Genomic DNA, 57671 nt, shown 5'->3' with positions numbered 1-57671 from the left:
GACGCAGCTCGGAGCGCTGACCGGCCTCGAGGCGGCGACGGTCCTGGCCGGACGGGAGGATGTGACCAGCCTGCGGTCGGAGTCGTCGGGCCCACGGGCGCAGAGCCTGGTGCCGGTGTATCGCTCCGGGCGGGTCGGGAAATCGCAGATGAAGGCTCTCAGCCGCGTTGCGGGCGAGCTCACGACCGTCGACCTCGCCGAACTGGGGCGCAAGGTCCAGGACGGTGCCGACCCGACGGCGGTCGCGAACGAGTGGCTCAGCTCGAGCGGCGTGTGATGCAGAATTCTCGGCTCCCGAAACCGCCGTTCAGGGCGGTTCGGGAGCCGAGAAAAAGTGCTGTCGACGCCGACGAGCGAGCAGTCCAGACGAGGACCACTCGCTCGCGGTCAGCTACTTGGCCTTGCTGAGGGCCCAGCCGGTGAGGCGGGCGCTGATGCCCTGGTAGCCGGATGCGACGAGGCGGATGCCCAGGTCCAAGACCTTCGCATCGGCGCCGACCAGGACGCGGGCGCGGTCCCGCTCGACAGCCTTGATGATGATGTCGGCAGCCTTCTCCGAGCTGGTGTTCGCGAGGTACTTGTCGAACAGCTCGGCGGTCTTGGCCTGGTCATGATCACCCGAGGTGGTCGCATTGCGTGCGATGGCGGTCTTGATACCGCCGGGGTGCACACAGGTCACCTTGACCGGGTGCTTCGCGATGATCATCTCCTGGTTGAGTGCCTCGGTGAAACCGCGCACGGCGAACTTCGCCGAGTTGTACGCGGCCTGGCCGGGCTCGGCCAGCAGCCCGAACAGCGACGACGTGTTGACGACGTGGCCGTCGCCCGAGGCGATGAGGTACGGGAGGAACGCCTTGGTGCCGTTGACGACACCCCAGTAGTCGATGTCCATGACCCGCTCGATGTCCTTGAACTCCATCGACTCGACCTCGCCGTGGTGAGCGATGCCTGCGTTGTTGAAGATGGCGTTCACGGTGCCGAAATGCTCGGCGACGGCGTCCGCGTAGGCGAGGACGGCTTCGCGTTCGGCGACGTTCAGCAGCTGGCTGTGCACCTGCGCGCCGGTCGCGGCGACGAGACGCTCGGTCTCGGCCAGCCCGTCGGGATTCACGTCGGAGATGGCGATCTTGGCGCCGCGCTTGCCGAGTTTGATCGCGAGGTCGCGGCCCATGCCCGAGCCCGCACCGGTGATGACGATGACCTTGTTGGTGAAGTCCTTCATGTTCTCTCCTTAGATCAGGGCGGCGAATCAGGCGTTGACGGTGACGGGGGAGGCGGTCTCGCCGGCGGCTGCCGTCTCGTCCGCGGTCGTGACGTCGTAGGCGGCGATGTCGAACGAGCGCGTCTGCTGGCGGAAACTGAAGGTGAAGCCCGGCCAGAGGACGGTGATGTTGCCGTGCTCGTCCTTGTACCAGGAGGCGCACCCGCCGTTGACCCACACACTACTGGTGAGGGCGTCCTGGATGCCCTTGTTGAAGGCGTCCTGGGCCTCTTGAGTGACGTCGACGCGCACGATGCCGCGAGCGCGGGTCTTGCGGACGTAGTCGACGAGGTAGTTCAGCTGCGACTCGATCATGTACACCATGGAGGTGTGACCGAGGCCGGTGGACGGTCCGATGAGCAACATCAGGTTCGGGAAGCCGTGGACGAACGACCCCTTGTACGCCTGCATGCCCCCGACGCTCCACACTTCGGCGAGACTCTTGCCCTCGGCGCCGAAGATCGTGTCGAACACAGGGGAGTCGGTGACGTGGAAGCCGGTCGCGACGACGATGACGTCGACGTCGCGGGCCGTTCCGTCGTTGGTGACGATGCCGGTCTTGGTGACGCGGGCGATGCCGTCGGTCACCAGCTCGACGTTGTCCTGGTCCAGGGTCGGATACCACTCGTTGGACTTCAGGATGCGCTTGCAGCCGACGGCGAACTTCGGGGTGACCGCCTCGCGCAGTTGCGGGTCGCGGATGCCGCGGAGAATGTTGGCGCGGGAGATCAGTTCGACGGGCTTGAGCGCCTTCGGCGCCCAGGTCATGCCCGCCGCGACGAGCTCGTTGAACGAGTAGATGCCGCCGCGGATCGCGGACTGGAGTCCGGGGACGTTCTTGAACGCCCAGTTCTCGACGCTGAAGTACGGGCGCTCGTTGCGGGGGATGATCCACGGGGCGGTGCGCTGGTAGACGTCCATGTGCCCGACGACCTTGCCCAGCTGGGGGACGATCTGGATGGCGGAGGCGCCGGTGCCGATGACCGCGACGCGCTTGCCTGCGAAGTCGTAGTCCTCGTCCCACCGGGCGGAATGAACCACCGTGCCGCCGAACGATTCGATGCCCTCGATGTCGGGAAGATTGGGCTCACAGAGTGGCCCGACGCCGCCGATCAGCGTGCGTGCGGTGAGGCTTTCGGACTTGCCGTCGCGCGTGTAGTCGATCCGCCAGTGCCGCAGGTCCTCGTTCCACTCGGCGTGGGTGACCTCGGAGCCGAACAACGCCTTCTCGCCGATGCTGTGCTCGTTCGCGACGGAGTTGATGTACTGGTGGATCTCCGGCTGGTGCGAGTACGAGCGCGACCACTCGGGGTTCAGGGCGAACGAGTAGGAGTACAGGTGCGAGGGGACGTCGCACGCCGCGCCCGGGTACACGTTGTCGCGCCACGTGCCGCCGAAGTCGTGTCCGCGGTCGAGCAGCACGTAGTCCTCGACGCCCTCCTGGGTGAGCTTGATGGCTGCGCCGAGTCCGGAGAAGCCGGCTCCGATGATCGCGATCTCTACATCATGCGTTGTCATGGTGACTACGATAAAACTCTGTTGACCCAGAGTCAATAGCCAATTGAATCTGAGTCAATAAGCGCTTACGGTAGTCCTATGACCACCGCGAGAACCCGCATGAGTCCGGCTGCACGACGTCGACAGTTCATCGATCTCGGGGTCGACATGGCGCGGACCATGTCCCTGGACTCGGTGACGATGGAAGCCGTCGCCGAGGCGGCCGGGGTGTCGAAAGGCCTGATCTTTCACTATTTCGAGTCCAAGGCCGACTTCCATCTCTGCGTCGTCTCCGAGCAGGCGCAGGCCATGCTCGAGCGCACCGAGCCGCGCGAGGACCTCGGTGATCCGATCGCGATGCTGCAGGCCTCGATGTCGGCCTATGTCGACTACGTCGCCGACAACGGGAAGGGGTTCGTCGGCGTGATCCGCGGAGCGGCCAGTGCCGACGACGCGTTGCGCGCCGTCGCGGATCGCACGCGTGCGGCGATGACCGACCGCATCTTCGCGCATGCACCCGCGATCGGGATCGAGCGCACGCCCGCGATCGAGTTGGCGGTGGCCGGGTGGATCGCCTTCGTCGAGGAGTCGCTCGTCCGCTGGATCGACGAGCCGGTCATCACCCGCGAAGAGCTGGTCGCCGTCCTGGTCGGCGCCTTGCCGATCCTCGCAGGTCTGACCACGAGCATCGTCGCCGAGGAGTGAGCGGCCGGGACCGACGGAACCGCCCCCGACCGAATTGCTCGGTCGGGGGCGGTATCGAGTGCCGGACAGCGGGTCAGTTGAACGCCTCGTCGACGATCTCCTGCTGCTCCACGGCGTGAACCTTGCTGGAGCCGGACGACGGCGCCGACATCGGGCGGCGTGAGATCCGGCGCAGGTCGGTCAGCAGCTCGGGCAGCATCTCCGGCAGCCAGAGGCCGAGGAACGGCCACGGTCCCTGGTTCGCAGGCTCCTCCTGGACCCAGGCGAAGTCCTTCGCGTTCGGGTACGCCTCGAGGGTGCGAGCCAGTCGACGGTAGGGGACCGGGTACAGCTGCTCCACGCGCACGATGGCGACGTCGTCGCGACCGTCCTTCTCCTTGCGGGCTGCGAGCTCGTAGTAGAGCTTTCCGCTGACGAGCAGGACGCGCTCGACCTTGGAGCGGTCCGCGGCGCCCGCGGAGGTGAAGGCCGGGTCGTCGATGACCGAGAGGAACTTGCCCTCGGTGAACTCCTCGACGGGCGAGACGGCGGCCTTGTTGCGGAGCATCGACTTCGGGGTGAAGACGACGAGCGGGCGGCTGATGCCGTCGTGCACGTGACGACGCAGCAGGTGGAAGTAGCTGGCAGGCGTCGACGGCAGCGCGACTGTCATCGAGCCCTCCGCACACAGCTGCAGGAACCGCTCGATGCGTCCCGAAGTGTGGTCCGGACCCTGGCCCTCATGACCGTGCGGCAGCAGCAGGACGACGTCGCTGCGCTGTCCCCACTTCGCCTCACCGGAACTGATGAACTCGTCGATGACCGACTGGGCGCCGTTGACGAAGTCGCCGAACTGCGCTTCCCACATCACCAGCGCGTCGGGATCCGCGACGGCGTAGCCGTACTCGAATCCGAGGACGCCGTACTCCGAGAGCGGGGAGTCGTACACGAGGAATCGGCCCGTGGCGTCGGGCAGGTGGTTCAGCGGCGTGTACTCGGCGCCGTTCTCCCGGTCGATGAGGACCGAGTGACGCTGCGTGAAGGTGCCGCGGCGAGCGTCCTGGCCGGACAGCCGAACGGTGCGTCCTTCTTGGACCAGCGTTCCGAACGCCATCATCTCCGCGAACGCCCAGTCGACGTTGCCGTTGGTCGGCATGTCGTGGCGGCGTTTGATGACCGGCTTGACGCGCGGGTGAGCGGTGAAGCCCTCGGGCAGATTGCCGAACGCGTCGCCGATCTGCTGCAGGCGAGCCTGGTCGACGGCCGTCACCAGCTTGGTGCGCAGCGTCTGGTCGCCCTCGACCGACGGCGAGGCCTCGGGGGTGTGCCGCTCGAGTTCCTTGACCTCGACGAAGACCCGCTCCAGCTGCCCCTGGTAGTCGCGCAGAGCGTCTTCGGCCTCCTTGGTCGAGATGTCGCCACGACCGATGAGCGCTTCGGTGTAGCTCTTGCGGACGCTGCGGATGTTGTTGATGACGTCGTACATCGCGGGCTGCGTCATCGACGGGTCGTCGCCTTCGTTGTGTCCGAGGCGGCGGTAGCAGACGAGATCGATGACGACGTCGCGGTTGAACGCCTCGCGGTAGTCGACGGCCAGCTTGGCGGCCCACACGCAGGCCTCTGGGTCGTCGCCGTTGACGTGCAGGACCGGTGCGCTGATCATCTTGGCGATGTCGGTGCAGTACTGCGTCGACCGCGAGTGCTCGGGTGCCGTGGTGAAGCCGATCTGGTTGTTCACCACGATGTGAATGGTGCCGCCGGTGCGGTAGCCGGGCAGCATCGACATGTTGAGCACCTCGGCGACCACGCCCTGGCCCATGAACGCGGCGTCGCCGTGCAGCATCAGCGGGAGGACGGCGAACTTCCGGTCCTCGGCCATCCCGTCCTGCTTGGCGCGAACGATGCCCTCCAGCACCGGGTCGACGGCCTCGAGGTGGCTCGGGTTGGCGGTCAACGAGACGGTGATCTCGTTGTCACCGAACATCTGGTAGTACTTGCCCTCGGCGCCGAGGTGGTACTTCACATCGCCGGAACCGTGCGATTCGGCGGGGCCGAGGTTGCCCTCGAACTCGCTGAACACCTTCGAATAGGGCTTGCCCACGATGTTGGTAAGGACGTTGAGGCGTCCGCGGTGCGGCATGCCGATGACGACCTCGTCGAGCTCGTGCTCGGCGCTCTGGTCCAGAACGGCGTCCATCATCGGGATGACGGCTTCAGCGCCTTCCAGCGAGAAGCGCTTCTGGCCGACGTACTTGGTGGCGAGGAAGGTCTCGAAGGCCTCGGCGGCATTGAGTTTGCTCAGAATGTACTTCTGTTCGCCCACCGGCGGCTTGACGTGCTTGATCTCCACGCGCTCCTGAAGCCAGCGCTGCTGCTCCGGATCCAGGATGTGGGTGTACTCGACGCCGACGTGACGGCAGTAGGCGTCGCGCAGGATCGACAGGACGTCGCGCAGTTTCATATCGCGCTGGCCGTGGAAGCCGCCGACGTTGAACGAACGGTCCAGGTCCCAGAGGGTCAGCCCGTAGGTCAGCACGTCGAGGTCGGGGTGCGCCACCTTCGCGGCGGCGTCCATCATCAGCGGGTCGGTGTCGGCCATCAGGTGGCCGCGGCTGCGGTACGCGGCGATCATTTCCAGCACGCGCGTGTTCTTGTCGACGAGGCCCGCGGGGATGTCGCGACGCCAGCGCACCGGCTCGTACGGGATCCGCAGCGACGTGAACAACTCGTCCCACAGGTCGTCGCTGATCAGCAGGTTGTGAACGGTCCGGAGGAAGTCGCCGGACTCCGCGCCCTGGATGATGCGGTGATCGTAGGTGGAGGTCAGCGTCATCAGTTTGCCGACGCCCATCGCGGCGATCTGCTCTTCGCTCGCACCCTGGAACTCGGCCGGGTACTCCATGGCGCCGGCGCCGATGATCGTGCCCTGGCCCTGCATCAGGCGCGGGACCGAGTGAACGGTGCCGATGGTGCCCGGGTTGGTCAGCGAGATGGTGACGCCTGCGAAGTCGTCGGCGCCGAGCTTGCCGTCGCGGGCGCGGCGGACGATGTCCTCGTAGGCGGCGACGAACTGCGAGAAGTCCATCGTCTCGCAGCCCTTGATCGCGGCGACGACGAGTGTGCGATTGCCGTTCTTACCCGGGAGGTCGATCGCCAGACCGAGGTTGGTGTGCGCCGGGGTGACGACGTTCGGCTTGCCGTCGATGACAGCGAAGTGGTTGTTCATCGACGGGAAGGCCTTGAGCGCCTGGACGATGGCGTAACCGAGGATGTGGGTGAAGCTCACCTTGCCGCCGCGGGTGCGGGCGAGGTGGTTGTTGATGACGACGCGGTTGTCGATCATCAGTTTGGCTGGGATGGCGCGCACGCTGGTCGCTGTCGGCACCTCGAGCGACGCCGCCATGTTGCGGACGATCGCGGCTGCCGGTCCGCGCAGGACGCGGTTCGAGTCGGCGCCTGCGTCGGTGGCGGGCTTGGCGGTCGCGGCGGTCATCGACGTGCCCGATGCGGCCTTGGTGGCGGCGGACTCGCGCGCGGGGGCGGGCGTCCGCGTCGGAGCGGGCGCCTTCTTCGTCGGTTCGGTGTCCAGCGTCACGGCCTGCTTCGGAGCGACACGGGCAGCTTGAGCGGGAGCTGCCTGAGCCGGAGCTGCGGGGGCCGGAGCGGCGGGGGCCGCGGGCGCCGACGGGGTGGTGGGGGAAGCAGCCGGAGCTGCGCCGTTGGTGGGCGCAGGCGCCGTGCCGGGACGGTAGTTCTTGAGAAGCTCGTGCCAGCTCGGATCGACTGATTCAGGGTTGGTCTGGAATCGCTGGTACATTTCGTCCACCAGCCATTCGTTTTGTCCGAAGTCTGATTCGGATATCGAACTGCTCACAGCGTTGTCTCGCCTCAATTCACCCAGGTGTATTTCGATCGCTCGGCGGGCGGGCGCGTGGTCTCGTGAACCCGTGCCGACCTGCCATCAGTCGATGGTACGCGGCAGCGTCGCGCCTCGTGCGAACTGTGCGACACCGACCTGCACAGTCGGTGACGAGTGGCCAAAATCACGCGAGAGGCAGTCCACAATCGGTCGTGTTTGTCGGATTTGGGAGTCAATTCAGCTCTGGGCTGATAGGCGCTGTCGACGGATTGAGTGGGATCGGCTATCAATCGGTCGTCGGCAGTCACGGTGCGAGCGCGCGAGCGTCTCCCAGCGGCTCGCAGTCGTCCGGCGACACGCCGGCATCCCAGAGCCGCCGATACGGTCCGTGCGCTGCGAACAGTTCCTCGTGCGTTCCTTGTTCGACGATCCGGCCGTCGTCCACCACCGCGATCATGTCCGCGCGAGCGGCCGTCGCGAGTCGGTGCGCGACGATCACGCTCGTTCGACGACGCGACAGTGCTTCGCCAGCCGCCAGCACCCGTGCCTCGGTCGCTTGGTCGAGCGTCGCGGTGGCCTCGTCGAGCAGGATCAGATCGGGCTCGACGAGTTCGGCGCGCGCGAGTGCGATGAGCTGTCGTTGACCGGACGAGAGCCCCCGGCCGCGTTCGGCGATGCCGAACTCCATGCCGCCCGGCAACGCCGCGATCATGCTCGCGGCGCCGACCCGGCGTGCGGCGTCGGCGATGAGGTCGCGCGACGCGTCCGGACGTCCGTACGCGATGTTCCCGGCCACCGTCCCGGCGAACAGATGCGGTTCCTGCGGCACCACGCCCAGACGACTGCGATAGCGCTGGAGGTCCAGATCGCGCAGGTCGGCGCCGTCCATGCGCACCGAACCCGCCGTGGGGTCGTAGAACCGCGCCAGCAGCTTCACGATCGTCGACTTCCCCGCGCCGGTCGTGCCGACCAGGGCGATCGAGGTGCCCGTGGGGACCGTCAGGTTCACGTCGGAGAGCGCCGAGCGCTCGGCGCCCGCGTACCGGAAGCCGACCTCGTCGAGCCGGACGTCGCCGCGGAAGGCGGGCGCAGCGAGTGCCTGCGCCGACGGTGCGGAGTCGACGTGCGGTGCGTCGACCAGCGAACTGGGCGTCAACAGGAGGTCGCGGATGCGGCGCAGGCCCACCGCCGCCTGCTGATAGGCGTCGAACACGGTGGTGAGCTGCTGCACGGGCCCGAACAGCATCGCGAGGTACAGCACGAAGGCGATCAGCGTGCCCGAGGACAGTGAGCCCGACGTGACCTGGTGCGCGCCGACCCCGAGGACGACGGCGGTCGCGGACTCCGAACAGAAGGTGATGAACGGGAAGTACAGCGACACGGCGCGCTGGGAGTCCATCCGTGCGTCCACCCAGGCATCGCTGCGTCGGCCGAACGCAGCCTGTGCCGCCGCGATGTTGTCGTACACGCGGGTGGTCGCCAGGCCTGCGATGTTCTCCTGGAAGTCGGCGTTCACCGCGGACACCAGCTCGCGGGTGCGGGTGTAGGCGCGCGAGGAGTAGCGGCGGAAGACGACCGTGGTGATCAGCAGGATCGGTATCACCGGCGCGATCACCAGCCCGAGCTCCCAGTCGGTGGCGAGCAATGCGCCCGAGACCCCGACCATGGTGAGGACGGCGATGATGGCCGTCGACAGGCCGTTCTGGACGAAACCGGACAGCGCATCGACGTCGGTGGTCATCCGCGTCATGATCCGGCCCGACAGCTCGCGCTCGTAGTAGTCGAGACCGAGTCGCTGTAGGTGGGCGTAACTGCGGATGCGGAGCGCATACAGCACGCGTTCTCCGGCCCGTGCCGCGGCGACGACGTTCATGGCCCCGGCCAGCCAGGTCACGGCGACCAGGACCGCGCCCACCACGGTCGCCAGGCCGATCACGGTGGCGTCGCCGCTCGCGGCGGCGTCGAGCACGGTGCGGGCCAGCGTCGGAAAAACGAGGCCGATCACCGTGTCGACCGCGATCGTCAGCACCACCAGCGCGAGCAACCCGCGGACCGGGCGGAGGATCTGCGCCAGGCTGAACGACGATCGTTCCCGGCGGGCCGCGGCGACGTCGACGCGCGGAGGTTCGTCGGCGGGCGGCAACGCGTCGACGGCGGCGCGGATCTCGTCCGTCGCGGGCATGGAGCCCAGCACACCCGAACGGCCGCCGTGCATGGGGACGGTGGGAGCGGCCTGGACGCGGGCCTTCGGCGGCGCGGCCTCCCGGTTGCCCGGCCACAGGTCGTCGACGGTGATCGACCGCTGCGTCTCGACGCTCGCCGTCGCAGCGGTGCGTTGCTCGGCGGTGTCGGTGGCGGACATCAACTGGCGGAAGCGGGGACTGCGCGCGGTGAGCTCGGCGACCGTCCCGATGTCGACGACGACGCCGTCGTCGAGGACCGCGACGCGGTCGGCGATCGTCAGCGTGGAGTCGCGGTGGGCCAGCACGAGCATTGTGGTGCCCAGCGACCGGAAGTGCGCGAAGATTCGGGCCTCGGTCGCGGCGTCGACGGCGGAGGTGGCGTCGTCGAGGACCAGGACACGGCTGCCCCGATGGAGGGCGCGGGCGAGTGCCACGCGCTGACGCTGACCGCCGGACAGGGTGAGGCCGCGTTCGCCCACCTGGGAGAGATAGCCGTCCGGCAGATCGGTGGCGAAGTCGGCGGCCGCCGCCCGCGCCGCCGCGATCACCGCATCGTCGACGTGCGCGGGCGTTTCGTCGTCGCCGAGCGCGATGTTCGCCGCGATGCTGGTCGAATAGAGGAACGACTCATCGAAGACGAATGCGACGGCGTCGTACAGGCTGTCGGTCGAGAGGGCGTCGACGTCGGCGCGCGTCCCGTCGGCGCCGATGAGGGCGACGCTGCCGGCATCCGGTCGGTAGGCGCCGGTAACCAGCTCGGCGAGTGTCGACTTGCCCGAGCCCGGCCCGCCGACGACGGCGATGCACTCACCCGGACGAATGCTCAGGTCGAGCCCCGACAGCACCTCGCGGTCGCCGTACTGGACCCGGACGTCGTCGAAGGACAGACCGAGCGGGCCCGACGGCGCGGTTCCGGTGTTCGTGAAGGCATCGTCGCGCGGGTGGTCGACCACCTCGTAGACGCGGGTGACCGCTGACGCGGCCAGTTGGGCGTTGACCACCAGATTGGTGAGGATGCGAGCCAGACCCGACATCGTCGCGAGATAGGTGGAGAAGGCGAGGAAGGTGCCGGGCGTGATGTCGCCCAGATACACCAGATAGCCGCCGAGGCCGATCACCGCGACCATGCCGAGTTGGGGGACCGCACCCATCGTCGGCAGGAACCGCGAGCTGATCTTCGCGGCCCGCAGCTTGAACCGGTACAGGGTGTCGCCGAGGTCGGCGAGCTCGTCGGTGGCACGTCGCTCCTGACCGAAGCCCTTCACCACGCGCACCCCGGTGACGGTCTCTTCGACGTGGCCCGCGACCTCGGCGGCGGACTGCTGAGCAGCCCAGGTCGCCGCGAAGAGCCGACGGCGACTGCGGTAGACGATGACGGCGATCAACGGGACCACCGCGATCGCGACGAGGGTCAGCAGCGGCGACAGCCACGCCATCACGACCAGCGAGAGCACCACCTGCACGCTGCCGCCGAGCGAGAGCGGAGCCATGGCGAGCAGTGATTGCACCACCTGCAGATCGGAGATCGAGCGGGAGACCACCTGACCGGTCCGGATGGTGTCACGGGAAGGGCCGTCGACGTGGTGGAGAGTGTCGAGCAGTCGCCGCCGAAGGGTGTCCTGCACGGTGATGGCCATGCGGCCGGCCGTCATTCGCCGACCGAACTGTCCCGCGTATCGGATCACCGCTCCGACCAGCAGGGCGCCGATCAACACCGACAGCGAGTAGCGCGTCGTCTGGTGACCGGTCGCCGAGTCGATCGCCGCCTTGGTGATCAACGGCGCGACGATGTCGACGGCCACCGCACCCAGCGTCGCGATGATCAGCACGATCGCCAGGCGACGGTGCCGCCAGCATTCGGCTACGAGTCTGCGGATCCAGCCGTCAGTCGCAGGGATCGGGGAGTGGTCGGTCAACCTGCCTCGATGGTGCGTCGGAAGGCGAGGACCTCGCCGTCGACGTCCCAGAACCGCGGCGGCGGGCCGAACGCCTCGCGCGCGTTCCGCAGCACCACTGACCCGAGGGCTCGGTTCCCGACGCCGCCGATCACGGCGCCGATCCCTCCGGGAATGAGCTTGCCCATCACGACCGGCGCCTTGCCCAGCGTGAACTTCCGGACGAATCGATTGCCGAGCGTCCGGTTGATGGCCTTCAAGTTCACGGCGGGCAGCCCGGGGACGTCGAGCTTGGCCATGGCGTCGCGCCCCTTCGCGCCCACCGCCTTGCCCACCACTGTGGTGCCTTCGTCGCCCAGGGCCACCGCCAGCACCAGCGTCTTGCGTCGTTCGGTGTCGGCGGGGGAGATGCCGTGCACCTCCGCGATCGCGAGGGCCAACAATGCGGACGCCTCGATGAAGAGGACGCTCTCGGCAGTGATGGCGCTGAGTGCGGTGACTGTGCCGACTCCGGGCACGGCTGCCGCGGCGCCGACGGCTCCGCCCGATGCGGTGACGGTGCGGAGGTAGTTCTTCTCCAGTCGGCGGATCACCTGTTCGGGCCCCTCATCGGGGTGATTCGCCCGCACTCGTGCGACGTACTTGGCGACGGCGGGCTGCTGCAGGCGCTGTGCCTTGTCGACCAGGGCGCCGACCACGGCGAGTGTGGACTTGCCTGCCTTCTGCGGGTTCTGCGCAGGCGCGTCGTGGTGCGCTGCGGCGGGCAGTGCGCTTGCGGCGTCGGTGGTCTGCACAGCAGTGCGCTTCGATTTACGCATCTCGGTCCTCCCTCGTTCGCTCCGACTCGCGGGTGCGAGGCGCAGTCGTCAAGCGATGTCACCAGGATAGGCGCGACCCCTGACGGCAGGTGGCGGCGAACGCGGTGACGTCGGTGGCTCGAGCCCCGCGCGGACGCGGTGAACCACCTTTCTGCAACCGTGCGCGGCGCCGGTATGTTCCCGTCTGGACGTCGCGCGCGTCACATCGGGTTTTGCTGCTCCAGGTCCGCCGAACGGATGTCGGCCGACGTCGGAGGGCGGTGTTAACCTTTCCCGCATTCACTTCGAAAGGGGACGCCGGTGACCTCGACTCCGCAGGCGTCGACATTCCAGTCCGTCACTGATCGGCCTTGGGCCGCGTTGATGGCGCTCTGTGTCGGATTCTTCATGATCCTCGTCGACATGACGATCGTCGCGGTGGCGCAACCCCAGATCATGCAGGCCCTCGATGCCGACGTCAACGGCATCGTCTGGGTCACCAGTGCCTACCTGCTGACGTACGCCGTGCCGCTGCTGATCGCGGGCCGACTCGGAGACAAGGTCGGCCCCAAGCGGGTCTATCAAGCGGGTCTGCTGCTCTTCACCGCCGCGAGTGTGTGGTGCGGATTCTCGACCGACATCGGCGAGCTGATCGCGGCGCGCGCGGTCCAGGGACTCGGCGCCGCCTTGATCACCCCGCAGACGATGGCCCTGATCACGCGAATCTTCCCGCCTGAGCGGCGCGGCGCCGCCATGGGCGTGTGGGGGACTGTTGCCGGGGTCGCGACGCTCGTCGGCCCGCTGCTCGGCGGGCTCTTGACCGACTCGTTCGGGTGGGAGTGGATCTTCTTCGTCAATCTGCCGGTCGGACTGGTCGGCCTGGTCTTGGCGCAAGCGCTGGTGCCCGCGGTCCCGACGCACGATCACCGATTCGACTGGGTGGGGGTCGGGTTGTCGGCCGTCGGGCTGTCGGCGCTCGTGTTCGGCATTCAGGAGGGAGAGTCGTACTCCTGGGCGGGCTGGATCTGGGCGTTGGTGGGCTTCGGCGTCGTCGTGATGGTCGTGTTCGTCGTGTGGGAGCACCGCATGCGGGGCGAGCCGCTGGTGCCGCTGGCGCTGTTCCGCGACCGCAATTTCAGCGTCTCGAACGTCGGGATCGCCACCATGGGCTTCGCCGTGTCCGGCTCGATGATCCCGATCATGTTCTTCCTGCAGCTGGTTGGCGGGATGTCGCCGCTGCGGTCCGCACTGGTCATGGTGCCGATGGCGGTGTTGACCGGTGTGTTCGCGCCGATCGTCGGCCGAGTGCTCGACCGCGTGCATCCGCGCAACGTGATCGCGCTCGGTCTGCTCGGGTATGCCGTCGCCTCGTTCTGGGCGGGCTGGGTCTTCCGTCCGGAGACCCCGGTCTGGCTGTTGGTGTCGCCGACGCTGCTGATGGGTCTGGCCAGTGCTGCGGTGTGGGCGCCGTTGGCCGCGACCGCGACTCGCAACCTTCCGTGGCACCAGGCCGGCGCGGGCGCCGGGGTCTACAACACCACCCGCGTCATCGGGTCGGTGATCGGGTCCGCGGGCATCGGCGCACTGATGATGTCGCGGCTCGCGGCCAACCTGCCGGGGGTCGACGCCACGAATCACACCGGAGCCGTGCAGCAGCTGCCAGAAGTGCTGCGTGAGGGCTTCGCGCGAGCGATGGGCCAATCGATCTATCTCGGCGGCGGCGTCCTGCTGATCGGCGCTGCGACGACGTTGTTCCTGGTCCGCACCGGTTCGACCGGTGGCGGCGGCGCCGGGTCGGACACGGTTCCCGAGACACTCCGCAGCGACGTCTGACCGATTTTGTCGGAGGCTGCTCGTACCATCGTCTCGACGGGTCAGCCTCACGGTGAAAGGAGCGGGCATGTCTCGGCCGGTATACGACGACTCTGCGCTCGACGCCAACACGTGCGTCACGGAGCCGCTGTTCGACCTTGAACCGTTGGCGTTGTTCGCGGTGCCGACGCCGATGTCGGATCCGGAGCCGCCCACCGACACCGATACCGCCCCGACGGTCACCTTCCTGCACACTGCAGACTGGCAACTGGGGATGACGCGCCATTTCCTCGCGGGCGAGGCGCAGCACACCTATAACGCCGCTCGCGAGGACGCCGTGGTTCGGATCGGGGCGCTCGCGGCTGAGACCGGCGCCGAGTTCGTCGTCGTCTGCGGCGATGTCTTCGACGACCCGCGTGTCTCCACCCGGATCATCCGGCGCACGCTCGACGCCTTGGGCGACTATCCGGTGCCGGTGTACCTGCTGCCCGGCAATCACGACCCGCTCGACGCGACCAGCGTGTATCGCTCGCGCGAGTTCACGCAGGCGTGCCCGGCGAACGTCGTCGTCCTCGATACCGCGGGCGTGGTTCGGGTTCGTGACGGCGTCAGCATCGTCGCCGCGCCGTGGACCACCAAGCGCCCGTTGACCGATCTCGTGAATGACCAACTGGTGACACTGGCGCCGTCCGATGACATCCGGATCGTCGTCGGTCACGGCGGAGTCGACACCCTCAGCCCCAACACCGATCCGTCGATCGTCGGCGCGGCGACGCTCGATGTCGCGGTCGCCGATCGGCTTGTCGATTATGTGGCCCTCGGCGATCGGCACTCGGTCACCTCGGTCGGCGACTCCGGCCGCATCTGGTACTCGGGCGCACCCGAAGTCACCGCCTTCGACCATGTCGAGACCGCACCCGGTCACGTTCTGGAGGTCACCCTGACGCGCGGGGCGCAGTCGTCCGCCGATGTGACGCCGCATCGGGTGGGGCAGTGGGCGTTCCACACGCTTCGCGAGGACGTGAACAGCGTCGCCGACATCGATCGGCTCCGGGCCGCCCTGGCCGCGATGTCCGACAAGCCGCGGACCGTGGTCCAGCTGGCCTTGACTGGGACCATCAGCGTCGCGGACGAGGTGGTGTTGGACGAGCTGCTCGAGGAGTTCGGAGATCGATTCGCGGCCCTCACCGTCTGGGAACGACACCACGATCTGACCGTCGTGTCGGATCCGTCGGACGTCGACGCACTCGAACTGCAGGGGTATGCGGCGGCTGCGGCGGTCGAACTCGCCGATCGTGCAGCCGCGACCGTCGACGTCGCCGATGCCGATGCTGCGCGGACCGCCCTGGGACTGCTGTACCGGCTCTCAGGAGTCGGGCGATGAGGCTGCACCGCCTCCGGGTCGAGCACTTCCGCGGCGTGCAGTCGCGGGAGATCGAGTTCGCCGACACCGGCGTCACCGTCATCGAGGGCGACAACGAGGCGGGCAAGTCGTCGATGATGGAGGCTTTCGACCTCCTGCTCGCCGCACAGGCCAGCAGCAAAGCCAAGCAGGTCCGTGCGATCCAACCGGCCGGACGCGACGTCGGGACCGAGGTGTGGGCAGACATCTCGTGCGGGCCGTGGCGGTTCGAGTACGCGAAGCGCTTCAATCGCCAGCCGGAGACCACACTGACGATCGTCGAACCGATTCGTGAGCAGTTAGCCGGGCGTGAGGCGCACGAACGCGTCGAGAAGATGCTGTCGGAGTCGCTCGACCGAACGCTGTTCAGCGCACTCCGCCTGCTGCAGTCCACTGATCCGGCGCTCGGCGATCTCGCGAACAGTGCCGCACTGTCGCAGGCGCTCGACCGCGCCGCGGGCGAGGCGGAGTCGGACGGTGGCGAGTCGGCTGCGACCCAGGACCTCGTGGCTGCGGTGACCGCCGAGTACGCGAAGTACTTCACGGTGGCGCAAGGCCGACCGACCGGCGAGTTGGCCGATGCCCGCGAGGCGGCACGCTCGGCGGAAGCGGACGTCGCCGAGCGTGAAGCCATCCTGGCCCGCGTCCAGGACGCGACCAACAGGCTGCCTCACGTCGCCGACGCGATCAAGCAACTGCTCGCCGCGGAACAGGACGAGAACGTCGAGGTTGCGACGATGACGGCCGCCGTCGCCGAGGCGGAGGGCGCCCGAGAGCAGGTCCGTGCCGCCGAGGCGGTGGTCCAGGCCGAGCAGTTGGCGCATCGCGTCGCGGTCGACGCGGTCCACCAGCGCGACCGACGCCGCGCGCGGCGCGCCGAGCTCGTCGACGCGAAGGAACAGAACTCCGCGCGGATCGCTGAGTTCCGCGGGTTGGCTGCGGCCGCGACCGAAGAGTCCGCAGCCCTGACGGTCGAGAATACGGCCGCGACGGCCGAGCTCGAGCGTCTCCGAACCCGCCTGGCGGCGGCAGAAGCGGCCGCACTCGTCGCCGCGGATCGCGCTCGGCTGACGCGGGTGGAGGCGGCGCTCGCCGAGGTCGTGCGGCTGCAGAGCGAACTCGCGAGGGCGCGCGTGGCGGCCGATCAGATCAGCGTGACCGCCGCGGACGTCCGTGCGGCCACGTCGATCGACCGCGAGCTCACGGCGCTGACCGCGCGACTCGACGCCGCAGCGGCCGCGGTCGCCGTCACCCGACTCGGGTCTGCCGAGGTGCACGTCGACGGCGCCGCGATCGACGGCGACGTCACGGTCGGTGCCGCCGATGAGACCGTCGTCGAGATCCCCGGCGTCGCCCGGATCGAGGTCCGTCCCGGTGCCGACACCGCCGTCGTCGCCAGGGAACTGGCCGAGCTGCGTCGTCGCGAGACCGAACTGCTCGACCGATGCGAAGTGCCGAGCCTCGCCGACGTCGCTCCGGCGGCGAACCGTCGAACCGAGGCAGTGCGCCGCGTCACCGAGATCGACCGTGACCTGCAGCGCGAACTCGGCGGATCGAGTCGAGAAGACCTCGAACGTCAGCGGCACCACCTCGTCGACCGGATCACGGATGGACCCGTCACGGTCGTCGAGGACCCTGCCGTGCTGCGGTCCGCCGAACGGGAACAAGCCGATCTCGTTGCGCGCGCCGAGCGGACACGGGACGCGCGACTGTCGACGGCGCGCGAGCACATCGGCCGCGCCGATGCGCTGGAGGAGTCCGGTACTCGGATCGCGGCCGAGATCGCCGCCCTGGACGCAGAGTTGACCGACGCCGCGGAGCGGGTCGACGACGACGCCCTGGCAGTGCGGGTCGCCGACGCCGCTGCAGCGCTCGAGAAGGCGAACTCCGTGCTCGCGGCGCGGTCACTGCGTCTGGAGCAACTCGACATCGGCGGGTTGCAGGCGAGGCTCGCGCATGCGGAGTCGGTTCTGGAGCGGACTCGTAAGCAGCTGTCGGAGCAGAAGCGTCTGCGCACGGAGTTCCTGACGCGACTCGAGGTCTGTCGCAACGACGGTCGCCTCGACGAACTCTCGGACGCGATGGCGACCAACGACGCCGCACAGGCGCGGCTGACCCGGGTGTCGGCGCGCGCCGCAGGCGCTCGCGCCCTGCACGAAACATTGCAGCGCAAGCGGAACGAGAGTCGTGCCCGCTACGTCGACCCCTTCACCCGCAGACTCGAAACGCTGGCCGCGCCCGTCTTCGGCGACGACGTCAGCTTCCACGTGACCGACGACTTCGTCATCGCCACCCGCACCCTCGACGGCGTCACCGTCGACGTCGACGCGCTGTCGGCGGGCGCCAAGGAGCAATTGGGGCTGCTGGCGCGGCTGGCGTGCGCCACGCTCGTCGACAGTGCCGACGGCGTGCCGTTGATCCTCGACGATGCTCTCGGTTACACCGATCCAGGCCGACTGGCGTCGATGGCGCAGGTCCTCGGGTCCGCGGGCGGCGACGCGCAGATCATCGTCCTGACCTGCACTCCGGACCGATACAACGAGGTTGCGGGTGCGAAGCTGATCGCGGTGTGACCGGTTTCGAGGCGCGCAACACGCGCCCCGTGTTTGGGTGTGGTGCGGCTGTGCGCTAATGTTGCTCTCGCCCATCGAGCCCCCCTAGCTCAGGGGATAGAGCGTCTGCCTCCGGAGCAGAAGGTCGTAGGTTCGAATCCTACGGGGGGCACAGAGACACCACTGCAGGTCGGAGAAGTCTCCGACCTGCAGTCGTGCATTTCGGGGTGTGTTCACGGTCGTGGCGGAATGGGCCGGATGCGGCGCCGCTCCAGGACCGTCTCGTCGGGCTCCACGAAGCCGAACTGTTTGTAGAGCCCGTGTGCGTCGGCGGTGTGCAGCAGCCAGCGGAAGTGTGCGCCGGGGCCGCGTTCGATCATCTGATCCACGAGCTTCTTGCCGAGTGCATGGCCGCGCGCCGACGGTACAACGAAGACGTCCGCGAGGTACGCCACCGTCACGCCGTCCGAGATGGCGCGAGCGAACGCCACCAGCTCGCCGGTCGTCGTGTCGACGGCGCCGACCACGCGCCACGATCCGGCGATCGCGGCGCGAATGTCGGTGGGGCTGCGCCACGTCCCCCAATAGACGTGGTGGGTGAGGAATTCGACGATCGCGTCGTAGTCGAGGCGGTCGCGGTCGTCGAAGAACTCGTAACGGTCATCGACGGTGACGGTCGGGGGTGTCGGGCCGGTCATGGCGCGGCGACCAACTCGCCGAACCGAGTCAGGTACAGCGGCCAGCCCGCGTCGCCGGCGACACCCGTCCGGACCGACTCCCATCCCGGTCCGTGTCGGTCGAGATGCCGGTGTTCGACGGCGACCACCGTCGATCGGTCGCCATCGGCAGTGAAGCGGACCTCGACTTCGCTGCACTTCGCATGGTCGGCCTCGATCTGCCAAGTGGGGCCGATGTCCCAGCTGAAGACCACCCGCGTCGGCGGTTCGAAGGTGAGGATTCGCGCCCAGCGGCACTCCGATCCGTCCTCCGCCCGGTCGAAGATGGAGCCGCCGACACGGGGCTCGAAGACGGTGTCGGTGATCGGCGCTCCGAGGAGGTTGTGTTCGCGGGGTTTGAAGTCGCCGAATCGAGCTGTGAAGAGCTCGAACGCTTCAGCGGCGGGGAGCGGCACGGTGACCGCGCGGTGGATGGTCGACGTCTCGTCACTCATGGGATTCGTCCTGTTCTGTGGGGGTGGATCGTTGTGCGGCATCGGTGAAACCACTCAGGGCACGGCTCCAGAACGCGTCGAGCTGATCGCGGAGCGCGGACAAGGCGACCGCGTTCACGGAGTACACGCGACGAGTGCCGTGCTGTTCGTCGGTCACGACCCCGGCGTCCTTCAGCACCTTCAGGTGTTGGGACACCGCGGGTCGACTGATGGGGAGGCGGTCGGCCAGTTCTCCGACCGCCATCCGATCACGGGTGAGGAGTTCCAGGATCTCGCGGCGGGATCCGTCTCCGAGGACGGTCCACGCCGACTCATTATCTCCGTTAGTCTTCACGAACGGTAAGTATCCGCTTACGTTCGGACTCTGTCAAGGGTGCGAGGCTCACGCGATTATCCTGAGTGCATGACGACCGCACCGCACGCCCGCACCCTCGATCGCGACACCGTCCTCTGCGTCTCACTGGCGGCGCGACCGTCGAACATCGGGACCCGATTCCACAACTACCTGTACAACCAGCTCGGCCTGAACTACGTGTACAAGGCGTTCGCGCCCGCGGACATCGCTGCGGCGGTCGCGGGCATCCGCGGTCTGCCGATCCGTGGGGCGGCGGTGTCGATGCCGTACAAAGAGGCGGTCATCGAGCTGGTCGACGTGATGGAGCCGTCGGCGGCGGCGATCGACTCGGTCAACACCATCGTCAACAAGGACGGCGTGCTGCACGCCTACAACACCGACTATCAGGCGGTCGCCGATCTGCTGGCGGCGTCGTCGTTCGACCGTCAGGCGTCGGCGGTGGTGGCGGGCAGTGGCGGCATGGCGAAGGCGGTCGTCGCTGCCATGCGGGACTCGGGCTTCACCGACGTCACGGTGATCGCCCGCAACGCCGCGACGGGTTCGGCGCTCGCCGAGAAGTATGGATTCCGGCATGCGACGGAGGTCGGCGATGCGCGGCCGGTCACGCTGGTCAACGCGACACCGATCGGTATGGCCGGAGGACCGGACGCGGACGGTCTGCCCTTCCCCGGCGACGTGGTCGAGGCTGCGACCGGGTGTCTCGACGTGGTGGCTATGCCATCTCAGACACCGCTGGTGCGCGCGCTGCGAGCCCGCGATGCGGACGTGATCAGCGGCGACGCGGTGATCGCGGGGCAGGCCGCGGCACAGTTCGCGCTCTACACGGGAGTCACGCCGACGCCTGAGCAGGTGCGCGAGGCATCAGAGTACTCGCGCCGCTGAGACCACCGGTGGTCACAGCGGCGCACTAACGAGCGGGCGGACGCCGACCGAGGAGTTCGTCGACCTCGGTCGCAGTGGGAGCCGACGCGGCACCGGCCACGGTGGCGGCCAAGGCGCCCGCGGCATTGGCGCGCGCCAGTCGCTCGGGTTCCGGCAGGTCCCACGCGGCGGCCAGGGCACCGGTGAAGGCGTCGCCGGCGCCGGTCGTGTCGACGACGTCGACGGCGATCGGCGATGCGCGCACCACTCCCGCCGAGGAGCGGAGTTCGGCGCCGTCGCCGCCGAACGTCGTCACGACGAGACGCACCCCGGTCAACTCCCGTGCCAGCACACGGGATTCATTCTCGTTGACGACCGCGGCGTCGACGAGCGACCAGAGTTCGGGCGGCAGGTCGCGGACCGGCGACGGGTTCAGCAGGACGACGGTTCTGCTCGAACGCGCGGACCGCGCGGCGTCGAGCAGCACCGCGTCGGGCACCTCCAGTTGGAGCAGAAGCACATCCGATGCCGCGATCACCCGACGGTCGTCGGCGGTGAGTGTCAGGGCGTCGTTGGCGCCGGGCACCACTACGATCGTGTTCTCTCCGGTCGAATCGACCGTGATCGCAGCCACCCCGGTGGGGCCGGTCACGGAGTCGACGCGCAGCTCGACGCCGACGGCGGCCAGCGGTTCCAGAACCGTTGCGGCGGCCGGGTCGTCGCCGACCGCGCCGATGAACACCACGGGAGCGCCTGCGCGGGCCGCCGCACGGGCCTGGTTGGCGCCCTTGCCTCCCTGGCCGTAGGCGATGGTGGATCCGGTCACGGTCTCGCCGGGCCGGGGGAACCGCGGACACGCGGTCACGATGTCGAGATTGATGCTGCCGACCACGACCACCGATGCCATGAACCCAACGGTAGGGCAGCGATTGCTGATCGCCGAATGACTGTCGGTGTCGGTCGGTACTCTCGCGGCATGACGCAGATCCGTCCGTTCCTCATGTTTCAAGGCGCCGTTGCCGCTCAGGCGATCGAGCTGTACCGCACTGCCTTCCCCGACGCGCGCGTCGTCTCGTCGACGCCGCAGCCCGACGCGTCGAAGGGCGTCATGCTCGCCGAACTCGATCTCGCCGGGCAACGGATCCTGGTCAGCGACAGCGCCGTCGACCACGCCTTCGACTTCACCCCGTCCACCTCGCTGTTCGTCGATGTCGAGGGCCGCGACGAACTCGAACGCCTCGTCGAGATCCTGGGCGAGGGCGGCGCAACGCTGATGCCGCTAGGGGAGTACGGCTTCTCGAGTGCATTCGCCTGGGTCAACGACCGCTTCGGAGTCTCCTGGCAGCTGAACCTGGCCTGACACCGGGAGCGGACCACGGCGCTGCAGACGCGTGGGACCTCCGATTGTCGCGAAGGGCACCGGTGACAATAAGATGTGCATCTGTGACTCCCACCGAACTCGCTGCTCTGCTTCGCGCTGCGACGCAGAAGGTATTTGACGCGCATGACCTCGACACCTCGCTCATTCCCGAGACGGTGGTCGTGGAGCGACCGCGCAGCCCCGAGCACGGTGATTACGCGACCAACATCGCGTTGCAGTTGGGTAAGCGCGCCGGTGTGAATCCTCGTGAACTCGCGACCTGGCTCACCGAGGAGCTCGCGGCCGACGCGGGCATCGACTCCGCAGAGATCGCCGGACCGGGATTCGTGAACCTCCGGCTGGCCGCGGCGGCGCAGAACCAGACGGTCGCGACGGTGTTGGAGCAGGCCGAGGACTACGGTCGCGGCGACGAGCTCGCGGCGATGAACGTGAACCTCGAGTTCGTATCGGCCAACCCGACCGGCCCCATCCACCTCGGCGGCACCCGCTGGGCCGCCGTGGGCGACGCCCTCGGCCGCGTGCTCAGCGCCCGGGGCGCCCAGGTGACCCGCGAGTACTACTTCAACGATCACGGTGAGCAGATCAACCGCTTCGCGAACTCACTGATGGCTGCGGCGAAGGGCGAGCCGACGCCGGACGATGGGTATGCGGGCGAGTACATCGACGAGATCGCCGCGACGGTCGTCGAGAAGGTGCCCGGCATCCTCGAACTCCCGGTCGACGACGCGCGGGAGGCGTTCCGCGCCGAGGGCGTCGAGCTGATGTTCACCCACATCAAGACCACGCTCCACGACTTCGGCACCGACTTCGACGTCTACACGCACGAGAACTCCATGTTCGACCGCGGCCTGGTCGACGAGGCGATCGCCGAGCTCAAGGCCAGCGGGAATCTGTACGACGCCGACGGCGCCTGGTGGCTGCGCTCCACCAACTACGGCGACGACAAGGACCGGGTCGTCATCAAGAGCGACGGCAACCACGCCTACATCGCAGGCGACATCGCGTATCTGCGCGACAAGCACCAGCGCGGCGCCAACCACCTCATCTACATGCTCGGCGCCGATCACCACGGTTACGTGGTCCGGCTCAAGGCAGCAGCGGCCGCGCTCGGCTACGACCCCTCCGCGGTCGAGGTGCTCATCGGTCAGATGGTGAACCTGGTCAAGGACGGCCAGCCGGTCCGCATGTCCAAGCGTGCGGGCACCGTCATCACCCTCGACGACCTCGTCGAAGCCGTCGGTGTCGACGCCGCCCGGTACGCGTTGATCCGCTCGTCCATCGACGTGAACATCGACATCGACCTGGACCTGCTGCGCAAGCAGTCGTCGGACAACCCGGTGTACTACGTGCAGTACGCGCATGCTCGGCTGTCGGCATTGGCCCGGCATGCCGACGAACTGGGCCTCACGCGCAGCGTCGAGCACCTGGATCTGCTCGAGGACCCCGCCGAAGGCGACCTCATCCGCACGCTCGGCGACTTCGCCGAGGTGGTCACCACCGCAGCGACACTGCGCGAGCCGCATCGCGTGTGCCGCTACCTGGAATCCCTCGCCGGCGCCTACCACCGCTTCTACGCGCGGTGTCGGGTGCTGCCGCAGGGCGACGAAGACGCGAGCGAGGTCCACGCCGCACGCCTCGCTCTCTGCGCGGCGACCCGCCAGGTGCTGGCGAACGGCCTCGCCATGGTCGGCGTGAGCGCCCCCGAAAGAATGTGACGACCCACCCCCGATGCAGGAGCACATCTGATGGCCCATCCCGCAGGCCCCCGCCACGCCGAGATCCTCGCCGCCCCGCATCTCGCGGAGCGCCCCAACCGCCCGGAAGAACTCTCGCGGATTCCGGAGAACGTGTACCCGCGCGGCACCACCCGGAACGACGACGGCGTCGTTGAACTCGGCGGCGTGTCCGTCGAGCAGTTGGCCGCCGACTACGACACCCCGCTGTTCGTGTACGACGAGGCCGACTTCCGTTCACGGTGCGCCGACATGCTGGGCGCCTTCGGCCCGTACGGCCGCGTTCACTATGCGTCGAAGGCGTTTCTGTCGACGCAGGTCGCCAAGTGGATCGAGTCGGAGGGCCTGTCGCTGGACGTGTGCTCCGGAGGCGAGCTCGCGATCGCCCTGCACGCGGGCTTTCCGGCCGAGCGCATCGCACTGCACGGCAACAACAAGTCGGAGGTGGAGTTGGCGGCCGCGATCGATGCGGGCGTCGGCGACATCGTCCTGGACTCGATGATCGAGATCGAGCGACTCGACCGCATCGCCGGGGAGCGGGGCGTGGTGGCCGACGTCCTTCTCCGCGTCACACCGGGCGTCGAGGCCCACACCCACGAGTTCATCTCCACCGCCCACGAGGACCAGAAGTTCGGATTCGCGCTCGCGGGCGGCAAGGCGATGGACGGTGTCCGCGCCGTCTTCGCCACCCAGAACCTGCGTCTGGTGGGCCTGCACAGCCACATCGGGTCGCAGATCTTCGAGATCGACGGGTTCGAGCTCGCCGCGCGCCGCGTGATCGGTCTGCTCGCCGACATCGTCGCCGAGTTCGGAGTCGACAAGACCAAGCAGATCGAGGTCCTGGATCTCGGTGGCGGACTGGGCATCTCGTACCTCGAGAGTGAGAACCCGCCGCCGGTGAGCGTGCTCGCCGAAGCCCTCGTGGAGATCGTGCGCCGCGAGACGAAGGCGCTGGATCTGCCGATGCCGACCATCGCCGTGGAACCCGGGCGCGGCATCGCGGGCCCGGCCGGTGTCACGCTGTACCGCGTCGGCACCATCAAAGACGTGGCGCTCGACGGCGACACCGTCCGCCGCTACGTCTCGGTCGATGGCGGCATGAGCGACAACATCCGTACCGTTCTCTACGACGCCGAGTACGACGTCCGGCTCGCATCGCGCGTGTCGACGGCGAATGCCGTCGTGTGCCGGGTGGTGGGCAAGCACTGTGAGAGCGGCGATATCGTTATCCGGGACTGCTGGCTGCCGGAGGATCTGGCGCCGGGCGACATCCTGATGGTCGGCGCCACCGGCGCCTACTGCTACTCGATGTCGAGTCGCTACAACATGGCGCCACGTGCGGCCGTGGTCACCGTTGGTGAGGGCCGCTCCCGGGTCATGCTGAGACGGGAGACGGTCGAAGACTTCTTGAGCTTGGAGGTGGATTCCGAATGAGTGAATCGTCCCGTCCGATCGGCGTCGCCGTTTTGGGCATGGGCAATGTCGGTACCGAGGTCGTTCGGATTCTCACCGACAAAGCCGCTGACCTGCAGGCCCGCGTCGGTGCACCGCTGGAGCTCCGCGGTGTCGCGGTGCGCGACACCACGCGGACGCGTGACGGCGTCGACCCCGCACTGCTGACCGACGACCCGATGGCACTGGTGCAGCGCGACGACGTGGACCTGGTCGTCGAGCTGATCGGCGGCATCAAGCCTGCGCGCAAATTGATCCTGACCGCGCTCGAAGGCGGCAAGTCGGTCGTCACTGCCAACAAGGCGCTGATGGCCGAGCATGCGGGCGAGTTGTCGAAGGCCGCAGAAGACCGCCGCGTCGACCTGTATTTCGAGGCCTCGGTCGCCGGTGCGATTCCGGTCATCCGGCCGCTGACGCAGTCGCTCGCGGGCGACTCGGTGACTCGGGTGGCCGGCATCGTCAACGGCACCACCAACTTCATCCTGTCGGAGATGGGGGAGAGCGGCGCCGGGTACGGCAAGGTGCTCGCCGAAGCCGGACGCCTCGGCTACGCCGAAGCCGACCCGACGGCCGATGTCGAGGGCTACGACGCGGCGTCCAAGGCCGCGATCCTCGCGTCGATCGCCTTCCACTCGCGCGTCACCGCCTCCGAGGTCCACCGGGAAGGGATCACCGGGATCTCCGCGAAGGACTTCGACGCGGCGAAGAAGTTCGACTGCACCATCAAGCTCCTCGCGATCTGCGAGCGCATCGACGTCGACGGCGAGCAGAAGATCTCTGCGCGGGTCTACCCGGCGCTGGTACCGCTGGATCATCCGCTCGCGACCGTCAACGGTGCGTTCAACGCGGTCGCGGTGGAGGCGGAGAACGCCGGCCGGCTGATGTTCTACGGTCAGGGCGCCGGCGGCGCGCCGACCGCATCGGCGGTGCTGGGCGACCTGGTGATGGCCGCTCGTAACCGCGTCTTCGACGGCCGCGGACCGCTGGAGTCGACCTACGCCGGGCTGCCGGTCGCGTCGATCGACGAGGTCCCGACCCGCTACTACGTCTCGATGAAGGTGGCGGACGTCGCGGGAGTCCTGCATCAGGTCTCCGGTGAGTTCGCCCAGCGCGGCATCAGCATCGCCGCCGTGCGCCAGGAGGGTGCAGGCGACGACGCCCGCCTCATCGTCGTGACTCACCGTGCATCCGACCGCGCACAGTCGGACACCGTTGCCGCACTCGAAAAGATGGACTCCGTACTCAAGGTGTCCAGCGTGCTCCGTTTGGAGGGAACCGATGACTGACACCGACTACCAGCCCGTTCACCGTGGATGGCCCGGCCTGATCGAGGCCTACCGTGACCGGATGCCGGTCCAGGACGATTGGAAGATCGTCACCCTGCTCGAGGGGGCGACCCCGCTCGTCGCAGCACCGGTGCTCTCGGAGATCACCGGGTGCGAGGTCTACCTCAAGGTGGAGGGGCTCAACCCGACCGGTTCGTTCAAGGACCGCGGCATGACGATGGCCGTCACCAACGCCGTCAACCACGGCAAGAAGGCCGTCCTCTGCGCGTCCACGGGCAACACGTCGGCGTCCGCCGCCGCGTACGCCACCCGCGCGGGCATCACCTGCGCGGTGCTGATCCCCGAGGGCAAGATCGCCATGGGCAAGCTGGCCCAGGCCGTCATGCACGGCGCTAAGGTGATCCAGGTCAAGGGCAACTTCGACGACTGTCTGGAGCTGGCGCGCAAGGTGACCTCCGACTACCCGGAGATCGAACTCGTCAACTCCGTCAACCCGGCTCGCATCGAGGGGCAGAAGACGGCGTCGTTCGAGATCGTCGACGTCCTCGGCAAGGCCCCCGACGTGCACGCGCTGCCCGTCGGCAACGCAGGCAACATCACGGCCTACTGGAAGGGCTACCGCGAGTACCACGCCGACGGCATCATCGACTCGCTTCCGCGCATGCTCGGCGTCCAGGCCGCTGGTGCCGCACCGCTGGTCAACGGCGCTCCGGTCAGCGAACCGGAGACCATCGCCACGGCCATCCGCATCGGCTCGCCCGCCAGCTGGAATCAGGCGGTCGACGCCAAGGACGCCTCGGGCGGCATGTTCCGTGCCGCGACCGACGAGAAGATCCTCGAGGCCTACAAGCTCGTCGCCGGGCAGGAGGGCGTGTTCGTGGAACCGGCCTCGGCAGCCAGCGTCGCAGGTCTGCTGGCCAGCCGCGAAGAAGGCTGGGTCAAGGCAGGCGAGACGGTGGTCTGCACCGTCACCGGCAACGGGCTCAAGGATCCCGACACCGCACTGCTCGGCATGCCGAAGGTCGACGCGATCGGCGTCGATCCGGTGGCCGTGGCGCAGGCTCTGGGTGTGAACTGACGAGTTGGAAACGACGATGACGACACGGACGACGATCGGCGCGCCCGACGCGAAATGCATTCTTGCGCAGGGGCTCTCGGTCCGTGTTCGAGTGCCCGGGTCGAGTGCCAACCTGGGGCCGGGTTTCGACTGCCTCGGCCTGGCGCTCTCGATCTACGACGAGGTCGCCGTCACGGTCACCGACGGGGGGATCACCGTCGCGGTCGCGGGCGAGGCCGCCGACCAGGTGCCGCTCGACGAACGTCACCTGGTGGCTCGCGCAGTCGTGCGCGGATTCGAGGCCGCGGGGGTCGCGGTGCCCGGATTCCATCTCGAGACCCGCAATGCGATTCCGCATTCGCGGGGCCTCGGCTCATCGGCGGCGGCCGTCGTCGGAGGGTTGGCCGCGGCATCGGCGCTGGTCGCCGCGGACGGTCGTCGAGCGGCGCTCGACGCCGAGACGCTGGTGCAGCTGTCCAGTGAATTCGAGGGACATCCGGACAACGCCGCGGCGTCGGTGCTCGGTTCGGCGGTCGTCACCTGGTCGCACGGTCACGACGCGTATTACGCGCGCCGTCTGTCGGTGCACCCGTCGATCGTGGTGACGGCCTGCGTTCCCCAGTTCGAGTCGTCCACCGAAGCCACCCGCGGCGTCCTTCCGGACTCCGTGCCCCGGAAAGACGCAGTGTTCAACGTCAGTCGTGCGGCGCTGGGCGTGGTGGCGTTGACCGCTGATCCGGACTGTCTGTTCGATGCGACACAGGATCGGCTCCATCAGGATTACCGTGCCGAGGCACTTCCGGACACGACTCGCCTGGTGAAAGCATTGCGCGACGCCGGTTGCGCCGCTACCGTATCGGGTGCTGGACCTTCGGTGCTGGTTCTGGGAACTGCCCCGCTTGGAGCGCCCGAGGTCGCACTTGCTGCCGAACTGGGATTCACTGCGATTCCGGTCGACGTGGCGGGCGGCGTCGAGGTCATTTCCTGAGTTCGTATTTACCCGGTGGTACGCTGAGTGTGCCCCGCCGGAACACAGGGCGTGTCTGATCTCCACCCGATTGTCTGGCGAACCAACAATTTTTGCTTCTCCGCCCATCTGGGCAGAGACCCCGGTATCTGAATTCCGGGGAACGAAAGGAATTCCGTGACCGAAACGGATGTGCAGGCACCGAAGCGGGCCCGTACCGGACTTTCCGCCATGCTTCTGCCGGAACTCCGTGCTCTGGCCGGAGAACTCGGCATCAAGGGCACCTCGGGCATGCGCAAGGGGGACTTGATCGACGTCATTCGTGCTCATCAGCACGGGGGAGGGGCCAAGGCCGCCGCTCCGAAGGCTGCGGCGAAGACGACCGCCCCGAAGGCGGCGGCCCCGAAGACTGAGACGCCGAAGACCGAGGCTCCGAAGACTGAAGCCCCAAAGGCTGAGGCTCCGAAGGCTGACGCTCCGAAGATTCGGGCGACACCGTCCGAGGCCCCGACAGCGACGGCGCCGGAGAAGAACCCCGCCGAGAAGTCGGCCGAGGCACCCGCCCAGAACCGAACCGACGAGCGGTCGACGCAGGGCCGGTCTGCCCAGGCCGCCGGCGGTGATGCCGACAGCACTGCAGGTCAGCAGCGTGATCAGCAGCAGCGTGGCGGTGACCAACAGCAGCGCGGTGACGGCGACAACCGTCGCAACCGCCAGCGGAACCGCGACAACGGCAACCGGAGCCAGGGCGAGAAGAACCAGGATTCCGGCGACAAGGCCGGCCAGAAGAACCAGTCCCACGGCGACAATAACCAGGGCAACCAGGCTCAGGGCCAGGGTAATCAGGCTCAGGGCAATCAGGGCCAGGGACAGGGAAACCAGGCTCAGGGCAACCAGGGCCAGGGAAACCAGAACCAGGGAAATCAGGGTCAGGGCAACCAGAACCGCGACAACAGCAATCGCGACGACGACGGAGACGGCAGCGGTCGTCGCCGCGGTCGGCGGTTCCGCGAACGTCGTCGCGGACGTGACCGCGAAGGCGGCGGCAGCCAGGGCGATCCGCAGGTCAACGAGGGCGACGTCCTCGCCCCGGTCGCAGGCATTCTGGACGTGCTCGACAACTACGCGTTCGTTCGGACGTCCGGCTACCTCGCAGGCCCCAACGACGTCTACGTGTCGATGAACATGGTCCGCCGTAACGGACTGCGTCGCGGTGACGCGATCACCGGTGCGGTCAAGGTGCCGCGGGACGGCGAGAACCAGAACAACCAGCGCCAGAAATTCAATCCGCTGGTGCGCCTGGACACCGTGAACGGCACTGACGTCGACGCGGCGCGCAAGCGCCCTGACTTCACCAAGCTGACGCCGCTGTACCCCAACCAGCGGCTGCGTCTGGAGACCAGCGCAGAGCGACTGTCGACGCGCGTGATCGACTTGATCATGCCGATCGGCAAGGGACAGCGCGCGCTGATCGTGTCGCCGCCGAAAGCCGGTAAGACCACGATCCTTCAGGACATCGCCAACGCGATCACCACCAACAACCCGGAATGCCACCTGATGGTGGTGCTGGTGGATGAGCGTCCCGAAGAGGTCACCGACATGCAGCGGAGCGTGAAGGGCGAGGTCATCGCCTCCACCTTCGACCGCCCGCCGTCAGATCACACCAGCGTCGCCGAACTGGCCATCGAGCGCGCCAAGCGATTGGTGGAGAGCGGTATGGACGTGGTGGTGCTGCTGGACTCGATCACTCGACTCGGCCGCGCCTACAACAACGCGTCGCCGGCGTCCGGCCGCATTCTGTCCGGTGGTGTCGACTCGCAGGCGCTGTATCCGCCGAAGCGTTTCCTCGGTGCCGCCCGCAACATCGAGAACGGCGGCTCGCTGACGATCATCGCTTCGGCACTCGTCGAGACCGGTTCGACCGGTGACACCGTCATCTTCGAAGAGTTCAAGGGAACCGGCAACGCCGAGCTCAAGCTCGATCGCAAGATCGCCGAGCGGCGCGTGTTCCCCGCAGTCGACGTCAACCTCTCGAGCACCCGCAAGGACGAACTGCTGCTCTCGCCCGACGAGTTCGCGATCGTGCACAAGCTGCGTCGCCTCCTCGCCGGCCTGGACTCGCAGGCCGCGATCGACCTCCTGATCGCGCAGCTCAAGAAGACGCGCAGCAACGTCGAGTTCCTGATGCAGGTCAGCAAGAACGCCCCAGGCGTCGTGGGCGACTGAGCAGGAGTGACGCGGAGCGGCAGGTCGAGCCGATTCACGAGGCCGAAGGCCGAGAATCGGTCGAGACCCTAGCGACAAAGGGCTGGTAGGAGGATCCTCCTACCAGCCCTTTCTCAATCGCGAGGCGACTGAGTCCCAGGAAACCGCCACTAACGGCGGCGGGTCACCGGGGGCAGGTCTGCCCGTTATTGTCTGCCAGTGCGGCCCCGACCACCACTCCCCACCCTGCGGGTCCTGTGGATAGCGAGTGTGGGTGTGTGAAAAGAGGGCTGGTCGGATCCTTCTACCAGCGCTTTGTCACGTGGTCTCGACCGAGTTCTCGGCTAACGCCTCGTGAATCGGCTCGACCTGCCGCTCCGCGTCAGTACACGTCTCGGCGGTATTGGCCTGCTTCGCGGAGGCGCTGCACTTCGGCGCGCGCTCCGTCCTCGTCGAAGTCGCCGTACTCGCGGATGATCGCGGTCAGCGTCTCGTCGACGTCGCGGGCCATCTGGGTGGCGTCGCCGCAGACGTACAGGATGGCTCCGTCGCGGATCCAGCTGTACAGCTCCTCGCCCTGCCCGCCCATCAGGTGGGAGACGTAAATCTTCTCATCCTGTTCGCGCGAGAACGCGACATCCAGGCGGAGATTGCCGTCGGCCTCCATCGCCCACATCTCGTCCCGGTAGAGGAAGTCCTGGTCGCGGTGGCGGGCGCCGTGGAACAGCCAGTTCCGACCGTTGCCGTCGTCGTGCGAGCGCTCCTGAATGAACGCGCGGAAGGGCGCGATGCCGGTGCCCGGACCCACCATGATGATGTCGGTGTCCGGCTCGGGCAGGTGGAACGCCTTGTTGGGCGTCACGTAGATGCCGACGGTGTCGCCCTCGTCCACGCGCTCGGCGAGATACGTGGAGGCGGCGCCACCGCGATCGCGGCCGTCGCCCCAGCTGTCGGTGGCCAGATGGCGCACGGTGGCGGGGGTCAGGTGCAGGGTGCCCGGGTGGACCGACCGTGACGACGAGATGGAGTACGTCCGTGCCGCCAGCGGACGGAGCTCGGACAGCAGGGCCTCGGGCGTGGGGAACCAGGTGGGGTCGAGATTCAGCAGATCGAGCACGTCACGTCCGCGCGACCAGGCCTCCAGCGGCGCGCGGTCGCCGTCGAGCAGCTCGGCGAGCTCGGTGACACCGCGGGCGTGGGCGAGATGATCGAGCAGATACGGCGACGTCGAGGTGATCTCGAAGCCGTGCGTCAGCGCGTTGGCGAGTGTGCGTTCGCCCTTGCGGTCGGCGATGATCGTGTCGCTCGGGACCCCGAGACGATCGATGATCGCGGCGACCAGGGCGGGTTCGTTGGCCGGGGTGACGTTCACGGCGTCGCCGGGTTCGTAGTCGAGGCCCGATCCCTCGATGTCGAGGACGAGGTGCCGGACCTCCTTGTCGCTCTCCGGCGCCGTCAGCAGATCGTTGCGGATCACGGTGGCGGGGTACGGGTTGCGGCGGGACCAGCGGGGTCGCTTCGAAGCGCGTGGTGCTGTGCGTTCTTGAGGCGGATTCGCTGTCGTCATCAGTCCAGCGTAAGCCGGTGTCATGGCAGTTCAGGAGGGGCGTTCGACGAAAAGAGACTCGTCTCACTCCCGTCGACGGGCGCTGATCGCACGCCGATTGGTCGCGGAGGCGTCGACTGTGGAATAATTCGTCGGTCAGTCCGGTTCCGGTTCACACCACTGAAAAACGTCAGTGGTGACCCGGCGGCCATGATGAAGGGACATCACATGAAGCAGGGAATCCATCCCGACTACGAGGTGACCACCGTCAACTGCGGTTGCGGCAACGAGTTCACCACCCGCAGCACCGCCAAGGGCGGCCACATCACCGTGGAAGTCTGCTCCAACTGCCACCCGTTCTACACCGGCAAGCAGAAGATTCTGGATACCGGCGGTCGCGTCGCACGCTTCGAGAAGCGGTACGGCAAGCGCGTCAAGTAGCTCGCACCAGGCGCCCGACACGAGACCACTGCTGGTTTCGCGTCGGGCGTCTGTCGTTTCGCCGCAGCTTCAAGCACCCGACTCCGATACGAAAGTGAATCATCAGGTGAGCACGCAGGAACCGTCCGCCATCGACGACATCCTCGCCGAACACGCCGGACTTCAGGACCAACTGTCCGATCCGTCGCTGCACGACGACCCGGCCAACGCCCGCCGCGTCGGCAAACGGTTCGCCGAACTCGCCCCGGTGATGACCACGTACACCAAACTCACCGCCGCGCGCGACGACCTCGAGGCGGCGCGCGAGCTCGCCGAGGTCGACTCCGCGTTCGCCGAGGAGATCCCGGCGCTCGAGGAGTCCGTCGCTGAGCTCGACGCCGTGCTCACCGACCTGCTCGCCCCGCGTGACCCGCACGACTCGGACGACGTGGTGGTGGAGGTCAAGTCCGGTGCAGGCGGCGAGGAATCGGCGCTGTTCGCCTCCGACCTCGTCCGCATGTACCTCAAGTACTGCGAGAAGCACGGGTGGAAGGCGACGATTCTCGGCGTCACCGAATCCGACCTCGGCGGCTACAAGGACGCGACGCTCTCGATCAAGTCGCGGGAGACCGTCCGGGACGGCGTGTGGTCGCGGCTGAAGTTCGAGGGCGGCGTGCACCGCGTGCAGCGGGTGCCGGTCACCGAGTCGCAGGGCCGGATCCACACCTCCGCAGCGGGAGTGCTGATCTACCCGGAGCCCGACGAGGTGGAGGAGATCCACATCGACGAGTCCGACCTGCGCATCGACGTGTACCGCAGCTCGGGCAAGGGCGGCCAGGGCGTCAACACCACGGACTCCGCAGTCCGTATCACCCACCTGCCGACCAATATCGTCGTCACCTGCCAGAACGAGCGCTCTCAGCTGCAGAACAAGGCCCGCGCCATGCAGGTCCTCGCCGCGCGGCTCAAAGCCGCCGCCGAGGAGGAGGCCGACGCCGAGGCCGCAGCGGGACGCCACGCGCAGATCCGCACCGTCGACCGGTCCGAGCGGATCCGCACCTACAACTTCCCGGAGAACCGGATCACCGACCATCGCATCGGCTACAAGGCCAACAATCTCGACTCCGTGCTTGGCGGTGAGATGGACGGGCTCCTCGACGCGCTCGTGGAGGCCGACAAGCAGGCCCGTCTGCAGCAGTGACGCGGCAGCAGCCAGGAGGGGCCGACGACCTGCGGCGGAGCGTTCTCCGACGACTGTCCGACGCGGGAGTCGCGTCGCCGGGTGTCGACGCAGCCGACATCGTCGCGCACGTCCTCGGAGTGGAACCGGGCCGGCTTCTCCTCATCGACGAGGTGTCCGCGGCCGACCGAGCCCGCGTCGAGGAGGCCACCGCTCGTCGCGTGCGGCGGGTTCCGTTGCAGCACATCACCGGACTCGCCTATTTCGCCGGCCTGGAATTGACTGTCGGCCCGGGTGTCTTCATCCCGCGGCCGGAGACCGAACTGCTCGTGGAGTGGGCGGTGTCCCGGATCGCCGAGATCCGCCGATCCGGTCGTGACCGGGTGTCGGTCGTCGACTTGTGCTCGGGCAGTGGAGCGTTGGCCCTCGCGATCGCGACGTCGGCACCGTCGACGACGGCGGTCGCCGTCGAGGTGTCGGCGACGGCGGGGGAGTACCTGCAGGGCAACATCGACCGATTGGGGCTGGCGAACCGGGTGCGCCTGCTGCACGCCGACGCCACGGATCCCGATGTCGTCGGACCGTTGCTGGCGAACGCCGATGTGGTGGTGAGCAATCCGCCCTACGTTCCTGCGTCCGCCGAGGTCTCGCCGGAGGTCGTGCACGACCCGCCCACCGCGGTGTTCTCCGGTGACACCGGGATGGACCTGATCGACGCACTCGCCCCCGTCCTCGCCACGCATCTGCGCCCCGGCGTGCCCGTCGCCATCGAGCACGACGACACCACCGCCCCGCGGGTCTGCGACGCACTGATGCGGACCGGAGGCTTCGAGCAGGTGCAGTCGCACCGCGATCTGGCGGGACGCCCCCGATTCGTCAGCGCTGTTCGACGCCCGGGCCGTGGGTCTGCGGCGTCGCCGGACGACTGCGTGGAAGGATGGGACGGGTGAGCGCGGTATTCGATTGCAGTGATCCTGACGAGCGAGAAGCGGGTATTCGCGCAGCCGTGGGTGCGGCGCGCGGCGGCCGCCTGGTGGTGATGCCGACCGACACCGTGTACGGGCTGGGCTGCGACGCGTTCGACAGCGAGGCGGTGGCGGCGCTGCTCGAGGCGAAGGGTCGCGGCCGCGACATGCCGGTGCCCGTGCTGGTCGGCTCGTGGCACACGGTCGACGGCCTGGTCCGCTCCGTTTCGCCGCAGGCGCGAGAGCTGGTCCAGGCGTTCTGGCCCGGTGGGCTGAGCCTGGTGGTGGAGCAGGCGCCGTCCCTGGCCTGGGATCTCGGCGACACCTCGGGCAGTGTCATGATCCGGATGCCGTTGCACCCGGTGGCCATCGAACTCCTCCGCGAAGTGGGCCCGATGGCGGTCTCCAGCGCCAACGTCTCCGGACAGTCGCCCGCGACCGTGGTCGGGGAGGCCCGCGACCAGTTGCGGGACAAGGTCGCCGTCTACCTCGACGGCGGCCCGGCCGACCATGCGGTCGCCTCGACCATCGTCGACTTGACCGGCGAGTCGCCGATCATCCTCCGCGAAGGTGCGATCACCGCCGATGACATCGCCGAGGTGCTCGACGTGGACGCCGCGGACCTGCGGAGGACCCCGTGACCGCACAGCCGGTGGATCCGCTGGCCGGCGACGCCGAGATCACCGCACTCCTCGACCGCGAACAGACACGACGACGCGGCAGCCTCCAGATGGTCGCCGCCGAGTCGGCGGCCTCCGCTGCCGTACGGGCCGCCGTCGGCTCGATCTTCGCCGACAAATACGCCGAGGGGTATCCCGGACATCGCTATCACGGTGGCGTCGAGGTGGTCGACGAGGTGGAACAGCTCGCGATCGATCGTGCGCGCACGCTGTTCGGCGCCGACTACGTCAACGTGCAGCCGCTGTCGTGGGCGCTGGCCAACTTCGCCGTCTACGCGGCCTTCTCCCAGCCCGGCGACCAAGTATTGTCGCTGAGCCTCAAACACGGCGGCCATCAGTCGCACGGCTCGCGCGCCAACCTCTCCGGGCGGTGGTTCTCGGTCGTCAACTACGGCGTCCGGCACGACACCGAGCGGATCGACTACAACCAGATCCGCGAACTCGCGCTGCTGCATCGGCCGCGGATACTGGTCGCGGGCGGCACGTCGTACTCGCGATCGTGGGATTTCGCCGCCATGCGCACCATCGCCGATGAGGCCGATTGCATCCTGTGGGTCGATGCCGCCCACCTGGCCGGCCTCGTGGTCGGCGGCGTCCTCGAGTCTCCGGTGCCGTACGCCGACGTCGTCACCGTCGCCACCAACAAGGTGATGCGCGGACCGCGCGGCGGACTGCTGCTCGCCCGGGCCGAACATGCGGGTGCGCTCGGCCGCGCGGTGTACCCGTTCCTCCAAGGCGCACCGGCGATGCATGCGATCGCGGCCAAGGCCGTCGCGTTCGCCGAATGCCGACTCCCCGCGTACGCCGAGTACGCGCGGGCCGTCGCCGACAACGCTGCCGGCCTGGCGGCAGAGCTCGATGCCCGCGGACTGCGTACCGTGTCCGGCGGCACCGACACCCACATCGGCGTCGTCGAGGTGAGCTCGCTCGGCATCAGCGGTCGTGAGGCGGCCAGACGCCTCGCCGCCGCCCGGATCGTGGTCGACAAAGCGGTGACCCCGTACGACGAAGCGCCGATCGCCGAGGGTTCGGCGATCCGATTCGGCAGTGCCGTGCTCGCATCGGACGGACTGCGTCCGGACTCCATGGCGGCCATCGCCGACCTCATGGTGCAGGCGATGCGCACCGACGACCCGATGCGCCATGCACACCTCGCTCGCGACGTGGCCGCGATCGGCGGCGACGGGCCGACGGGGGAGAGGTAGCGGTGCTGGGGTACGCGCTGGAGTCCACCAGCGGCGGAGCCGGCGTACCGCTGCGCGAGTTGGCGCTGGTAGGGCTGACTGCCGCAGGAATCACGTACTTCATCACCGCACTGGTGCGGATCAGTGCGGTCCGGCTGGGCGCGGTCGCCGTGCCCCGACAGCGCGACGTGCACGTGATCCCGACGCCCCGACTCGGCGGCGTCGGGATGTATTTCGGCTTCGTCTGCGCCATCGGACTCGCGGCTCAACTGCCCGCGTTGAACCGCGGGTTCTCGTACACGCACGACATGCTCGCCGTGATCACGGCGGGACTCGTGATCGTCCTCGTCGGGATCATCGACGATCGGTGGGGGCTGGACGCACTCACTAAGTTCGTCGGGCAACTGACTGCGGCCGGCGTGCTGGTGATCATGGGCGTCAGTTGGTACCTGCTGTACGTCCCCTTCGCGGACATCGGCACCGTGGTGCTCGATCCGCTGCAGGCGGGCCTGCTCACGGTGGCGATCACCGTCACCACGATCAACGCGATCAACTTCGTCGACGGCCTCGACGGACTGGCCGCAGGGCTGGGATTGATCGCCGCCGTAGCGATCTGCCTGTTCTCGCTGGGACTCCTGCACGATCAGGGCGGCGACGTCAGCTATTACCCGCCCGCATTGATCACCGCGGCGTTGGCGGGCGCCTGCGCGGGATTCCTGCCGCACAACTTCTCGCCTGCCCGCATCTTCATGGGCGATTCCGGCGCCATGCTCATCGGACTCATGCTGGCCGCCGCGTCGACCAGCGCCTCCGGGCGCGTGGCTCGCAGTGCGTACGGTCCGGCCGACATGTTCACCCTGCTCTCACCGCTGATCCTGGTCGCCGCCGTGATGTTCATTCCGATGCTGGACATGATCATGGCCGTCATTCGCCGCACGCGCGCGGGAGTGGGCTTCTACACCCCGGACAAGATGCACCTGCACCACCGGCTGCTCGAACTCGGCCACTCGCAGCGCCGCGTGGCGCTGCTCATCTATCTGTGGGTGGGGGTGTTGGCGTTCTCGGTGGCACTCGGCACCCTGGTCCCGATGCGCGTCGTGATGCCGATCTTCGGCGTCGGCCTGCTGATCGCCCTGGTCGCGACCTTCGCTCCGCGGATCCGTCGTCGGTTGGCCCGATAGCGGCCTCGCTCGCTAACCTGATATCTCGTGTCGACCTATGACGAGAACGAAGTGAATCCGGCCGCCGACGAGATCGACGCCGCAGCGCTCGACGAAGCGACTGATCCAGCGGCTCCGCTGCGCGCCGGCCTGCGATACGGCGTCTACGGCCTGGGGATCCTTCTCGTCGCGGGGCTCCTGATCTGGTGGCCGTGGAAGGGAGTGCCCGGCCTCTGGGGAGTTCTGGTCGGTGCTGCGATCGGTGGCGGCTTCATCCTGATCACCGTCATCACCATCCTGTTGACCGCGAAGGCGCCGCCGACCGTCGTGATGGGCGCGCTGATGGGTGGATATCTGGTCAAGGTGATCATCGTGATCGCGGTGACGGCGATCCTCAAAGACATGACCTTCTATCACAAGGGTGCGCTGGTCAGCATGCTGGTCGGTGCCATCGTGGCTGTTCTCGGCAGCGAACTCTGGGGTGTCCTGACCACCCGCCAGGTGTACGTTGCGCCAGAGTCGAACGATCTCGACTGATGTGAGTAGGATCACGCAGGGTCTCCTGACCTGCTACTACATGCGATAGTAGACGAGGCAGACTGTGAATCATCAGGAAACTTACCGGCCCTGATTAGTCGGAGGCCCTCCTTACTTGCTAGTCTGCTCCCGCGGGTCGATGCGACGACATGCAGTTCAACTGTGGTCACGCACCTCGCGGAATGACCGATGGAATCCGCAAGCCGAGAGGCTGGGCGGGACCGAGAACGGGAGAGAACGCTGAGCGCCACCCTCGCAGCCGAGTTCCACGCACCGTCCCTGAAGGACTTTTACCCGGAGATGCTGTTCGGGGAGGGCACCTGGTGGGGTATGGACCGGCTCATGCTGATCCGAGTCGTCGTGGCGGTGCTCGTCGCGGCGTTCTTTGCGCTCGCATTGCGCAACCCGAAGGTCGTCCCCGGCAAGTTGCAGAACATCGGTGAGAGCTTCATCGACTGGGTGCGCATCAACATCTCCGAGGAGATCCTCGGAAAAGAGGCCGGCCGCAAGTTCCTGCCGCTGATCGCCTCGATCTTCTTCGCGACGATCATGCTGAACCTCACCTCGATCGTTCCGTTCCTGAACATCTCCACCAACGCCCGCGTCGGCTTCCCGCTCGTGATGGCACTGGTCGCCTACATCACCTACTGCTGGGTCGGCATCGCCAAGTTCGGCTTCTTCGGATTCATTCGCTCGTCGATCGTTCTTCCGGGCGTCCCGCTGCCGGTGCACTTCCTGCTGGTGCCGATCGAGTTCGTCTCGACCTTCATTCTCCGGCCGTTCACACTGACGGTCCGACTCATGGCCAACATGCTCTCCGGCCACATCATGCTCGCACTGTTCTTCGCGGCCACTCAGTACTTCATCATCGATCAGAGCGGCATCTGGACCCTCGCCGGTGTTGGTTCGCTGTTCGCCGCGGTCGGCTTCACCTTCTTTGAACTGCTGGTCATCGCGCTGCAGGCATACATCTTCGCCCTGCTGACCGCGGTCTACATCGAGCAGTCGCTGCACGCTGATTCGCACTGACGCGGCGCATCGCACCAACTGAACAGAAGTTTCCGGCTCGGGCACCACGCTCGGACCGACTGATACTGACTCACTCGCCCGACCGGGCGAGGAGCCACCAAGAAAGGGAATCGCAAGATGAGCTTCATCGCCCAGACCCTCGCTGCCGATAACACCATCGAAGGCTCCGGCTTCGGCGCCATCGGTTACGGCCTCGCAGCCATCGGCCCCGGCATCGGCGTCGGCATCGTGGCCGGCAAGGCCATCGAGGGCATCGCCCGTCAGCCCGAGCTGGCCGGTCAGATCCGTACCACGATGTTCCTCGGCATCGCACTCTCTGAGGCTCTGGCGCTGATCGGTATCGTCGCCGGCTTCATCTTCTGATAAGAGACCACGACATGATCAACACCAGTCTGATCCTGGCCGCAGAGGCCGAGGACAAGAACCCGCTCATCCCCGAGTGGTACGACATCACCTGGTCGCTGGTCTCCTTCGGCGTCGTCCTCTTCGTCTTCTGGAAGTTCGTCATCCCGATGTACCGCAAGGTGCTCGACGAGCGTCGCGACACGATCGAGGGTGGCATCGCCCGAGCCGAGGCCGCACAGGCCGAGGCGGCACAGCAGCTGGCCGCGTACCGCGAGCAGCTGGCCGGCGCACGTGAGGAAGCAGCAGCCATCCGCGACGAGGCCCGCACCCAGGGTGCGCAGATCGTCTCGGACATGAAGGCGCAGGCCACCTCCGAGAGCGACCGGATCATCGCCAACGGCAACGCCCAGCTCGACGCCCAGCGTCAGCAGGTCGTCTCCGCGTTGCGCGGCGATCTCGGCAAGCTGTCGGTCGACCTGGCTGAGAAGCTGGTCGGTGCGTCCCTGTCGGACGACGTCAAGCAGGCCGGAACCGTCGATCGGTTCCTCGCAGAGCTCGACGGCGTGTCGAACGAGACCGCCAAGTAACCCGATGGACGCGAGGATGGTGCGGATCAGCGTAGGGGCAGGAATCTCTCTTGTCCCTCGCTCCGCCACATCCGAGGCCGGCCGACACTCAGGCGAGCGCACACAGCTGATCTCGCCACGACAAGGAAGTTAGCTAGATGTACGCAGCGTCAAGCCGTGAAGCCCTCGACGGGGCCCGCGTCGAGCTGGAAACCGTCCTTCGTGGAGCCGCCGCACAGACTGATGCGGTGACCGTCGGCACCGAACTGCTGGCCGTGGCCGACACGGTCAGCGCAGATCGCACGTTGCGCATCACGCTGGCCGACTCGGCGACCTCAGCCGATCATCGCGCCGCCTTCGCCGACAAGGTGCTGCAGGGCAAGGTCTCTGACGCCACCCGCTCGGTGGTCTCGTCGACGGCCGCACGGTCGTGGTCGAGCGACGTCGAGCTGGTCGGTGGTCTTCGTCAGCTGGGCCGCGAAGCCCTGCTGCAGGCGGCCAAGGCCGGAGACAAGGCAGACACCGTCGAAGACGAACTGTTCCGTCTCGCCCGCGTCATCAAGGGCGACACCGCACTGGAGCAGGCACTGTCGGACCGCACCCGCCCCATCGCCGATCGCTCCGCGCTCCTGCGTACGCTGATCGACGGCAAGGTGGATCCCATCACTGAGCGTCTGGCCGTGAACGCGGTCGCGACTACCGATGAGCTCCCCGGCGACGCGATCGACGACCTCTCGCAGCTGGCTGCGGCCAGCAACGGCCGCAAGGTCGCCTACGTGACCAGCGCGGGCGAACTGTCCAGCGACCAGCGCGGCAAACTCGCCGCCCAGCTCGCCGAGATCTACGCGGCACCCGTCACCCTGCACGTCGACATCGACCCCGAACTCCTCGGCGGCGTTGTGGTCCGTGTCGGCGACGAGCGCATCGACGGAAGCGTTTCGGGCAAGATCGCGACCCTGCGTCGCGGCCTGCGGTAGCCACCACCCTCCTCAGCAGTACAGAAGTATCTGGCCGCCGGACGGCCGGAGTGATTCCCACAGACCGAAGAACCAGAAAGCCAGGAAGAGCAGGAACATGGCGGAGTTGACCATCTCCTCCGATGAAATTCGGAGCGCGATCGCAAGTTACACCCAAGACGTGGGCAGCCAGGCCGCGCGCGAAGAGATCGGCACCGTCACCGACACCGGTGACGGCATCGCGCACGTCGCCGGCCTGCCCGGTGCAATGGCCAACGAGCTGCTGGAATTCCCCGGCGGCATCCGCGGTGTTGCGCTGAACCTCGACCTGGACGAGGTCGGTGCCGTCGTCCTCGGCGACTCGGAGAACATCGAAGAGGGCCAGGAAGTCAAGCGCACCGGCAACGTGTTGTCGGTCCCGGTCGGCGACAAGTTCCTCGGCCGCGTCATCGATCCGTTGGGCGCCCCGATCGACGGTCTCGGCGCCATCGAGGCCGAGGGCGACCGCGTCCTCGAGCTCCAGGCAGCCTCCGTTCTCGAGCGTCAGCCCGTCGAGGAGTCGCTGGCCACCGGCATCAAGGCCGTCGACGCCATGACCGCCATCGGTCGCGGACAGCGCCAGCTCATCATCGGCGACCGCAAGACCGGCAAGACCGCGCTCTGCATCGACGCCATCCTGAACCAGAAGGCCAACTGGGCCACCGGCGACCCGGAGAAGCAGGTCCGCTGCATCTACGTAGCCGTCGGCCAGAAGGGCTCGACCATCGCCGGCGTCAAGTCGGCTCTGGAAGAGGCCGGCGCGATGGAGTACACCACCATCGTCGCCGCTCCGGCTTCCGACTCGGCCGGCTTCAAGTGGCTCGCTCCGTACACCGGCTCGGCACTCGGCCAGCACTGGATGTACCAGGGCAAGCACGTCCTCATCGTGTTCGACGATCTGTCGAAGCAGGCTGAGGCCTACCGCGCCATCTCGCTGCTGCTGCGTCGCCCGCCGGGCCGCGAAGCCTACCCCGGTGACGTCTTCTACCTCCACTCGCGTCTGCTGGAGCGTTCGGCGAAGCTGTCCGATGAGCTCGGCGGCGGTTCGATGACCGCATTGCCGATCATCGAGACCAAGGCCAACGACGTCTCGGCGTTCATTCCGACCAACGTCATCTCGATCACCGACGGCCAGGTGTTCCTGGAATCGGACCTGTTCAACAAGGGCGTCCGCCCCGCGATCAACGTCGGCATCTCGGTGTCGCGTGTCGGTGGCGCTGCGCAGACCAAGGGTCTCAAGGACGTCTCGGGTTCGCTGCGTCTGGAACTGGCTCAGTTCCGCGAGCTGGAGGCCTTCTCGGCCTTCGCCTCGGACCTCGACGCCGCGTCGAAGGCTCAGCTCGAGCGCGGCGCCCGGTGGGTGGAGCTGCTCAAGCAGGACCAGTACAGCCCGGTCGCCGTCGAAGACCAGATCGTGTCGCTGCACCTCTGCGGTGAGGGCTTCTTCGACTCGGTGCCCGTCGACGACATCCGTCGATTCGAGGCCGAGCTGCTCGGAGACCTGCACCACACCGCCAAGGGCGTCTACGAGAACATCGCGGGCGGCAAGAAGCTGACGGCGGACGACAAGGGCGCACTCGCGACCGCGACCAACAACTTCAAGGCCGGCTTCATCGCCTCCGACGGCAGCCGTGTCGTCGAGGTCGACGCCGACCCGTTGGCAGCTGACGACGTCGAGCCGGAGACCCTCCGAGTGACGAAGAAGCAGAAGTAGCATGGCAACCATTCGGGAGCTGCGCTCACGGATCAAGTCGATTCAGTCGACGAAGAAGATCACGAAGGCGCAAGAGCTGATCGCGACCTCGCGGATCACTAAGGCACAGGGACGTGTGGCCGCGGCCCGCCCCTACGCCAAGGAGATCACCCGGGTCGTCACGACGTTGGCGGGAGCCTCGACGTCGCTCGACAGCCCCCTGCTGGTCGAGCGCGAGAACCGTCGTCGCGCCGCGGTCCTGGTCGTCACGAGCGACAGCGGCCAGTGCGGTGGCTACAACTCGAACGTCCTCAAGGAGACCGAGGAACTGCTTTCGCTGCTGCGCAGCGAGGGCAAGGAGCCGGTGGTGTACGTGATGGGCCGCAAGGGCTTCGGTTACTACACCTTCCGCGAGCGTCCGGTCGCAGCGAGCTGGTCGGGCTTCTCACAGCAGCCGACCTTCTCCGACAGCGCGGAGGCCGTCCACCACCTGGTGGAGTCGTTCCTCGCCGGTTCGGGCGAGCGCGTGGCCCTTCCCGGCGATGAGGCAGGCGAGATCGAAGGGGTCGACGAACTTCACGTCGTCTACACCCGCTTCGTGTCGATGCTGACGCAGAAGCCGGTGGTCCGCCGCATGGCGCCGATCGACATCGAGTTCGAGGTCGAGCAGCTGAACATGGGGGACAACATCCTCGAGGATTCGACGTCGGCGGAAGTCGCTGCCGAGGTCGAGTTCGAGCCGGAGGCCAAGGAGCTGCTCGACGCCCTGCTGCCCAAGTACGTCGCCTCGCGCATCTTCGCTGCGCTGTTGGAGTCGTCGGCATCGGAGCATGCGGCACGTCGTACCGCCATGAAGGCGGCCACCGACAACGCCACCGAGCTCGAACGCACGCTGTCTCGACAGGCCAACGCGGCCCGTCAGGCGCAGATCACCCAGGAAATCAGCGAGATCGTCGGCGGCGTCGAGGCGCTGGCGAACTGATCGCGACTCAAGAACACCTGAAGGAAAGTGAAGTAACCAATGACTGCAGCAGTCACTGATACGACAGCGGGTGCCTCCTCGGCGACCGCCGGTCGTGTCGCCCGGGTGATCGGCCCCGTCGTCGATGTCGAGTTCCCCCGCGGCGCCATCCCCGCCCTGTTCAACGCACTCCACGCGGAGGTCACCCTTCCGTCGGTCGCCAAGACGCTGACCCTCGAGGTCGCGCAGCACCTCGGCGACAACGTGGTCCGCACCGTCTCGATGCAGCCGACCGACGGCCTGGTCCGCGGCGCGGCGGTCGTCGACTCCGGCAAGCCGATCTCGGTGCCGGTCGGCGACGTCGTCAAGGGCCACGTCTTCAACGCACTCGGCGACTGCCTGGACGCACCGGGCACCGGTCGCGACGGCGAGCAGTGGGGCATCCACCGCAAGCCGCCGGCCTTCGACCAGCTCGAGGGCAAGACCGAGATCCTCGAGACCGGCATCAAGGTCATCGACCTGCTGACCCCGTACGTCAAGGGCGGCAAGATCGGTCTGTTCGGTGGTGCCGGTGTCGGCAAGACCGTTCTGATCCAGGAGATGATCACGCGTATCGCTCGCGAGTTCTCGGGCACCTCGGTGTTCGCGGGCGTCGGTGAGCGTACCCGTGAGGGAACCGACCTCCACCTCGAGATGGAGGAGATGGGCGTTCTCCAGGACACCGCCCTGGTGTTCGGTCAGATGGACGAGCCGCCGGGCACGCGTATGCGCGTCGCTCTCTCGGCCCTCACCATGGCCGAGTACTTCCGCGACGTTCAGCACCAGGACGTGCTGCTCTTCATCGACAACATCTTCCGCTTCACGCAGGCGGGCTCCGAGGTCTCGACCCTGCTCGGTCGTATGCCTTCGGCCGTCGGTTACCAGCCGACGCTGGCCGACGAGATGGGTGAGCTCCAGGAGCGCATCACGTCGACCAAGGGCCGCTCGATCACCTCGCTGCAGGCGATCTACGTCCCCGCCGACGACTACACCGACCCGGCGCCTGCGACCACGTTCGCCCACCTCGATGCGACCACCGAGCTCTCGCGTCCGATCTCGCAGCTGGGTATCTACCCGGCCGTGGATCCGCTGACCTCGACCTCGCGCATCCTGGAGGCATCGATCGTGGGCGACGAGCACTTCCGCGTCGCCAACGAGGTCAAGCGCATCCTGCAGAAGTACAAGGAGCTGCAGGACATCATCGCGATCCTCGGTATGGACGAGCTCTCCGAAGAGGACAAGGTCACGGTCAACCGGGCCCGTCGTCTGCAGAAGTTCCTCGGCCAGAACTTCCTCGTCGCCGAGAAGTTCACCGGCCAGGTCGGTTCGGTGGTTCCGCTGGCGGACACCATCGACGCCTTCGACCGCGTCTGCAAGGGCGAGTTCGATCACCTGCCCGAGCAGGCATTCAACAGCTGCGGTGGACTCGACGACGTCGAGGCTGCAGCCAAGAAGATCGCCGGAAAGTAGTCGCTGCGCATGGCTGACAAGACTTTCCGACTCGAGGTCGTCTCGCCCGACGCGGAGCTGTACTCCGGAGACGCGACCTTCCTCGTCGCCCAGACGACGGTGGGTGAACTCGGCATCCTCGCGAGCCACGCTCCGATGCTTGCCGAGCTCGCTCCCGGCGGCTGCGTGAAGATGACGGAGGCGTCCGGCAAGCAGACGGCGTTCGCGGTGCAGGGTGGATTCCTGTCCGTTACCGGTGAGTCGATCACGGTGCTCGCAGAATCCGCACAGTTCGTCTCGGAGATCGATGTCGCCGCTGAGCGCGAGATCCTCTCCTCGGCCGAACCCGGCAGCGCGGCATACCTGCAAGCGAAGTCCCGCGTCCGCGCCGTCGAAGCGGTGAGCTGACGCAGGCACTGCGAGTGATCGGCGCAGAGATCTGATGAAGACGACGAGAGCCGTCCTGCTGAGCAGGGCGGCTCTCGTCGTCGTCGGCTTCGTCACTTTCGAGTGACCGTGTCCGGGGCCGGTTCGGTTCGGTGGTGTATACCTGCTTGTGAGGAGGTTGATCGGATTGGCGATGTGGGTGTGGTTGATCGTCGCGGTCGTGATCGCCGGGCTGTTGATCTCTGCCGGCGTCATGTACCGACTCGTCGAGGTGCGCCGGGCGGGCACACCGGTTCTGCTGCGGTCACTTCCCGCGGAGGCCGACCACGGTTGGCGCCACGGTTCGGTCCACTACGGCGAGGAAGCACTGGCCTACTACCGGTTGAGCTCGCTCCGTCCCGGTCCCACCGTCAGCATGTCGCGGCGTCGCATCGAGATCGTCGGCCGCCGCTCTCCGGTCGGCACGGAACTGGAGATCATGGATCCGCGCGACTCGATCGTCGAGCTGGCCATCGGCCGGACAGACAAGGCGGCCCGGTACGAGCTCGGGATGAGCCCGGAGGTCCACACCGCGTTCCTGTCGTGGATCGAGTCCCGGCAGCCGCGTCGAGCGCGCAGGCGGCCCGCAGCCTAGATCATTGATTCCCGGTGATGGTCTTCCCCACGTTGGTCGAGTGCTGCCTGCGAGCGGAGCGAGCACGCAGTTCATCGAGACCTCGGCCAGGCCTCGTCCGACCGATCCCAGCTGAGAACTGCGCGCTCAGGCGCTTCCGACGGAAGATTGCCGCCGGAGGGTGCTGAGCGAGCAGTTCTTAGCACCACGTGACGGTCGGAAGTCAGCAGTTCTTGTCGGGGCGCGTGCGGTCGCCGCCCGGCACCCACTTCACGTCGCCGACGCCCGCGCGGACATTCGCGACTCGCGACAGGATGAACAATAGGTCCGAGAGCCGGTTGAGATATTTGGCGGGCAGGACCTCGGTGTTGTCCGGGTTCTCGGCGATCGCGGCCCACGCACTGCGCTCGGCTCGTCGGACGACGGTGCGAGCCTGGTGGAGCAGTGCGGACAGCGCGGTGCCGCCCGGCAGGATGAACGAGTCCAGCGGAGTGAGCTCCTCGCCGAACGCGTCGCACCACCCCTCGAGCGCGTCGATGTAGTCGGACTGAATCCGCAGCGGGGGGTATTTCGGGTCCTCGACGACCGGCGTCGACAGGTCGGCGCCGGCGTCAAAGAGATCGTTCTGCACGGTGGTCAGGACGACAGCGATGTCGGCCGGAACGTCGCCGCCGAGCGTCAGCGCCAGTCCAATGGCCGCGTTAGCCTCGTCGCAGTCGGCGTAGGCGACGACCCGAGAGTCGGTCTTGGGGACGCGGGAGAAGTCGGAGAGACCCGTGCTGCCGTCGTCGCCGGTGCGGGTGTAGACGCGAGTGATATGGACTGCCATATCTGCCTAACGTACTCGACACGGATAAGGTGATGGGCGTGAGTGATCGCTACTTGGTTACGGGTGGGGCGCGACTGGTCGGCGAGGTCTTCGTCGATGGCGCCAAGAACAGCGTTCTGAAATTGATGGCCGCCGCACTGCTCGCCGAAGGGCGGACCGTGTTGACCAATGCGCCGCAGATCGCCGACGTTCCGCTGATGGCCGACGTCCTCCGCGGGTTGGGCGCGACGGTCGAGATCGACGGCGACGTCGTGACGATCGATGTTCCGAACGAACCCGAGTACCACGCCGACTTCGACGCGGTGAAGCAGTTCCGCGCCTCGGTGTGCGTGCTCGGCCCGCTCATGGCTCGACGACATCGCGCTGTGGTCGCGCTGCCGGGCGGCGACGCCATCGGTTCTCGCCCCCTCGACATGCATCAGGCGGGTCTGCGCGCACTGGGTGCGCAGAGCGCCATCGAACACGGGTGTGTGGTCGCCGAGGCCGAGAAGCTGACCGGCGCGGCCGTGGCGCTGGAGTTCCCGTCGGTCGGGGCCACGGAGAACATCCTGATGGCTGCAGTCCTCGCCGACGGCGTCACGACTATCGACAACGCGGCGCGCGAACCGGAGATCATCGACCTCTGCGAGATGCTGATCGAGATGGGAGCTCGCATCGACGGGGTCGGTTCGCCGACCCTGACCATCGACGGGGTCTCCACACTCGTTCCGACCCGGCATCACGTGGTCGGCGATCGGATCGTCGCGGGTACCTGGGGCGTCGCGGCGGCGATGACCCGCGGCGACATCCGCGTCCGCGGCGTCGACCCCGACCACCTGCGACTGGTGCTGAAGAAGCTCGAAGACGCAGGTGCGACCGTCGAGCGCTTCGGCGACGGATTCCGCGTGGTGCAGCAGGATCGTCCGGTCGCGGTCAACACCGCGACGCTGCCGTACCCCGGTTATCCGACGGACATGCAGCCGATGGCGATCGGCCTAGCGACCATCTCGGAAGGCATGTCGATGATCACCGAGAACGTCTTCGAGGCGCGGTTCCGGTTCGTCGAAGAGATGGTCCGGCTCGGCGCCGACGCCCGGACCGACGGACATCACGCGGTGATCCGTGGAGTCGAGACGCTCTCGAGTGCTCCGGTCTGGTCGTCGGACATCCGCGCGGGCGTCGGACTGGTGCTCGCGGGTCTGGTGGCCGACGGCGTCACCGAGGTCCACGACGTGGAACACATCGACCGCGGCTACCCGAACTTCGAACAGCAGCTGACGGCGCTCGGCGGGCACATCGAACGAGTCGGCGACACCTCCGAGTCCGCATAGTCGTCGAACCCGGGTACAGATTCTCGAGACCCCACTGCAGTCGGACAATTGCGATATTAAACTCGCGTCATGGTCTCCGACGACCGCGAGCGGACCGACTTCTCTCCGACCGACTCCCCGGAGTTCGGTCGAGGCGTGTCGTACTTCGACGCCGTCTACGGCTTCGCGGCGACTCTGCTGATCGCCAATGTCGATTCGGTGCCGCCCGAGGCGTGGCGCGATCTGCACGCGTTGCTGAGTTCGGACGTCCTCGGGCAGTTGGTCGGCTTCTTCCTCAGCTTCGCCGTCATCGCGCTGTTCTGGCGCGTCAGCGTGCGCTGTCTGCGGGCGATGACCGGGCTCGACGGTCCGACCACCGCGATCAGCCTGGTGGCGACGGCCCTCATCGTGTTGATTCCGTTCACCACGCAGGGGATCAGCGATCCGGCGAGTGCTGATCTGCCGCTGCCCACCGCGGTCTATGCCGTCAACGTCGCGCTGGCCGCGCTCGCGCATTCGGCGGTGTTCGTCGTCGCCGCCACACGGGGGCTGTTGCGCCAACCGCTCGACGCCGCCCGGCTGCGCGCGGCGATGCTCGACTACGCGCTGACGCCTGCGATCTTCCTGCTGTCGATCCCGTTGGCGTTCTGGGTGGATCCCGCCGTGGCGCAGTTGAGTTGGCTCTCGCTGGCCGTGCTGTTGCCTCTGTCCGGTCGTCGTGCCGAGCGAGGCTGAACACGCCCTCGGTTCACGCCCTTCGGTGCAGAACCGGCGGGTACCTGTCCGAACGGACAGGTACCCGGCCTGGACTGTCGGGCCCAACCATCCGGCGCAGGGTCAGGGAGTCTTGTCGCGGGGCTGTGACGGGGAACACGCTAGTTGAGACAGCCCAGCGACGCCGAGCGCGCCGCGCATCTCACGAAGGAGTTCGCCCCATGGCAATCGAGTTGAATCAGATCTGGGACTTCCCGATCAAGGAGTTCCACCCCTTCCCGAAGGCCAAGCTCGGCGTCGGCGCCCATGACATGCTCGGCGTCGAAGCCAAGGAACTCGGCATGACGCGCGTGCTGCTCATGACCACCGGTCTGCGCGGATCGGGGATCATCGAGGAGCTCGTCGGCAAGATCGAGTACCAGGGCGTCGACGTCGTCCTGTTCGACGAGGTGCAGTCGAACCCCAAGGACACGAACGCGATGGATGCCGCTGCGCGGTATCAGTCGGAGAAGTGCGACGGCATCATCTCGGTCGGCGGCGGTTCGAGCCACGACGCCGCCAAGGGCGCCCGCATGGTGATCTCGCACGACGGGCGCAACATCAACGAGTTCGAAGGCTTCTCGAAGGCGACGAACAAGGAGAACCCGAAGCACATCGCCGTCTCGACGACGGCGGGCACCGGCTCGGAGACCTCGTGGGCCTACGTCATCACCGATACCTCCGACATGGACAACCCGCACAAGTGGGTGGCCTTCGACGACTCCTGCCTCGTCGACCTCGCGATGGACGACCCGCTGCTGTACTACTCGTGCCCCCAGGAGTTCACCGCGTACTGTGGTTTCGACGTCCTGGCGCACGCCAGCGAGCCGTGGGTGTCGCGACTGGACTTCGCTCCGTCGCTCGGCAACGCCAAGTACTCGATCGAGCTGATCGCCAAGCACCTGCCGACCGCGGTCTACGATCCGCACAACCTCGAAGCCCGCACCGGCATGATGCACGCGCAGTACATCGCCGCGCAGGCGTTCAACTCCGGTGGCCTCGGCCAGATCCACTCGATGTCGCACGCCATCAGCGCGTACTTCGACCTGCATCACGGTCTCAACAACGCCATCGCACTGCCGCGCGTGTGGGAGTACAACCTGCCCGCACGGTACGAGCGGTTCGCTGAGATGGCTCCGCTGATGGGCGTCGACACCCGCAACATGACGACCGTGCAGGCCGCCGACGCCGCCGTCGACGCCGCGATCCGACTGTCGAAGGACCTCGGCATTCCGGACAACTTCGGCCAGGTGCGCCCGAACACCTACCAGAAGAACCGGATGGGCACCGGCAAGTACGAGAACCGCGGCGACAGCATCGACACCTCGGACAAGATGGTTCAGACCATCTCCGAGCACATGATGGCTGACTGGTGCACGCCGGCCAACCCCCGTGAGTGCACCGTCGAATCGCAGCTGCCGATGATCCGCCACGCCATGACCGGAAGTTACTGATAACCATGTCCGACGCACACGCAGGCTCCTCCATCCGCTCCGACGTCGTCGAGTTCGACACCGTCGACGACCTCACCGACGCGCTGGCGGGCGAGGGCTATCTGATTGCTCCCGACCTCGCGGTGGTGCTTCATCTGGCGACGCTGCTCGACAGGCCGCTGCTGCTGGAGGGGCCTGCGGGCGTCGGCAAGACTGAGCTCGCCAAGTCGTTGGCTGCGGCGTCCGGCCGCGAGCTGATCCGACTCCAGTGTTACGAGGGTCTCGACGACGCGCGTGCCCTGTACGAGTGGGACTACGCCCGGCAGCTGCTGCACGTGCAGATGCTGCGCGACCGCATCAGCGATGAACTGGCCTCGCACGAGACCCTGTCTGCGGCGTCGACGGCGCTCGCCCGCACCGATGTCGGCGTGTACACCGAGGACTTCCTGGTGCCGCGTCCGCTGCTCTCGGCGATCGTCTCGACGATGCCGACCGTCCTGCTGGTCGACGAGATCGATCGGACTGACGAGGCGATGGAGGCGGTCATGCTCGAGGTGCTGGCCGAACGCCAGGTGACGGTGCCTGAGCTCGGCACGTTCACCGCGCGGTCCTCACCGTGGGTGATTCTGACCTCCAACGACACGCGTGAGCTGTCGCCCGCGCTCAAGCGTCGGTGCCTGCACTTCCAGGTGGCGTATCCGACCGCCGAGCGCGAGCAGCAGATCGTCGCGGTCCGCGCCCCGGAGGTCGCCGCCGACGTGGTGGCCGACGTCGTCGACCTCGCCCGCAGGCTCCGCGAACTGCCGCTGCGGAAGAGTCCGTCGATCGCCGAGGTGATCGATGCGGCACGCGCGGCAGCCCTGCTGAAGCAGGGGGACGACGCCATCGACGTCTCGGCGGACGGCGCGTTGATGTCGCTGCTGGTCAAGTTCGGTACCGACCTCGAGCAGGTCCGGCGCAGCCTCGACGCGGATGGTTCCGCGAAGAGCCGGAGCACCGAGTCGGCTGCGACGGGGTCGTCGACGGTGGCGGCCTTCGGCGCCGCGCGGTCTCGGGTGGGAGTCGGAGCCCGGCGATGACGGTGGTCGGTGAGGCGGCGAGGACCGTCGGCGACGGGTCGGGCGTGCTGGACGGCTTGGCCGTCGCCTTCGGGCGGGCCCTGCGCGCGTTCGGCATCCCCGCCTCACCCGCAGAGGTGATCGAGATTCGGCGGGTGCTGGCGTTCGTCGGCGCCGCCGATCTCGATCGTCTGCGCTGTGCGCTGCGCTGCGTGAGCGTCAAGTACGCGCATGAACAAACGATGTTCGACCTCGCCTTCGATGTCTATTTCGGACTCGCCGAGCACGTCGACGAGGAGTCGGGTTCGGCTTCCGTCCGCACCGTCGTCAACGACCTGCCCGACGACGTCGACTGGGACGACGACTTCACCGGCGCGGGCCGGATGATCGGCGCCGATGAACACACCGCCGAGATCGGCGACCTGATGATCGACGACCCCGATGCGTCCGAGCGGGGAGGCGAGAGCTCACACCGCGAGGACGACGACTTCTCAGTGTCGTCGGGAGCCGAGGAACTGCAAGTCGCCACCGACACGTCGACGGTCAGCAGCGGAGCCACCTACACCATCGACGTCGATCATGCAGCCGCTGCCGAAGTGGGAGAACTGGTCGGCTCGGGGGCACGAGTGGAGAGCGGCTCGCTGTCCCTCGCCGACGCCGCAGGCCTGCTGCGCGCGTTGGGCGCCACCGATGGGAGGCAGGCCTACGAAGCCGAAGGCGTCGACGACACGGCGTCGCTCGACCACTCGCAGCGCCAAGCCCTGCAGGACGCGCTCACACGGTTCGTCGATGCGCTCGCCAATCGCTTGGAGACGGCCGCGGCGGTCGCGGATGTCGTCGACGGATCGGGGAGCAGCAGTCGAACCCACCGCGACCAGGCAGACGTCGACCGTGCCTGCCACCGCCTCGTGCAGCGGATGCGCGGCGCACCGCGCCGCGTGCCGCGACTGACCGACACCGGGCGGCTGGACCTGCGGGCGACGATGCGGGCAGCGGTCGCGACCGACGGCGTCCCGGTCAACCTGTGGCGGCGTCGCGCCGTGCCGGGGCCGGTCCGCATGCTCGTCATGGTGGACGTCTCGTTGTCGGTACGACCGGTCGCGGGCTTCATTCTGCGGTTGGCGCAGACCCTGCACCGGTTCGGTGATCGCTGCGAGGTGATCGCCTTCGTGGACCGACCGGTCCTGGTCACCCCCGCCCTGCGCGCAGCGTCCGCCGATGACGCCTTGGCCGCGGTGCTGTCGGCCGACGATCTGGATCTGGCGGCGACCAGTGACTACGGCCGCCTGTGGGCGGAGACGCTGGGCGGGTTCGGTGACCTCATCTCCCGGCGCACCAGCGTCCTGATCGTCGGCGACGCGCGCAGCAACGCCTTCGACCCCCGCGTGGACCTGTTCGCCGACGTCGCCCGTCGTGCCCATCGGGTCGCCTGGTTGACGCCGGAGCCGTCCCGATACTGGAGCCAAACAGGTTGTGCGCTGGACGATTACGCCGAACACTGCGACGGCGTGATCAGCGCCCGCGATGGTGCTGAGATCCTGTCGCGGTGCGACGAACTGGGGGCGGCGCTTCGGTGAGAGCGGTACCGTCGCAGGCAGTGAAGGAGGTGGTCGGTCAGTGAGCAGAATCGGTGGCCCGCGCCCTGCGCCGAACCGTGTCGCGAAATTCCACACGCCGGAGATCGTCGTCGGCCCCGGATCGTTCCCCGAGACGGGCGCCGTGGTGGCAGGCCTAGGCGTGCAGCGGCCGCTCGTGGTCTCCGACCGTCATCTCGAGACGACGCCGTGGTACGCACAACTGCTCGACGGCCTGCGTGCGCAAGGCCTGACCCCTGCGTCCTATCTCGACGTGACCCCGAATCCGCGGGCCGGAGAGGTCGCCGACGGTTTCACCGCCTACCGTGCGCACGGCGCGGACGGCCTCATCGCGCTCGGCGGCGGCTCGGTGATCGACACGGCGAAAGGCGTCGCGGTGCTGGCGTCCAACGGGGGTGTGATCCTCGAGTACGAGGGCATCGACCGGGTGCGTCGGCCGCTGCCTCCGGTCGTCGCAATCCCGACGACCGCCGGCTCCGGCGCCGACGTCTCACAGTTCTGCATCATCAACGATCCGGAGCGCCGGACCAAGGTCACGATCATCGGTCGCACCCTGGTCCCCAACGTCACCGTCATCGATCCCACCCTCCTGACGACCGCGCCGTCCGAGGTCACCGCGCAGGCAGGCATGGACACTCTCACCCACTGCGTCGAGGCCTACGTCTCCCTCGCGCACGGCCGGTTGACGGACTCGCTCGTTCTCGAATCGCTCACCGGTGTGTGGGGCAATCTCGAGCGGCTGGTCGACGACCCCGCCGATCGGCTCGCGGGGGAAGAGATGGCGATGGCCTCGCTGCGAGCGGGGATGGCGTTCACCAACGCGATTCTCGGCGCTGCGCACGCGATGAGTCATCCCGTCGGCGGTCATTGCGATGCGCCCCACGGCACCATCAATTCGGTGCTGCTGCCGCACGTCATCCGATACAACGCGTTCGTCTGCGCCGACGACTTCGTCAATCTGGCCGACGCCGTCGGCCTGGACACGTCGGGTGATCCGCAGGTGGTCGCCGATCGCCTCGCCGACGCCATCGCAGGACTCGCCACTCGGGTCGGCATGCCCGACACCCTGACACCGCTCGGCGTTCGCGCCGAGGATCTGAGCCTGTTGACCCGGCACGCGCTCGCGGATTCGTGCATGGTCACCAATCCGCGTCGTCCCGAGGAATCCGGGATCCTCGATCTCTATCGACAGGCGCTGTAGCCGTGGGCGCGCCGAAGCCGGACCTCGCCAGCCTCGTCGGGCTGCGGACCGTCAAACGCGGTCACTATGCGGAGTTCCGGGGTACGGCAGCCCGACTGAGTCGAGTGATGACCGCCCTCGAAGGCATCTCGAAAGCCTTGGTGCAGACCGCATCCGGTCCCGAAGCGCTCGTGGTGGCCGTGGTGGAGACCGTCCGCGATCACCTCGACGCCGACTGGGTGCTCTTCGCGTTGGCCGATGGTCAGCTGGGACAGACCGGACCGCGCCACCTCATCGCGTCCGGCGACGGTCGCATCATGGCGTTCGAGGGTGCGCAGGCGGCTGATCAACCGACGGACCTGCCCGATCAAGTGCTCAATCGACTCAACGACGTCCTTCGCGGGGATGACGAGCGGCTCCGTGGACCGCTGGTGCACGACCATCACATCCATGTCCCGGTGGAGCTCGACGGTCGGATCGTCGGCGGGTTGTCGGCGTGGACGGCGGACAACCGTGACATCGATCCCGCCGACCTCATGGTTCTGCGGATTCTCGCAGGCCAGGCCACCGTCGCCATGGTGAACGCGACTCTGTTCGCCGAGGCCAATCGGCGGGCGGCCGAGTTGGCCGAACGCAACGACGAACTGGTTCGTACCCAGCGCGAACTGTCTGCGGTGCAACGCACCGCGCTGCTCAACACCGAGCGGTCGAGGATCGCGCGGGAACTGCACGACTCGGTGGGGCAGTCGGTGTTCTCCGCCGGTCTCCAGATGGAGTTGTGCCGCGGTGACGTGAGCGGGTCGGGTGCCGAACATCTGGACAAGGCCGTGCGGTTGACGCGGGATGCGATGGGGCAGTTGCGGAACGCCATCGACACGCTGTCGGACGCACGCACGCCGTCCACCAGCATCGCTGAAACCCTCGACGAACTCTGCGCTCTCCACATGCCTGCGGAGACCACCGCCTCGGTCTCCGTACGGGGACGGCCCCGCGAATTGCCGAGTGACGTCCAGCACGCGGTGCTCCGGATCGCGGGAGAGTCGCTGTTCAATGCCGCAGTTCACTCGGGGGCGTCAGCGGTGGTCGTCACCTTCAGTTACGGCAGGCAGGTGGTGACGCTGTGCGTCGACGATGACGGCGACGGTGATCCGAATCGGCTCCGAGCGACACTGCGGGCCGCGCAAGCCGGGGATCCCGCCGCCAGTCGTCACCGCGGGTTGGCGAACATGTCGTCGCGGGCACAGGAGTTGGGTGGCAGTCTGCGTATCCGCCGGTCACGACTGGGAGGGGTGCGGATCGCCGTGGACCTGCCGTATGCCGAGGCCGAGGGTGCGCTCGGGACCGCTGTAGAGAAGGAGACGTGATGGACCGTCGTGCACCGGCGCCGCAGCCGGCTGGAATCAGGCCGATCCGCACCGTCCTGGTCGACGATCACGCACTTCTGCGGGAGGGCCTGCGCTCCCTGCTCGATCGTGACGACGAGGTCGTCGTCGTGGGCGAGGCGGGATCGTACGACGTCGCACTCGCCGAGGTGGCGCACTGCACGCCCGACGTCGTCGTCGTGGACCTCAAGCTCACGGCAGGCACCGAGTACGAGGGGCTACGCCTCATCCGCGAGATCAACAGTCGGTATCCGTCGGTCGCCTCGCTGGTGCTCACGACGTTCCTCGACGACGACCTGGTGGTCCGTGCTGTTCGGGCCGGTGCCCGGGGCTATGTCGTCAAGGACGTCGACACCACCGAACTGGTTCGCGCCATCCGGACGGTCTCGACGGGGGGTAGCGCCTTCGATCCGCGGAGCGCGGCCATCGTCCTCAGGACAGTCTCGGGCGAGCACGATCCTGCGGCCGACCTGACCGACCGTGAGAGGCAGGTGTTGAAACTGATGGCCGACGGCAAGTCGAATGCGCAGATCGGTCAGACGCTGTTCATCTCCGAGTCGACAGTGAAGTTTCACATCCGCAATGTGATTCGGAAACTCGACGTCACCAAGCGGACCGACGCAGTGTATGTGGCCAGTAAGCGGGGATTGATCTAAGGCTGGACCGCGTCCTCGACGACGCCGACCGAGGTGCGGCTACAAGTCGATGACGAGCCAGCCGCCATGATCGGAGAAGATCTCTTTCCGCCGGCCCGGAGCAACTTTCGCCCACCGCTTGACGTCCTTCGCCGAGATGGTCGTGAGGTGTCCGAAATGCGGGCTGGCCTCCAACTCGTAGGGCACCGCGATCACGACTCGTCGCCGAGCGACCCGACACGACTCCGCGATCGCACCGTCCACGTCGTGCGGATCCAGGTGCTCCAGCAGATGGAGAACCGTCACAGTGTCGAAACTCTGATCGGCAAACGGGAGGGCCCGGACGTCTCCGCGTTGAGTCGTGACCGGAAGGTTGAGATGTTCCGACGCGTCGTCGAGAAGGTCGAGCGCGCCGCCGCAGATGTCGGTCGCCGTCACCGTTCGACCATCGGCCGCGCACTGGAGCGCGAAGAATCCGAAGCAGCAACCGACCTCCAGGACCGAATCCCCGGCCAGGAGCGAACGTGCACGACGATGCACCGGGCTGAACTCGGCGGTGCCACCCTGCAGTTCCGCCACGGAGTTCGCGTAGAAGGCGCGCCACGCCGTGTGCACGTCCGGGTGGACGCTGGTGATCAAGGAGACTGCCGCATCCTCGAACTCCGTCTGGCCGGCGATCACATCGTCCTGCACCAACTGACGGAGTTCGTTCACCACCACGGAGTCGCAGATGTCGGCGGGGGAGTAGGGATGGACCAGGTGAACTCCGCTGTCGTCGCGGCGCCACCACAGTCGGCCCGACTGTCGGTACCCGAGGAGCGACTCGGTGAACCCGTGTCGAGAGGTCACCGTGATGGGAGGTCCTGCCAACGTAGTGCTCATCCCTCGACGGTATGGGTGCGCCAGGCCCCCGGTAACTGGCCGAACAGGCCTTTCGACTGCCCGAACGGACAGGTGAGCAAGGGCGTCAGGACGTCGGCCACCTCGTCGATTCGGGCACCGCGACCAGGCGATTTGACCTTCTCGATGCTCGTGCGTAACTTATTCCAGGTCAGCGGGTCGCCGCTGAAGCGCGAAATTCACTTGATCGTCGGCGGGTTGCACTCGCTGCGGTGGTGTGGGTAGAGTAGCGGTCCTGCGCCTGGCAGAGTTCAGATCTTCTTCGGATGGTTGGATTCGGGTGTTTTGCAGGGATGATTCCGGTCTGCTAGGCTGGAAAGGTCGCCTCGGAGACGGGGGGATCGACAAAAGTAATTGCAGATGTCTGCTGGAGTTCGGCCGGGTTGTTGTCTGGTTGGTGCTGGTGGGTGTGTGTTCTTTGAGAACTCGATAGTGTGTTTTGGATTTCTTGTGCCACA

The 57671-nt window shown here is 67.4% G+C and carries 49 protein-coding genes and 1 tRNA gene (1 of these 50 running past the window's edge); 38 read left to right on the top strand and 12 right to left on the bottom strand.

Annotated elements, in window-relative coordinates; genetic code table 11:
* Positions 1 to 277: the end of a glycine betaine ABC transporter substrate-binding protein gene (locus GH2_RS08075; RefSeq protein WP_084247381.1), read on the top strand. Its footprint begins 620 nt before the window's first position; 277 of the gene's 897 nt are visible here — the last part of the coding sequence; its start codon lies beyond the left edge, outside the window; its stop codon occupies positions 275 to 277.
* Between the two features lie 114 nt (positions 278 to 391).
* Here the strand turns inward: GH2_RS08075 and GH2_RS08070 are convergent, their stop codons facing one another.
* A complete protein-coding gene (locus GH2_RS08070) occupies positions 392 to 1222 on the bottom strand; it encodes an SDR family NAD(P)-dependent oxidoreductase (protein WP_066165670.1) in 831 nt (276 codons plus the stop codon).
* Between the two features lie 27 nt (positions 1223 to 1249).
* Positions 1250 to 2779 carry a flavin-containing monooxygenase gene (locus GH2_RS08065; protein WP_066165668.1) on the bottom strand — a complete coding sequence of 510 codons (1530 nt, stop codon included), beginning with the start codon at positions 2777 to 2779 and terminating at the stop codon, positions 1250 to 1252.
* Between the two features lie 78 nt (positions 2780 to 2857).
* Between GH2_RS08065 and GH2_RS08060 the strand changes: the two genes are divergently transcribed.
* Positions 2858 to 3463, top strand: a complete 606-nt coding sequence (locus GH2_RS08060) for a TetR/AcrR family transcriptional regulator (protein WP_066165664.1) — start codon at positions 2858 to 2860, stop codon at positions 3461 to 3463.
* Between the two features lie 73 nt (positions 3464 to 3536).
* On the opposite strand, the gene GH2_RS08055 is transcribed toward GH2_RS08060, so the two are convergent.
* From GH2_RS08055 to GH2_RS08045, 3 genes are all read right to left on the bottom strand, one after another.
* The gene (locus GH2_RS08055; RefSeq protein WP_066165661.1) at positions 3537 to 7316 is read right to left on the bottom strand and encodes a multifunctional oxoglutarate decarboxylase/oxoglutarate dehydrogenase thiamine pyrophosphate-binding subunit/dihydrolipoyllysine-residue succinyltransferase subunit; all 3780 of its coding nucleotides are present in this window, start codon (positions 7314 to 7316) and stop codon (positions 3537 to 3539) included.
* A gap of 289 nt (positions 7317 to 7605) precedes the next feature.
* The gene (locus GH2_RS08050) at positions 7606 to 11400 is read right to left on the bottom strand and encodes an ABC transporter ATP-binding protein (RefSeq protein WP_066165658.1); all 3795 of its coding nucleotides are present in this window, start codon (positions 11398 to 11400) and stop codon (positions 7606 to 7608) included.
* On the bottom strand, positions 11397 to 12197 hold the full coding sequence (locus GH2_RS08045) for a hypothetical protein (RefSeq protein WP_239588579.1): 801 nt from the start codon (positions 12195 to 12197) through the stop codon (positions 11397 to 11399). Before GH2_RS08045 ends, GH2_RS08050 begins: the two co-directional genes overlap by 4 nt.
* Positions 12198 to 12560: 363 nt before the next feature.
* On the opposite strand from GH2_RS08045, the gene GH2_RS08040 reads away from it, so the two are divergent.
* From GH2_RS08040 to GH2_RS08025, 4 genes are all read left to right on the top strand, one after another.
* Positions 12561 to 14009, top strand: coding sequence for an MFS transporter (locus GH2_RS08040; protein ID WP_084247380.1), 1449 nt, complete (start codon positions 12561 to 12563; stop codon positions 14007 to 14009).
* 67 nt (positions 14010 to 14076) lie between these two features.
* The gene (locus tag GH2_RS08035; protein WP_066165652.1) at positions 14077 to 15372 is read left to right on the top strand and encodes a metallophosphoesterase family protein; all 1296 of its coding nucleotides are present in this window, start codon (positions 14077 to 14079) and stop codon (positions 15370 to 15372) included.
* A complete protein-coding gene (locus GH2_RS08030) occupies positions 15369 to 17963 on the top strand; it encodes an AAA family ATPase (RefSeq protein ID WP_066165649.1) in 2595 nt (864 codons plus the stop codon). Before GH2_RS08035 ends, GH2_RS08030 begins: the two co-directional genes overlap by 4 nt.
* A gap of 78 nt (positions 17964 to 18041) precedes the next feature.
* A tRNA-Arg gene (locus GH2_RS08025) sits at positions 18042 to 18114 on the top strand.
* Between the two features lie 61 nt (positions 18115 to 18175).
* On the opposite strand, the gene GH2_RS08020 is transcribed toward GH2_RS08025, so the two are convergent.
* The 3 genes from GH2_RS08020 to GH2_RS08010 are packed head-to-tail and all read right to left on the bottom strand — an operon-like array spanning position 18176 to position 19447.
* Complete coding sequence (locus GH2_RS08020) at positions 18176 to 18640, bottom strand: GNAT family N-acetyltransferase (RefSeq protein ID WP_066165645.1); 465 nt, start codon at positions 18638 to 18640, stop codon at positions 18176 to 18178.
* On the bottom strand, positions 18637 to 19113 hold the full coding sequence (locus GH2_RS08015) for an SRPBCC family protein (RefSeq protein ID WP_066165642.1): 477 nt from the start codon (positions 19111 to 19113) through the stop codon (positions 18637 to 18639). Before GH2_RS08015 ends, GH2_RS08020 begins: the two co-directional genes overlap by 4 nt.
* Positions 19106 to 19447 carry an ArsR/SmtB family transcription factor gene (locus GH2_RS08010; protein WP_066165639.1) on the bottom strand — a complete coding sequence of 114 codons (342 nt, stop codon included), beginning with the start codon at positions 19445 to 19447 and terminating at the stop codon, positions 19106 to 19108. Before GH2_RS08010 ends, GH2_RS08015 begins: the two co-directional genes overlap by 8 nt.
* A gap of 69 nt (positions 19448 to 19516) precedes the next feature.
* On the opposite strand from GH2_RS08010, the gene GH2_RS08005 reads away from it, so the two are divergent.
* On the top strand, positions 19517 to 20350 hold the full coding sequence (locus GH2_RS08005) for a shikimate 5-dehydrogenase (RefSeq protein WP_066165636.1): 834 nt from the start codon (positions 19517 to 19519) through the stop codon (positions 20348 to 20350).
* A 25-nt stretch (positions 20351 to 20375) separates the two neighbouring features.
* On the opposite strand, the gene GH2_RS08000 is transcribed toward GH2_RS08005, so the two are convergent.
* The gene (locus GH2_RS08000; RefSeq protein WP_066165633.1) at positions 20376 to 21236 is read right to left on the bottom strand and encodes a ribokinase; all 861 of its coding nucleotides are present in this window, start codon (positions 21234 to 21236) and stop codon (positions 20376 to 20378) included.
* Positions 21237 to 21305: 69 nt separating this feature from the next.
* On the opposite strand from GH2_RS08000, the gene GH2_RS07995 reads away from it, so the two are divergent.
* The 7 genes from GH2_RS07995 (at position 21306) to rho (ending at position 30431) form a co-directional block, all read left to right on the top strand.
* A complete protein-coding gene (locus tag GH2_RS07995; RefSeq protein WP_066166490.1) occupies positions 21306 to 21689 on the top strand; it encodes a VOC family protein in 384 nt (127 codons plus the stop codon).
* An 83-nt stretch (positions 21690 to 21772) separates the two neighbouring features.
* Positions 21773 to 23425, top strand: coding sequence for an arginine--tRNA ligase (gene argS, locus GH2_RS07990; RefSeq protein ID WP_066165630.1), 1653 nt, complete (start codon positions 21773 to 21775; stop codon positions 23423 to 23425).
* Between the two features lie 27 nt (positions 23426 to 23452).
* A complete protein-coding gene (gene lysA / locus GH2_RS07985) occupies positions 23453 to 24877 on the top strand; it encodes a diaminopimelate decarboxylase (RefSeq protein ID WP_066165627.1) in 1425 nt (474 codons plus the stop codon).
* The gene (locus tag GH2_RS07980) at positions 24874 to 26181 is read left to right on the top strand and encodes a homoserine dehydrogenase (protein ID WP_066165624.1); all 1308 of its coding nucleotides are present in this window, start codon (positions 24874 to 24876) and stop codon (positions 26179 to 26181) included. Before lysA ends, GH2_RS07980 begins: the two co-directional genes overlap by 4 nt.
* Positions 26174 to 27259 (top strand): threonine synthase, encoded by a 1086-nt coding sequence (gene thrC, locus GH2_RS07975; RefSeq protein ID WP_066165621.1) that lies wholly within the window; start codon positions 26174 to 26176, stop codon positions 27257 to 27259. Before GH2_RS07980 ends, thrC begins: the two co-directional genes overlap by 8 nt.
* Before the next feature lie 16 nt (positions 27260 to 27275).
* A complete protein-coding gene (gene thrB / locus GH2_RS07970; protein ID WP_066165618.1) occupies positions 27276 to 28226 on the top strand; it encodes a homoserine kinase in 951 nt (316 codons plus the stop codon).
* A 156-nt stretch (positions 28227 to 28382) separates the two neighbouring features.
* Complete coding sequence (gene rho / locus GH2_RS07965) at positions 28383 to 30431, top strand: transcription termination factor Rho (protein ID WP_066165615.1); 2049 nt, start codon at positions 28383 to 28385, stop codon at positions 30429 to 30431.
* Between the two features lie 361 nt (positions 30432 to 30792).
* On the opposite strand, the gene GH2_RS07960 is transcribed toward rho, so the two are convergent.
* A complete protein-coding gene (locus GH2_RS07960; RefSeq protein ID WP_244885339.1) occupies positions 30793 to 31887 on the bottom strand; it encodes a diflavin oxidoreductase in 1095 nt (364 codons plus the stop codon).
* A 297-nt stretch (positions 31888 to 32184) separates the two neighbouring features.
* Between GH2_RS07960 and rpmE the strand changes: the two genes are divergently transcribed.
* The 16 genes from rpmE (at position 32185) to GH2_RS07880 (ending at position 46180) form a co-directional block, all read left to right on the top strand.
* On the top strand, positions 32185 to 32397 hold the full coding sequence (gene rpmE, locus GH2_RS07955; RefSeq protein ID WP_006896411.1) for a 50S ribosomal protein L31: 213 nt from the start codon (positions 32185 to 32187) through the stop codon (positions 32395 to 32397).
* Between the two features lie 106 nt (positions 32398 to 32503).
* Positions 32504 to 33577, top strand: a complete 1074-nt coding sequence (gene prfA / locus GH2_RS07950) for a peptide chain release factor 1 (protein ID WP_066166477.1) — start codon at positions 32504 to 32506, stop codon at positions 33575 to 33577.
* On the top strand, positions 33574 to 34506 hold the full coding sequence (gene prmC, locus GH2_RS07945; protein WP_084247378.1) for a peptide chain release factor N(5)-glutamine methyltransferase: 933 nt from the start codon (positions 33574 to 33576) through the stop codon (positions 34504 to 34506). The genes prfA and prmC overlap by 4 nt, the downstream gene beginning before the upstream one ends.
* Positions 34503 to 35162: an L-threonylcarbamoyladenylate synthase gene (locus GH2_RS07940; RefSeq protein WP_066166480.1), complete on the top strand. Its 660-nt coding sequence runs from the start codon at positions 34503 to 34505 to the stop codon at positions 35160 to 35162. The genes prmC and GH2_RS07940 overlap by 4 nt, the downstream gene beginning before the upstream one ends.
* Positions 35159 to 36406 (top strand): serine hydroxymethyltransferase, encoded by a 1248-nt coding sequence (gene glyA, locus GH2_RS07935; RefSeq protein WP_066165612.1) that lies wholly within the window; start codon positions 35159 to 35161, stop codon positions 36404 to 36406. Before GH2_RS07940 ends, glyA begins: the two co-directional genes overlap by 4 nt.
* Positions 36407 to 36408: 2 nt before the next feature.
* A complete protein-coding gene (locus tag GH2_RS07930; RefSeq protein ID WP_066165609.1) occupies positions 36409 to 37566 on the top strand; it encodes a glycosyltransferase family 4 protein in 1158 nt (385 codons plus the stop codon).
* Between the two features lie 27 nt (positions 37567 to 37593).
* The gene (locus GH2_RS07925) at positions 37594 to 38082 is read left to right on the top strand and encodes a Cg1360 family ATP-synthase-associated protein (protein WP_066165605.1); all 489 of its coding nucleotides are present in this window, start codon (positions 37594 to 37596) and stop codon (positions 38080 to 38082) included.
* A 189-nt stretch (positions 38083 to 38271) separates the two neighbouring features.
* Positions 38272 to 39111 (top strand): F0F1 ATP synthase subunit A, encoded by an 840-nt coding sequence (atpB, locus tag GH2_RS07920; protein ID WP_066165602.1) that lies wholly within the window; start codon positions 38272 to 38274, stop codon positions 39109 to 39111.
* Between the two features lie 117 nt (positions 39112 to 39228).
* The gene (locus GH2_RS07915) at positions 39229 to 39474 is read left to right on the top strand and encodes an ATP synthase F0 subunit C (protein WP_045538243.1); all 246 of its coding nucleotides are present in this window, start codon (positions 39229 to 39231) and stop codon (positions 39472 to 39474) included.
* Between the two features lie 14 nt (positions 39475 to 39488).
* Positions 39489 to 40043, top strand: coding sequence for a F0F1 ATP synthase subunit B (locus tag GH2_RS07910; RefSeq protein WP_066165599.1), 555 nt, complete (start codon positions 39489 to 39491; stop codon positions 40041 to 40043).
* Positions 40044 to 40180: 137 nt separating this feature from the next.
* Positions 40181 to 40999 (top strand): F0F1 ATP synthase subunit delta, encoded by an 819-nt coding sequence (locus GH2_RS07905; RefSeq protein WP_066165596.1) that lies wholly within the window; start codon positions 40181 to 40183, stop codon positions 40997 to 40999.
* Between the two features lie 97 nt (positions 41000 to 41096).
* A complete protein-coding gene (gene atpA / locus GH2_RS07900) occupies positions 41097 to 42731 on the top strand; it encodes a F0F1 ATP synthase subunit alpha (protein WP_066165593.1) in 1635 nt (544 codons plus the stop codon).
* Between the two features lies 1 nt (position 42732).
* Positions 42733 to 43692 carry a F0F1 ATP synthase subunit gamma gene (locus GH2_RS07895; protein WP_066165590.1) on the top strand — a complete coding sequence of 320 codons (960 nt, stop codon included), beginning with the start codon at positions 42733 to 42735 and terminating at the stop codon, positions 43690 to 43692.
* Positions 43693 to 43731: 39 nt separating this feature from the next.
* Positions 43732 to 45180, top strand: a complete 1449-nt coding sequence (atpD, locus tag GH2_RS07890) for a F0F1 ATP synthase subunit beta (protein ID WP_066165584.1) — start codon at positions 43732 to 43734, stop codon at positions 45178 to 45180.
* Positions 45181 to 45189: 9 nt separating this feature from the next.
* The gene (locus GH2_RS07885) at positions 45190 to 45567 is read left to right on the top strand and encodes a F0F1 ATP synthase subunit epsilon (protein WP_066165581.1); all 378 of its coding nucleotides are present in this window, start codon (positions 45190 to 45192) and stop codon (positions 45565 to 45567) included.
* A gap of 172 nt (positions 45568 to 45739) precedes the next feature.
* The gene (locus tag GH2_RS07880; protein ID WP_066165577.1) at positions 45740 to 46180 is read left to right on the top strand and encodes a DUF2550 domain-containing protein; all 441 of its coding nucleotides are present in this window, start codon (positions 45740 to 45742) and stop codon (positions 46178 to 46180) included.
* A gap of 202 nt (positions 46181 to 46382) precedes the next feature.
* Here the strand turns inward: GH2_RS07880 and GH2_RS07875 are convergent, their stop codons facing one another.
* The gene (locus tag GH2_RS07875) at positions 46383 to 46988 is read right to left on the bottom strand and encodes a cob(I)yrinic acid a,c-diamide adenosyltransferase (RefSeq protein WP_066165574.1); all 606 of its coding nucleotides are present in this window, start codon (positions 46986 to 46988) and stop codon (positions 46383 to 46385) included.
* A 38-nt stretch (positions 46989 to 47026) separates the two neighbouring features.
* Between GH2_RS07875 and murA the strand changes: the two genes are divergently transcribed.
* The 8 genes from murA to GH2_RS07835 all read left to right on the top strand — a co-directional run bounded on the left by murA (position 47027) and on the right by GH2_RS07835 (position 56334).
* Positions 47027 to 48298, top strand: coding sequence for a UDP-N-acetylglucosamine 1-carboxyvinyltransferase (gene murA / locus GH2_RS07870; protein ID WP_066166474.1), 1272 nt, complete (start codon positions 47027 to 47029; stop codon positions 48296 to 48298).
* A gap of 69 nt (positions 48299 to 48367) precedes the next feature.
* Positions 48368 to 49012, top strand: a complete 645-nt coding sequence (locus tag GH2_RS07865; protein ID WP_066165570.1) for a TMEM175 family protein — start codon at positions 48368 to 48370, stop codon at positions 49010 to 49012.
* Positions 49013 to 49212: 200 nt separating this feature from the next.
* On the top strand, positions 49213 to 50484 hold the full coding sequence (gene mdo / locus GH2_RS07860) for an NDMA-dependent methanol dehydrogenase (RefSeq protein ID WP_066165567.1): 1272 nt from the start codon (positions 49213 to 49215) through the stop codon (positions 50482 to 50484).
* Between the two features lie 5 nt (positions 50485 to 50489).
* Positions 50490 to 51542 (top strand): MadB family AAA-type ATPase, encoded by a 1053-nt coding sequence (locus GH2_RS07855; protein ID WP_066165564.1) that lies wholly within the window; start codon positions 50490 to 50492, stop codon positions 51540 to 51542.
* Entirely contained in the window at positions 51539 to 53098 is a 1560-nt protein-coding gene (madC, locus tag GH2_RS07850) for a MadC family VWA domain-containing protein (RefSeq protein WP_066165559.1), read from the top strand. Before GH2_RS07855 ends, madC begins: the two co-directional genes overlap by 4 nt.
* A gap of 40 nt (positions 53099 to 53138) precedes the next feature.
* Entirely contained in the window at positions 53139 to 54317 is a 1179-nt protein-coding gene (locus GH2_RS07845; protein WP_372434449.1) for an iron-containing alcohol dehydrogenase, read from the top strand.
* A 2-nt stretch (positions 54318 to 54319) separates the two neighbouring features.
* The gene (locus GH2_RS07840; RefSeq protein WP_066165556.1) at positions 54320 to 55660 is read left to right on the top strand and encodes a MadS family sensor histidine kinase; all 1341 of its coding nucleotides are present in this window, start codon (positions 54320 to 54322) and stop codon (positions 55658 to 55660) included.
* Positions 55660 to 56334 carry a MadR family response regulator transcription factor gene (locus GH2_RS07835; RefSeq protein WP_066165553.1) on the top strand — a complete coding sequence of 225 codons (675 nt, stop codon included), beginning with the start codon at positions 55660 to 55662 and terminating at the stop codon, positions 56332 to 56334. The genes GH2_RS07840 and GH2_RS07835 overlap by 1 nt, the downstream gene beginning before the upstream one ends.
* Before the next feature lie 39 nt (positions 56335 to 56373).
* Here the strand turns inward: GH2_RS07835 and mftM are convergent, their stop codons facing one another.
* On the bottom strand, positions 56374 to 57195 hold the full coding sequence (gene mftM, locus GH2_RS07830) for a mycofactocin oligosaccharide methyltransferase MftM (protein WP_066165550.1): 822 nt from the start codon (positions 57193 to 57195) through the stop codon (positions 56374 to 56376).
* Positions 57196 to 57671: the final 476 nt, after the last annotated feature.

The sequence above is a fragment of the Gordonia hydrophobica NBRC 16057 genome (assembly GCF_001592365.1).
GTDB lineage: Bacteria > Actinomycetota > Actinomycetes > Mycobacteriales > Mycobacteriaceae > Gordonia > Gordonia hydrophobica.
This window is presented reverse-complemented; position numbering and strand designations above follow the sequence as displayed.

What these genes read in the sequence shown, in the direction of transcription:
- GH2_RS08070 (WP_066165670.1), bottom strand. Translation starts at nt 1,222, where the DNA reads ATGAAGGACTTCACCAACAAGGTCATCGTCATCACCGGTGCGGGCTCG.
- GH2_RS08065 (WP_066165668.1), bottom strand. Translation starts at nt 2,779, where the DNA reads ATGACAACGCATGATGTAGAGATCGCGATCATCGGAGCCGGCTTCTCC.
- GH2_RS08060 (WP_066165664.1), top strand. Translation starts at nt 2,858, where the DNA reads ATGACCACCGCGAGAACCCGCATGAGTCCGGCTGCACGACGTCGACAG.
- GH2_RS08045 (WP_239588579.1), bottom strand. Translation starts at nt 12,197, where the DNA reads ATGCGTAAATCGAAGCGCACTGCTGTGCAGACCACCGACGCCGCAAGC.
- GH2_RS08040 (WP_084247380.1), top strand. Translation starts at nt 12,561, where the DNA reads ATGGCGCTCTGTGTCGGATTCTTCATGATCCTCGTCGACATGACGATC.
- GH2_RS08035 (WP_066165652.1), top strand. Translation starts at nt 14,077, where the DNA reads ATGTCTCGGCCGGTATACGACGACTCTGCGCTCGACGCCAACACGTGC.
- GH2_RS08030 (WP_066165649.1), top strand. Translation starts at nt 15,369, where the DNA reads ATGAGGCTGCACCGCCTCCGGGTCGAGCACTTCCGCGGCGTGCAGTCG.
- GH2_RS08020 (WP_066165645.1), bottom strand. Translation starts at nt 18,640, where the DNA reads ATGACCGGCCCGACACCCCCGACCGTCACCGTCGATGACCGTTACGAG.
- GH2_RS08015 (WP_066165642.1), bottom strand. Translation starts at nt 19,113, where the DNA reads ATGAGTGACGAGACGTCGACCATCCACCGCGCGGTCACCGTGCCGCTC.
- GH2_RS08005 (WP_066165636.1), top strand. Translation starts at nt 19,517, where the DNA reads ATGACGACCGCACCGCACGCCCGCACCCTCGATCGCGACACCGTCCTC.
- GH2_RS08000 (WP_066165633.1), bottom strand. Translation starts at nt 21,236, where the DNA reads ATGGCATCGGTGGTCGTGGTCGGCAGCATCAATCTCGACATCGTGACC.
- GH2_RS07995 (WP_066166490.1), top strand. Translation starts at nt 21,306, where the DNA reads ATGACGCAGATCCGTCCGTTCCTCATGTTTCAAGGCGCCGTTGCCGCT.
- GH2_RS07980 (WP_066165624.1), top strand. Translation starts at nt 24,874, where the DNA reads ATGAGTGAATCGTCCCGTCCGATCGGCGTCGCCGTTTTGGGCATGGGC.
- thrC (WP_066165621.1), top strand. Translation starts at nt 26,174, where the DNA reads ATGACTGACACCGACTACCAGCCCGTTCACCGTGGATGGCCCGGCCTG.
- thrB (WP_066165618.1), top strand. Translation starts at nt 27,276, where the DNA reads ATGACGACACGGACGACGATCGGCGCGCCCGACGCGAAATGCATTCTT.
- rpmE (WP_006896411.1), top strand. Translation starts at nt 32,185, where the DNA reads ATGAAGCAGGGAATCCATCCCGACTACGAGGTGACCACCGTCAACTGC.
- atpB (WP_066165602.1), top strand. Translation starts at nt 38,272, where the DNA reads ATGGAATCCGCAAGCCGAGAGGCTGGGCGGGACCGAGAACGGGAGAGA.
- GH2_RS07915 (WP_045538243.1), top strand. Translation starts at nt 39,229, where the DNA reads ATGAGCTTCATCGCCCAGACCCTCGCTGCCGATAACACCATCGAAGGC.
- GH2_RS07910 (WP_066165599.1), top strand. Translation starts at nt 39,489, where the DNA reads ATGATCAACACCAGTCTGATCCTGGCCGCAGAGGCCGAGGACAAGAAC.
- GH2_RS07905 (WP_066165596.1), top strand. Translation starts at nt 40,181, where the DNA reads ATGTACGCAGCGTCAAGCCGTGAAGCCCTCGACGGGGCCCGCGTCGAG.
- atpA (WP_066165593.1), top strand. Translation starts at nt 41,097, where the DNA reads ATGGCGGAGTTGACCATCTCCTCCGATGAAATTCGGAGCGCGATCGCA.
- GH2_RS07895 (WP_066165590.1), top strand. Translation starts at nt 42,733, where the DNA reads ATGGCAACCATTCGGGAGCTGCGCTCACGGATCAAGTCGATTCAGTCG.
- atpD (WP_066165584.1), top strand. Translation starts at nt 43,732, where the DNA reads ATGACTGCAGCAGTCACTGATACGACAGCGGGTGCCTCCTCGGCGACC.
- GH2_RS07885 (WP_066165581.1), top strand. Translation starts at nt 45,190, where the DNA reads ATGGCTGACAAGACTTTCCGACTCGAGGTCGTCTCGCCCGACGCGGAG.
- GH2_RS07880 (WP_066165577.1), top strand. Translation starts at nt 45,740, where the DNA reads ATGTGGGTGTGGTTGATCGTCGCGGTCGTGATCGCCGGGCTGTTGATC.
- GH2_RS07875 (WP_066165574.1), bottom strand. Translation starts at nt 46,988, where the DNA reads ATGGCAGTCCATATCACTCGCGTCTACACCCGCACCGGCGACGACGGC.
- GH2_RS07865 (WP_066165570.1), top strand. Translation starts at nt 48,368, where the DNA reads ATGGTCTCCGACGACCGCGAGCGGACCGACTTCTCTCCGACCGACTCC.
- mdo (WP_066165567.1), top strand. Translation starts at nt 49,213, where the DNA reads ATGGCAATCGAGTTGAATCAGATCTGGGACTTCCCGATCAAGGAGTTC.
- GH2_RS07855 (WP_066165564.1), top strand. Translation starts at nt 50,490, where the DNA reads ATGTCCGACGCACACGCAGGCTCCTCCATCCGCTCCGACGTCGTCGAG.
- madC (WP_066165559.1), top strand. Translation starts at nt 51,539, where the DNA reads ATGACGGTGGTCGGTGAGGCGGCGAGGACCGTCGGCGACGGGTCGGGC.
- GH2_RS07835 (WP_066165553.1), top strand. Translation starts at nt 55,660, where the DNA reads ATGGACCGTCGTGCACCGGCGCCGCAGCCGGCTGGAATCAGGCCGATC.
- mftM (WP_066165550.1), bottom strand. Translation starts at nt 57,195, where the DNA reads ATGAGCACTACGTTGGCAGGACCTCCCATCACGGTGACCTCTCGACAC.